Annotated in this window: 59 protein-coding genes and 1 tRNA gene (1 of these 60 only partly in view); 31 read left to right on the top strand and 29 right to left on the bottom strand. The window is 69.6% G+C overall.

Annotated features, from left to right (window positions below):
- Positions 1-1,710 carry the 3' portion of a M3 family metallopeptidase gene (locus tag ACIA03_RS28955; protein WP_396988963.1) on the top strand. Its footprint begins 312 nt before the window's first position, so only the last 1,710 of its 2,022 coding nucleotides appear in the window; the start codon falls outside the window, past its left edge; the stop codon is at positions 1,708-1,710.
- Positions 1,711-1,712: 2 nt separating this feature from the next.
- Here ACIA03_RS28955 and ACIA03_RS28950 read toward each other — a convergent pair whose 3' ends face one another.
- Entirely contained in the window at positions 1,713-1,910 is a 198-nt protein-coding gene (locus tag ACIA03_RS28950) for a hypothetical protein (RefSeq protein WP_396988962.1), read from the bottom strand.
- 64 nt (positions 1,911-1,974) lie between these two features.
- Positions 1,975-2,550, bottom strand: a complete 576-nt coding sequence (locus ACIA03_RS28945) for a hemerythrin domain-containing protein (RefSeq protein WP_396988961.1) — start codon at positions 2,548-2,550, stop codon at positions 1,975-1,977.
- Positions 2,551-2,707: 157 nt separating this feature from the next.
- On the opposite strand from ACIA03_RS28945, the gene ACIA03_RS28940 reads away from it, so the two are divergent.
- From ACIA03_RS28940 to ACIA03_RS28925, 4 genes are all read left to right on the top strand, one after another.
- On the top strand, positions 2,708-3,328 hold the full coding sequence (locus tag ACIA03_RS28940) for a LuxR C-terminal-related transcriptional regulator (protein ID WP_396988960.1): 621 nt from the start codon (positions 2,708-2,710) through the stop codon (positions 3,326-3,328).
- A 186-nt stretch (positions 3,329-3,514) separates the two neighbouring features.
- Complete coding sequence (locus tag ACIA03_RS28935) at positions 3,515-4,054, top strand: sigma-70 family RNA polymerase sigma factor (protein WP_396988959.1); 540 nt, start codon at positions 3,515-3,517, stop codon at positions 4,052-4,054.
- 30 nt (positions 4,055-4,084) lie between these two features.
- A complete protein-coding gene (locus ACIA03_RS28930; RefSeq protein ID WP_160146610.1) occupies positions 4,085-4,228 on the top strand; it encodes a hypothetical protein in 144 nt (47 codons plus the stop codon).
- Position 4,229: 1 nt separating this feature from the next.
- Positions 4,230-4,556, top strand: a complete 327-nt coding sequence (locus ACIA03_RS28925) for a plasmid stabilization protein (protein WP_141794047.1) — start codon at positions 4,230-4,232, stop codon at positions 4,554-4,556.
- A 104-nt stretch (positions 4,557-4,660) separates the two neighbouring features.
- Here the strand turns inward: ACIA03_RS28925 and ACIA03_RS28920 are convergent, their stop codons facing one another.
- From ACIA03_RS28920 to ACIA03_RS28910, 3 genes are read right to left on the bottom strand one after another with little or no spacing between them, the layout of a single operon-like run.
- Entirely contained in the window at positions 4,661-4,921 is a 261-nt protein-coding gene (locus ACIA03_RS28920) for a hypothetical protein (RefSeq protein WP_396988958.1), read from the bottom strand.
- Entirely contained in the window at positions 4,918-5,139 is a 222-nt protein-coding gene (locus tag ACIA03_RS28915) for a hypothetical protein (protein WP_396988957.1), read from the bottom strand. Before ACIA03_RS28915 ends, ACIA03_RS28920 begins: the two co-directional genes overlap by 4 nt.
- Positions 5,140-5,198: 59 nt before the next feature.
- Positions 5,199-5,993, bottom strand: a complete 795-nt coding sequence (locus tag ACIA03_RS28910; RefSeq protein ID WP_396988956.1) for a sigma-70 family RNA polymerase sigma factor — start codon at positions 5,991-5,993, stop codon at positions 5,199-5,201.
- Between the two features lie 164 nt (positions 5,994-6,157).
- Between ACIA03_RS28910 and ACIA03_RS28905 the strand changes: the two genes are divergently transcribed.
- The 4 genes from ACIA03_RS28905 to ACIA03_RS28890 all read left to right on the top strand — a co-directional run bounded on the left by ACIA03_RS28905 (position 6,158) and on the right by ACIA03_RS28890 (position 8,161).
- Positions 6,158-7,120, top strand: a complete 963-nt coding sequence (locus ACIA03_RS28905) for a glycosyltransferase (RefSeq protein ID WP_396988955.1) — start codon at positions 6,158-6,160, stop codon at positions 7,118-7,120.
- 164 nt (positions 7,121-7,284) lie between these two features.
- Positions 7,285-7,428 carry a GPGG-motif small membrane protein gene (locus tag ACIA03_RS28900; RefSeq protein WP_008361769.1) on the top strand — a complete coding sequence of 48 codons (144 nt, stop codon included), beginning with the start codon at positions 7,285-7,287 and terminating at the stop codon, positions 7,426-7,428.
- 75 nt (positions 7,429-7,503) lie between these two features.
- Complete coding sequence (locus ACIA03_RS28895; RefSeq protein ID WP_141794039.1) at positions 7,504-7,752, top strand: hypothetical protein; 249 nt, start codon at positions 7,504-7,506, stop codon at positions 7,750-7,752.
- A gap of 13 nt (positions 7,753-7,765) precedes the next feature.
- Positions 7,766-8,161: a hypothetical protein gene (locus ACIA03_RS28890; protein WP_396988954.1), complete on the top strand. Its 396-nt coding sequence runs from the start codon at positions 7,766-7,768 to the stop codon at positions 8,159-8,161.
- A gap of 9 nt (positions 8,162-8,170) precedes the next feature.
- Here the strand turns inward: ACIA03_RS28890 and ACIA03_RS28885 are convergent, their stop codons facing one another.
- From ACIA03_RS28885 to ACIA03_RS28870, 4 genes are all read right to left on the bottom strand, one after another.
- The gene (locus tag ACIA03_RS28885; RefSeq protein WP_396988953.1) at positions 8,171-9,889 is read right to left on the bottom strand and encodes an MFS transporter; all 1,719 of its coding nucleotides are present in this window, start codon (positions 9,887-9,889) and stop codon (positions 8,171-8,173) included.
- Complete coding sequence (locus ACIA03_RS28880) at positions 9,886-10,593, bottom strand: LppX_LprAFG lipoprotein (protein WP_396988952.1); 708 nt, start codon at positions 10,591-10,593, stop codon at positions 9,886-9,888. Before ACIA03_RS28880 ends, ACIA03_RS28885 begins: the two co-directional genes overlap by 4 nt.
- 38 nt (positions 10,594-10,631) lie before the next feature.
- Positions 10,632-11,834: an MFS transporter gene (locus ACIA03_RS28875; protein WP_396988951.1), complete on the bottom strand. Its 1,203-nt coding sequence runs from the start codon at positions 11,832-11,834 to the stop codon at positions 10,632-10,634.
- 123 nt (positions 11,835-11,957) lie between these two features.
- On the bottom strand, positions 11,958-12,884 hold the full coding sequence (locus ACIA03_RS28870; RefSeq protein ID WP_396988950.1) for a LysR family transcriptional regulator: 927 nt from the start codon (positions 12,882-12,884) through the stop codon (positions 11,958-11,960).
- A gap of 115 nt (positions 12,885-12,999) precedes the next feature.
- Between ACIA03_RS28870 and ACIA03_RS28865 the strand changes: the two genes are divergently transcribed.
- Genes ACIA03_RS28865 through ACIA03_RS28840 form a run of 6 tightly spaced genes read left to right on the top strand, consistent with a single transcriptional unit; the run spans position 13,000 to position 19,029 of the window.
- The gene (locus tag ACIA03_RS28865; protein WP_396988949.1) at positions 13,000-14,127 is read left to right on the top strand and encodes an FAD-dependent monooxygenase; all 1,128 of its coding nucleotides are present in this window, start codon (positions 13,000-13,002) and stop codon (positions 14,125-14,127) included.
- A 28-nt stretch (positions 14,128-14,155) separates the two neighbouring features.
- Positions 14,156-15,121 (top strand): VOC family protein, encoded by a 966-nt coding sequence (locus tag ACIA03_RS28860; RefSeq protein ID WP_396988948.1) that lies wholly within the window; start codon positions 14,156-14,158, stop codon positions 15,119-15,121.
- 10 nt (positions 15,122-15,131) lie between these two features.
- Positions 15,132-16,133, top strand: a complete 1,002-nt coding sequence (locus ACIA03_RS28855) for a fumarylacetoacetate hydrolase family protein (protein ID WP_396988947.1) — start codon at positions 15,132-15,134, stop codon at positions 16,131-16,133.
- Positions 16,130-16,846: an SDR family NAD(P)-dependent oxidoreductase gene (locus ACIA03_RS28850; protein WP_396988946.1), complete on the top strand. Its 717-nt coding sequence runs from the start codon at positions 16,130-16,132 to the stop codon at positions 16,844-16,846. Before ACIA03_RS28855 ends, ACIA03_RS28850 begins: the two co-directional genes overlap by 4 nt.
- A 27-nt stretch (positions 16,847-16,873) precedes the next feature.
- A complete protein-coding gene (locus ACIA03_RS28845; protein WP_396988945.1) occupies positions 16,874-18,046 on the top strand; it encodes an alpha/beta hydrolase family protein in 1,173 nt (390 codons plus the stop codon).
- Positions 18,043-19,029, top strand: a complete 987-nt coding sequence (locus ACIA03_RS28840; protein WP_396988944.1) for a cyclase family protein — start codon at positions 18,043-18,045, stop codon at positions 19,027-19,029. Before ACIA03_RS28845 ends, ACIA03_RS28840 begins: the two co-directional genes overlap by 4 nt.
- Before the next feature lie 131 nt (positions 19,030-19,160).
- On the opposite strand, the gene ACIA03_RS28835 is transcribed toward ACIA03_RS28840, so the two are convergent.
- Together ACIA03_RS28835 and ACIA03_RS28830 are read right to left on the bottom strand one after the other, a co-directional pair.
- Positions 19,161-21,623, bottom strand: a complete 2,463-nt coding sequence (locus tag ACIA03_RS28835; protein ID WP_396988943.1) for a DNA topoisomerase (ATP-hydrolyzing) subunit A — start codon at positions 21,621-21,623, stop codon at positions 19,161-19,163.
- Between the two features lie 60 nt (positions 21,624-21,683).
- Positions 21,684-21,872, bottom strand: a complete 189-nt coding sequence (locus tag ACIA03_RS28830; protein WP_396988942.1) for a winged helix-turn-helix transcriptional regulator — start codon at positions 21,870-21,872, stop codon at positions 21,684-21,686.
- A gap of 83 nt (positions 21,873-21,955) precedes the next feature.
- Between ACIA03_RS28830 and ACIA03_RS28825 the strand changes: the two genes are divergently transcribed.
- The 6 genes from ACIA03_RS28825 (at position 21,956) to ACIA03_RS28800 (ending at position 27,618) form a co-directional block, all read left to right on the top strand.
- On the top strand, positions 21,956-22,141 hold the full coding sequence (locus ACIA03_RS28825; protein ID WP_396988941.1) for a hypothetical protein: 186 nt from the start codon (positions 21,956-21,958) through the stop codon (positions 22,139-22,141).
- A gap of 84 nt (positions 22,142-22,225) precedes the next feature.
- Entirely contained in the window at positions 22,226-22,453 is a 228-nt protein-coding gene (locus tag ACIA03_RS28820; RefSeq protein ID WP_350827662.1) for a type II toxin-antitoxin system VapB family antitoxin, read from the top strand.
- A 49-nt stretch (positions 22,454-22,502) separates the two neighbouring features.
- Positions 22,503-25,205, top strand: a complete 2,703-nt coding sequence (locus tag ACIA03_RS28815; RefSeq protein ID WP_396988940.1) for a GNAT family N-acetyltransferase — start codon at positions 22,503-22,505, stop codon at positions 25,203-25,205.
- A 33-nt stretch (positions 25,206-25,238) separates the two neighbouring features.
- Positions 25,239-25,823 carry a DUF5998 family protein gene (locus tag ACIA03_RS28810; RefSeq protein ID WP_396988939.1) on the top strand — a complete coding sequence of 195 codons (585 nt, stop codon included), beginning with the start codon at positions 25,239-25,241 and terminating at the stop codon, positions 25,821-25,823.
- A 7-nt stretch (positions 25,824-25,830) separates the two neighbouring features.
- Complete coding sequence (locus tag ACIA03_RS28805; RefSeq protein ID WP_396988938.1) at positions 25,831-26,955, top strand: alkaline phosphatase family protein; 1,125 nt, start codon at positions 25,831-25,833, stop codon at positions 26,953-26,955.
- An 18-nt stretch (positions 26,956-26,973) separates the two neighbouring features.
- On the top strand, positions 26,974-27,618 hold the full coding sequence (locus ACIA03_RS28800) for a thymidine kinase (protein ID WP_357358068.1): 645 nt from the start codon (positions 26,974-26,976) through the stop codon (positions 27,616-27,618).
- Here the strand turns inward: ACIA03_RS28800 and ACIA03_RS28795 are convergent.
- Together ACIA03_RS28795 and sepH are read right to left on the bottom strand one after the other, a co-directional pair.
- Complete coding sequence (locus ACIA03_RS28795; RefSeq protein ID WP_396988937.1) at positions 27,615-29,288, bottom strand: alkaline phosphatase D family protein; 1,674 nt, start codon at positions 29,286-29,288, stop codon at positions 27,615-27,617. The genes ACIA03_RS28800 and ACIA03_RS28795 overlap by 4 nt on opposite strands.
- A gap of 155 nt (positions 29,289-29,443) precedes the next feature.
- Positions 29,444-30,502: a septation protein SepH gene (gene sepH / locus ACIA03_RS28790; protein WP_396988936.1), complete on the bottom strand. Its 1,059-nt coding sequence runs from the start codon at positions 30,500-30,502 to the stop codon at positions 29,444-29,446.
- 124 nt (positions 30,503-30,626) lie between these two features.
- Here sepH and ACIA03_RS28785 point away from each other — a divergent pair, with 124 nt between their 5' ends.
- Both ACIA03_RS28785 and ACIA03_RS28780 read left to right on the top strand, forming a co-directional pair.
- Entirely contained in the window at positions 30,627-31,256 is a 630-nt protein-coding gene (locus ACIA03_RS28785; RefSeq protein WP_396988935.1) for a trimeric intracellular cation channel family protein, read from the top strand.
- Between the two features lie 350 nt (positions 31,257-31,606).
- Positions 31,607-32,260, top strand: coding sequence for a DUF3159 domain-containing protein (locus ACIA03_RS28780; RefSeq protein ID WP_396988934.1), 654 nt, complete (start codon positions 31,607-31,609; stop codon positions 32,258-32,260).
- Here ACIA03_RS28780 and ACIA03_RS28775 read toward each other — a convergent pair.
- The gene (locus ACIA03_RS28775; protein ID WP_396988933.1) at positions 32,242-33,111 is read right to left on the bottom strand and encodes a LysR family transcriptional regulator; all 870 of its coding nucleotides are present in this window, start codon (positions 33,109-33,111) and stop codon (positions 32,242-32,244) included. The genes ACIA03_RS28780 and ACIA03_RS28775 overlap by 19 nt on opposite strands.
- Before the next feature lie 100 nt (positions 33,112-33,211).
- On the opposite strand from ACIA03_RS28775, the gene ACIA03_RS28770 reads away from it, so the two are divergent.
- Positions 33,212-33,565, top strand: a complete 354-nt coding sequence (locus tag ACIA03_RS28770) for a nuclear transport factor 2 family protein (protein WP_396988932.1) — start codon at positions 33,212-33,214, stop codon at positions 33,563-33,565.
- Here the strand turns inward: ACIA03_RS28770 and ACIA03_RS28765 are convergent.
- Positions 33,562-34,365, bottom strand: a complete 804-nt coding sequence (locus tag ACIA03_RS28765; protein ID WP_396988931.1) for an alpha/beta fold hydrolase — start codon at positions 34,363-34,365, stop codon at positions 33,562-33,564. The genes ACIA03_RS28770 and ACIA03_RS28765 overlap by 4 nt on opposite strands.
- Before the next feature lie 112 nt (positions 34,366-34,477).
- Here ACIA03_RS28765 and ACIA03_RS28760 point away from each other — a divergent pair.
- A tRNA-Val gene (locus tag ACIA03_RS28760) sits at positions 34,478-34,552 on the top strand.
- A gap of 640 nt (positions 34,553-35,192) precedes the next feature.
- On the opposite strand, the gene ACIA03_RS28755 is transcribed toward ACIA03_RS28760, so the two are convergent.
- Both ACIA03_RS28755 and ACIA03_RS28750 read right to left on the bottom strand, forming a co-directional pair.
- Positions 35,193-36,380 (bottom strand): acyl-CoA dehydrogenase family protein, encoded by a 1,188-nt coding sequence (locus ACIA03_RS28755; RefSeq protein WP_396988930.1) that lies wholly within the window; start codon positions 36,378-36,380, stop codon positions 35,193-35,195.
- A complete protein-coding gene (locus ACIA03_RS28750; protein WP_396988929.1) occupies positions 36,373-37,233 on the bottom strand; it encodes a 3-hydroxybutyryl-CoA dehydrogenase in 861 nt (286 codons plus the stop codon). Before ACIA03_RS28750 ends, ACIA03_RS28755 begins: the two co-directional genes overlap by 8 nt.
- Before the next feature lie 62 nt (positions 37,234-37,295).
- Here ACIA03_RS28750 and ACIA03_RS28745 point away from each other — a divergent pair, with 62 nt between their 5' ends.
- Positions 37,296-37,961: a TetR/AcrR family transcriptional regulator gene (locus tag ACIA03_RS28745; RefSeq protein WP_396988928.1), complete on the top strand. Its 666-nt coding sequence runs from the start codon at positions 37,296-37,298 to the stop codon at positions 37,959-37,961.
- Positions 37,962-38,052: 91 nt separating this feature from the next.
- Here ACIA03_RS28745 and ACIA03_RS28740 read toward each other — a convergent pair whose 3' ends face one another.
- The 4 genes from ACIA03_RS28740 to ACIA03_RS28725 form a co-directional block, all read right to left on the bottom strand.
- Positions 38,053-38,922, bottom strand: coding sequence for a LuxR C-terminal-related transcriptional regulator (locus ACIA03_RS28740; RefSeq protein ID WP_396988927.1), 870 nt, complete (start codon positions 38,920-38,922; stop codon positions 38,053-38,055).
- A 103-nt stretch (positions 38,923-39,025) separates the two neighbouring features.
- Positions 39,026-42,262, bottom strand: coding sequence for a fused isobutyryl-CoA mutase/GTPase IcmF (icmF, locus tag ACIA03_RS28735; protein WP_396988926.1), 3,237 nt, complete (start codon positions 42,260-42,262; stop codon positions 39,026-39,028).
- A gap of 65 nt (positions 42,263-42,327) precedes the next feature.
- Positions 42,328-42,843, bottom strand: a complete 516-nt coding sequence (locus ACIA03_RS28730; protein ID WP_396988925.1) for a MarR family winged helix-turn-helix transcriptional regulator — start codon at positions 42,841-42,843, stop codon at positions 42,328-42,330.
- A 51-nt stretch (positions 42,844-42,894) separates the two neighbouring features.
- A complete protein-coding gene (locus ACIA03_RS28725) occupies positions 42,895-43,092 on the bottom strand; it encodes a hypothetical protein (protein ID WP_396988924.1) in 198 nt (65 codons plus the stop codon).
- 26 nt (positions 43,093-43,118) lie between these two features.
- Here ACIA03_RS28725 and ACIA03_RS28720 point away from each other — a divergent pair, with 26 nt between their 5' ends.
- A complete protein-coding gene (locus ACIA03_RS28720; protein ID WP_396988923.1) occupies positions 43,119-43,667 on the top strand; it encodes a CGNR zinc finger domain-containing protein in 549 nt (182 codons plus the stop codon).
- A 54-nt stretch (positions 43,668-43,721) separates the two neighbouring features.
- The gene (locus tag ACIA03_RS28715) at positions 43,722-44,672 is read left to right on the top strand and encodes an ATP-binding protein (RefSeq protein ID WP_396988922.1); all 951 of its coding nucleotides are present in this window, start codon (positions 43,722-43,724) and stop codon (positions 44,670-44,672) included.
- Positions 44,673-44,703: 31 nt separating this feature from the next.
- Here the strand turns inward: ACIA03_RS28715 and ACIA03_RS28710 are convergent, their stop codons facing one another.
- The 6 genes from ACIA03_RS28710 to ACIA03_RS28685 all read right to left on the bottom strand — a co-directional run bounded on the left by ACIA03_RS28710 (position 44,704) and on the right by ACIA03_RS28685 (position 50,399).
- The gene (locus ACIA03_RS28710; protein ID WP_396988921.1) at positions 44,704-44,994 is read right to left on the bottom strand and encodes a phosphopantetheine-binding protein; all 291 of its coding nucleotides are present in this window, start codon (positions 44,992-44,994) and stop codon (positions 44,704-44,706) included.
- On the bottom strand, positions 44,991-46,184 hold the full coding sequence (locus ACIA03_RS28705) for a dihydrolipoamide acetyltransferase family protein (RefSeq protein ID WP_396988920.1): 1,194 nt from the start codon (positions 46,182-46,184) through the stop codon (positions 44,991-44,993). The genes ACIA03_RS28710 and ACIA03_RS28705 overlap by 4 nt, the downstream gene beginning before the upstream one ends.
- 3 nt (positions 46,185-46,187) lie before the next feature.
- On the bottom strand, positions 46,188-47,177 hold the full coding sequence (locus tag ACIA03_RS28700; protein WP_396988919.1) for an alpha-ketoacid dehydrogenase subunit beta: 990 nt from the start codon (positions 47,175-47,177) through the stop codon (positions 46,188-46,190).
- On the bottom strand, positions 47,174-48,196 hold the full coding sequence (gene pdhA, locus ACIA03_RS28695; RefSeq protein WP_396988918.1) for a pyruvate dehydrogenase (acetyl-transferring) E1 component subunit alpha: 1,023 nt from the start codon (positions 48,194-48,196) through the stop codon (positions 47,174-47,176). The genes ACIA03_RS28700 and pdhA overlap by 4 nt, the downstream gene beginning before the upstream one ends.
- Positions 48,193-49,941: an acetate--CoA ligase gene (gene acsA, locus ACIA03_RS28690; protein WP_396988917.1), complete on the bottom strand. Its 1,749-nt coding sequence runs from the start codon at positions 49,939-49,941 to the stop codon at positions 48,193-48,195. The genes pdhA and acsA overlap by 4 nt, the downstream gene beginning before the upstream one ends.
- 107 nt (positions 49,942-50,048) lie before the next feature.
- Complete coding sequence (locus tag ACIA03_RS28685) at positions 50,049-50,399, bottom strand: UBP-type zinc finger domain-containing protein (RefSeq protein WP_396988916.1); 351 nt, start codon at positions 50,397-50,399, stop codon at positions 50,049-50,051.
- Between the two features lie 258 nt (positions 50,400-50,657).
- On the opposite strand from ACIA03_RS28685, the gene ACIA03_RS28680 reads away from it, so the two are divergent.
- From ACIA03_RS28680 to ACIA03_RS28670, 3 genes are all read left to right on the top strand, one after another.
- Positions 50,658-50,861 (top strand): cold-shock protein, encoded by a 204-nt coding sequence (locus tag ACIA03_RS28680; RefSeq protein WP_165108803.1) that lies wholly within the window; start codon positions 50,658-50,660, stop codon positions 50,859-50,861.
- A gap of 99 nt (positions 50,862-50,960) precedes the next feature.
- Positions 50,961-51,374: a DUF309 domain-containing protein gene (locus ACIA03_RS28675; protein ID WP_396988915.1), complete on the top strand. Its 414-nt coding sequence runs from the start codon at positions 50,961-50,963 to the stop codon at positions 51,372-51,374.
- A gap of 50 nt (positions 51,375-51,424) precedes the next feature.
- On the top strand, positions 51,425-52,798 hold the full coding sequence (locus ACIA03_RS28670; protein WP_396988914.1) for an NAD(P)-binding protein: 1,374 nt from the start codon (positions 51,425-51,427) through the stop codon (positions 52,796-52,798).
- Positions 52,799-52,919: 121 nt separating this feature from the next.
- On the opposite strand, the gene ACIA03_RS28665 is transcribed toward ACIA03_RS28670, so the two are convergent.
- Positions 52,920-53,618, bottom strand: coding sequence for a hypothetical protein (locus tag ACIA03_RS28665; RefSeq protein WP_396988913.1), 699 nt, complete (start codon positions 53,616-53,618; stop codon positions 52,920-52,922).
- Between the two features lie 80 nt (positions 53,619-53,698).
- The coding region (locus ACIA03_RS28660) for a hypothetical protein (protein ID WP_396988912.1) at positions 53,699-53,991 on the bottom strand (293 nt) is incomplete at its 5' end.

Raw genomic sequence — 53,991 nt, 5'->3', positions numbered from 1 at the left:
CTCCTCGACGACACGCTCTTCGCGCGGGTGAACGCGGTCTACGAGAAGCGGGCGGAGCTGGAGGGCGAGGACCGTTATCTGGTCGAGCGCTACCACCGCGACTTCGTGCTTGCGGGAGCCGCGCTCGGGCCGGAGCAGAAGGCGCGGCTGCGGGAGCTCAACCAGGAGATCTCCGCGCTGGAGGCGGCCTTCGGGCAGGCCTCGCAGGCCGACTCCAACGACCTCGCCGTGGTCGTCGACACCGTCGAGGAGCTCGCCGGGCTGACCCCGGGGGAGATCTCCGCCGCCGCGGCGGCCGCTTCAGGGCGCGGGTTGGACGGCAAGTTCCTGATCACGCTGACCCTGTTCACCGCCCACCCCTACCTGTCGGTGCTGGAGAACCGGGAGCTTCGGCAGCGGCTGTTCGAGGCGCAGCTCGCCCGGGGCTCGCGCGGCAACGCCAACGACACCCGAGGCATCGCTCTCGATGCGCTGCGGCTTCGGGCCGAGAAGGCGCAGCTTCTCGGCTTCGACAGCTACGCCGGCCTGGTGACCGCCGACAACACCGCCGGCACGCCGAAGGCCGTCCGCGACATGCTGGAGCGGCTGGCCGCGCCGGCGGCCCGCAACGCCCGGGCCGAGCAGGCAGCCCTCGAGGCCTCGGCGGGCGGACCGGTCGAAGCCTGGGACTGGCCCTACTACGCCGAGAAGGTCCGGGCCTCGGAGTACGACGTCGACCTGGCCGTCCTGCGGCCGTGGTTCGAGGCCGACCGGGTGCTGCGCGACGGCGTCTTCTTCGCCGCCGGGCAGCTCTACGGGCTGACCTTCGAGGAGCGACCCGACCTGCAGGGCTACCACCCCGAGGTACGCGTCTTCGAGGTCTCCCGCGACGGCGACCCGATCGGGCTCTTCCTGCTCGACCTCTACACCCGGGACTCGAAGAAGGGCGGTGCCTGGATGAACTCCTACGTCACCGCCAACACGCTGCTGGGTGAGCCGTCGGCGATCGTGACCAACAACCTCAACGTGCCCAAGCCGGCGCCGGGGGAGCCGACGCTGCTGACCTTCGACGAGGTCAACACGCTCTTCCACGAGTTCGGGCATGCGCTCCACGGGCTGCTCGCGCAGGCGACCTATCCGCGCTTCGCGGCGACGTCGGTCTACCGCGACTTCGTCGAGTACCCGTCCCAGGTCAACGAGATGTGGATGCTCTGGCCCGAGGTGCTCGCCAACTACGCGGTGCACCACGAGACCGGCGAGCCGATCCCGGACGACGTGCTCGGCAAGCTCGAGGCTTCGTCCACGTTCAACGAGGGGTTCGCGACCTCTGAATACCTGGCCGCCGCGCTCATCGACCTGGCCTGGCACGAGCTCGGCCCGGCCGACGTGCCGACCTCACCCGAGGCGGTGGATGAGTTCGAGGCGGCCGCGCTCGCGGCGGTCGGCCTGGACAACCCGGCGGTGCGCCCGCGCTACTACACGGCGTACTTCAAGCACATCTTCGGCGGCTACGCCTCGGCCTACTACTCCTACATCTGGTCCGAGGTCCTCGACGCCGACACGGTCGCGTGGTTCAAGGAGAACGGCGGCCTGACCAGGGAGAACGGCGAGGCGTACGTCCGCTACGTGATCGGCATCGGCGGCACGCGTGACCCGCTGGAGTCCTACGCGGAGTGGCGCGGCCGGCCGGCGCCGATCGCTCCGCTGCTGGAGCGCCGGGGCCTGGCCTAGCGTCAGCGGTCCCGAGGGTCCGCCGGGCCTGCCCAGCTGGACTGCGGGTCGCTGGCGGGGAAGGTCTCTTCCTCGGTCTCGTCTTGCGGGTCGTAGTCGGAGGCTTCCTCCTCGACCCGTTCCGGGGTGGGAAATGGGATCGGGGCCTCGGTGCTCTCATCTGCGCCGGTCACGGGGTCCTTGGTTTCCTTCTCGACCATCGTTCTGCTCCCATCTGAAGACTTCGATGCTGTTCAGCATCCACTGTGCCACTTCCCGACTAGGTCACGCCCGGCTCAGCGCGTCCTTGACGCGGTCGACGATGGAGTGGAACGGCATCGTGGCCAGCTGCTTGGGAACGGATCCGGCAGAGCCGGGGTGGGGGCGGGTCGGCGCGACCAGCTCGATGGCCGTCAGGCGCTTGCCCATCATGTGCCGGTCGGTCTCGCCGAGCGTGGTGAGAAGCAGCGGGAACTCGACGCGCTCCTCCTCCTCGGCGTGCTGCTCGACCGCGATCTGGAAGATCGGGAAGGTCTCGTCGAACTCGGGGCTGTCGACACCGACCTCCTCGAGCCGCGCCAGCATCTCGGCGGCCTCCTTCTCGTCGGCGTTGAGCGCCTTGGTCAGCGTCTCGCCACCGCGGACCGACGCGACCGGATGGACGACGAGCTCCTCGGCGGTCTCGTGGACCGCGAGCAGGACCCGGAGATCGTCGAACGCCTGGCGCTTCGCCGGGCCCTCGGAGTTCCGCACCGTCGCGCAGAGCTGGCGGATGCCGGCGTGCTGCTGCAGCAGGATCCTGACCACGTCGCCTTGGGGCAGCGCGGAGGCCTTTTTCAGATCTTCGGTCACGTGGGACATGGGTGCTCCTGTCTCAGGGTCGGATGTACAAAAGCCCTGGTACCCACGGCGTGTTCTGGCCATACACCTGTCCAAGCGACCACCGATCTGAGAAGGTTCAGGAGTGATGAGGTCGGGGGTTGTGCGGGTAGCGGTGGTCAGCCCGCAAGAGGTTGTCATGCGCGGGCTCACCACCATGCTCGCGGACTATCCGGACCGGCTGGTCGTGACCGCGCTGCCGTCGGTTCGCAGCCGGGCGCCGGGCGTCGACGTGATCCTCTACGACACCCTCGGTCTGCACCTGGCCGACGGCTCCGATCTGACGCACCTGCTGCGCGAGACCGACGCCAAGGTCCTGATCTTCAGCCGCGACATGCGCCCCGATCTGCGCGCCAAGGCCTACTCGCTCGGGGCGAAGGCGTGGGTCTCGATGAGCGTGCACGCCGGAGAGCTCGTACGCAGCATCGAGCTCACCGCAGCCGGCGAGCCGATCGGCGAGCAGCATGACCGATTGGGGACGGTCGCCGGGCTCACCACCCGCGAGGTCGAGGTGATCGCGCTGATCGCCCAGGGACTCTCCAACAACGAGATCGCCGCCAAGCTCGTTCTGAGCGTCAACACGCTCAAGAGCCACATCCGGCAGACCTACCGCAAGATCGGCGTCGCCACCCGCAGCCAGGCGGTCAGCTGGGCGATCACGCATGGGTTCGCGCCACCCGATGAGAATTCTCCGGAATCGAGCGCATCGGTGGCTGCCCGGATGGTTACCGATACCGTATCGACAGAGCACTCAGGGTGACTCCCGCCTGCTTCGGCATGGGGCTGACACCACGATGCACTGTCGGTGCCGCGGTCTCGGCAACGGACCCGGGACCGCGGTTCTAACCCTCAGGGGTGAGTGTGCTGTGGGGGTTGTGCTCACCCCTGGGGGTCATTTCTCTTCCGAAGCGATGGTTCTGACCGGTCCGCGCGACAGACTCGGATCATGGACAAGACGCAGGAGTCATCCGCCGTTCCGGTGCCGCTGCAGCGGGAGGAAGACCTGGTCGTACGTCACCTCCCGGTGGCACGTTCCCTGGCCGCGCGCTACGCGGGACGCGGCGTCGAGATCGACGACCTCCGCCAGGCCGCGAGGATGGGGCTGGTGAAGGCCGCGCGCCGCTACGACCCCGCTCGGGGCGAGTTCCTGAGCTATGCCGTCCCGGTGGCCAACGGCGAGATGCGTCACTGCTTCCGTGAGATGGCCCGCGGGGTGCGTACGCAGCCCCTCGACGATGACACCCACGGACCGCTCGCCGAGCAGCTGGGCGCGCCCGACCCCGGCTTTGAGCAGGCGGAGGCGCGGGTGATGGTCGAGGATGCGATCGACCGGCTCGACGAGGCTGACCGGATGATCATCCGACTGCGCTTCGTCGAGGGCCTCAGCCAGGCCGAGATCGGCGAGCGGATCGGGGCCACCCAGGCCCAGGTCTCCCGTGCGCTCGCCCGGATCATCCGCCGGATGCGCGTGATGGTCACCGCGTGAGCCGGACCGGTTCTGGGTACCGGTCTGCCCATGAGCACCCAAGTTGTCATCTTCAGTGTGATCGGGTTGGTCGTCGTCCTGGTCGGTATCGCGGCTTGGGCGCTCGACGCCCGTCGCAACAAGCACGTGGCCGAGGACGAGGAGCGCCTCGACCAGCGGAGAAGGAGGAGCTGAGATGCCGCAGCGCGCCTGGAGCAAGAAGCGAGAACGACAGTACGAGCACATCAAGGAAGGCCTGCTCGAGCGCGGCGAGAACGAGGACACCGCCGAGGAGATCGCGGCCCGTACGGTCAACAAGGAGCGTGCCCGTGGGGGCGAGTCCCGCGAGCGGAGCCGTACGTCGACCAAGGACATCTCCTCAGGCCGCCGCGGTGGCTTGCGCAGTCACCGCGGCCCTGGTGGGCGTACCAAGGCTCAGCTGTACGAGGAAGCAAAGGACAAGAACGTCAAGGGGCGTTCGAAGATGAACAAGGCCGAGCTCGAGAAGGCTGTCGGGCGGTAGCCCTGACGTGTCGAGCTCTGGCCTGTCGCGGGCCGGTGATGGCTCGGCGGCCATCAGCTCCGAAGAGCCGACAGCCGCCGAGGGGTCGAACGACGACGGGGAGACTACGGGTGCGGCCGAGAGACGTACGCCGCCGACGTACGTTCGATGTCGTCAACGGCCTCCGTGGGAGCTGCGCTGCGAGCCCGGTGGTCGCCGGTGTGACCGAAGGGGAGGGGCATCGTGCCGATCCGCTTACGTGCCATGCCCAGGGTCGCGCCGGCTCCGTCGCGTAGAGTCTCGTAGGTTGCGGCGGGGTAGCGGCCGACGATGAAGCCGGCTGCGCCACCCAGGGCGAAGGTGAAGAGGTTTCGTTTCGTCCTCACTTCTTCCCACCTGCCTTGAACTTTCGCATCAGAGCGTCGGTCCCCTTCTTGCGGACGACGGTCGTGGCGACCGTCATCAGGACCGGTACGAGGACAGCGGCGACAGCCGCGATCCGCTTGCCCCAGGACGACTCCTGCCACTTGGTCTTGGGCGTGCCGTTCCACAGCGAGCGCTGGGCGGTGTCGTCGCGCTCGCCGGTGATCGTTGAGTACGTCATGCCAGATCTCCTATGTCTCGGGCGGCTGTTGGGGTCCCTGTACCCGTCGTGGATACGTGTCATGCGGCGATTCCGACGTCTTCGAGCTGCTCGCGCAGCTCGTCGATGATCCGGGTCAGGATCCGGGAGACCTGGGTCTGGGTGACGCCGATGGCCTCGCCGATCTCGGCCTGGCTGCGGTCCTCGATGAAGCGCAGCCGGACCACGAGCTGGTCGCGAGGGCAGAGCACGTGGACCGCCTGCTCCAGGGCCAGACGGGTCTCGCAGTCGGCGAGTCCGCCGTCGATGCCGGGCAGCATGTCGCCGATGGTGGCCTCCGACGAGGACTGCGACTCGCTCGAGCGCAGCGGGGCGTCCAGCGAGGAAGGGGTGAAGCAGCCGCGGGCGTCGAGAGCCTCGCGAACCTTCTGCTCCGGGACGTGGGCGATCTCAGCCAGCTCGGAGGTGGGCAGGTTGCCACGCTCGGAGCCGATCCGGAGCAGCGTGCTCTGCAGCTCCTGGATGGGTCGCGGCGGTCGTACGGTCCAGCCGTGGTCGCGGAACCAGCGCTTCACCTCACCGCGGATCGTGGGCACGGCATAGGTGAGGAAGTCGTCGGCACGGTCCGGATGGAAGCTCTTCGCCGCCCGGACCAGGGCGACGTACGCCACCTGCTCCAGGTCGGCACGGGGGATGCCGCGGCCCGTGTAGCGGTGGGCGATCGAACGGGCGACCGCTGCGTTGAGCAGGATCACCTCCTCGAGGATCCGGTCCTGCTCCTCTCCTTCCGCGTCGTGTGCCTGCGCCAACAGCTCCGAGGTCAGACGCTGGCGCTCGGCACGGGGTAGGTCTGTCTCGAAAGTTGTCGTCGTCATGTGTTGCTGGTGCCCGTCTCGGCCCTCTCCCAACGGCTCGGGAGGAAACTTCACCCTCGCGGGTGTGCACCGGCGGACCCGCAACCACCCCTTCGGGTGAGATTCCCCAGAACTTTGTGCCGCCGCACCGCATCACCGAAGGCGCTCCCGGGCACCGACAGGGAATGAGAATCCTGATCTGGCACCTGCACGACGCCTGGACGACGGCGTTCGTGCACGGTCGCCACGACTACCTCCTCCCGGTGACGCGCGACCATGGCCCCGACGGTCTCGGCCGCGCCCGCACCTGGGAGTGGCCCCCGGCCGCCCGCGAGGTGGCCGCCGAGGCCCTCGGTGAGGAGGAGGTCGACGTCGTCGTCCTGCAGCGCCCGCACGAGGTCGACCTGGCCGAGCGGTGGCTCGGCGGCCGGCGGCCGGGACGCGACGTCCCCGCGGTCTACCTGGAGCACGACACCCCGGCCGGCGGCGTCCCCGACACCCGTCACCCGATGGCGGGCGGCGACATCCCGATCGTGCACGTGACCGGCTTCAACGACCTCGTCTGGGACTGCGGCGGCACCCCGACCACGGTGATCGAGCACGGCATCGTCGACCCGGGCCGCCGCTACACGGGCGACATCGAGCGAGCCGGAGTGGTCGTCAACGATCCGGTACGCCGCGGCCGCTCGGTCGGCGCCGACCTCATCCCGGCGCTGGCCGAGGGCGTCGGCGCCGACGTCTTCGGCATGCGTGTCGAGCAGCTGCCCGGGTACCAGGGGCTGCGGACGTACGAGAATCTCTCGCAGCGTGACCTGCACGACCACCTTCCGCGGCGTCGCGTCTACGTCGACCTCAACCGCTGGACCTCGCTGGGCCTGTCGCTGATCGAGGCGATGCACCTCGGCATGCCGGTCGTGGCCCTGGCCACGACCGAGACGCCGCTCGCGGTGCCGCACGAGGCCGGCTTCGTCACCACTCGCCGCGACGAGATCGTCCCCGCCGTACGCCATCTGATGAAGGACCCCGACGTCGCCGAGCAGGCCGGTCTGATCGGCCGCCGGCATGCCAAGCGGCGCTACGGCCTGGACCGGTTCCTCGCCGACTGGGACGACGTGCTCGCTTCCGTCGTCGCCGGCAGCGCTGTGTGAGCCGGGCGGAAGCTGCGGGCATGTGGGGCGCGTGGCTGGGTACCGGGTGGGCTGGACGCAATACATGCAGGGTGCCGAGGAGGCGAAGGCCCTGCTCCGAAGCCGCTTGGACGGGACCGTCCGAGCTGCCCCCCGCAACAACTACACACCGAGGTGAGATCCGAATGGCACTACTTCTATGGCTGATCGCGGCAGTCCTGGTGATCGGCGGCATCCTTGCGCTGGTCCGTGGCCAAATCCTGTGGGGAGCTGTCCTCATCGTGGTCGGTCTGTTGGTCGGCCCCGGTGGGGTGAGCATCTTCACCTGACACCGTGCGGCCCGGTGCCCCCGAGGGTCCCGGGCCGCGCGGCGTCCGGTGTGAAGTCGATGGAAAGGACCCACCATGGGTAAGTGCGCCACCTGCGGCAACGAGTACGACGAGAGCTTCGAGGTGATCACGGCCTCGGGTGAGCATCATGTCTTCGACTCGATCGAGTGCGCCGTGTCCGTGATCGCGCCGGTGTGCGTCAACTGCGGCACCCGCATCCTCGGGCACGGGGTGCAGAACGAGGAGCACATGTTCTGCTGTGCCCACTGTGCCCATGCGGTGGGGGTGAGGGGCGTGAGCGACCGGGTCACCAGCGGTTCCTGACGGGAGCCCACGGATGACCCGCGATCTCGCCGCAGACCTGTTCCGGCACGGCTACCACGCGATCCCCGATGCTCGGCGGCGGGCCGGCGAGCCGCCGGCCTGCCCGGTCAAGCTCCTCGGGGACGATGCCCTGGTCGTGAGCGGTCCCGCCTCCGTACGCCGTTTCTACGACTCGTCGCTCATCCGGCGCTCGGGCGCTGTGCCCGCGACGTCGACGCGTTCGAGCTCGTGCCGCAGGGCGGGGGAGATCCGGCCGTGGGCCCATCGGTGTCCCGGTGAGCCCTCCACGATCGCGATGATCGCCGCCACTGTCGAGGTCTTCGCCGGTGCCACCTGGAGCGTGGTGGAGCGCGGGAGCACCTATCCCCGGATCCCTACCCGCGAGCGGCTGCGGATCCGGATCGGGTAGCGGGCCCGGCTACAGCGCGGTGACGGTCTCGCTCGGCGACAGTGCACGGGTCGGGGCGCCCCGCAGCAGGACCACGGCGAGGACGGCGGCGATCGCGGCGCAGACCGCGGCGCCGGCGAAGACGGTGTGCTCCTGGGCGATGGCGGCGCCGATGAGCAGGTCCTGGTACTCCTCGCACATACCGCCGCCGGTGCACACCGACGACAGCGCCGGCAGGTCGGCCTGGGCGGCGTAGTAGCTGCGCAGGCCGAGGGTGGTCAGTGCCGAGATGCCGACCAGCATGCCGACCATGCGGGCGACCACGGTGAAGGACGTGGTCAGGCCGTGCATCGACTGCTCGGTCGTGGCCAGGATCGCCGCGTTGACCGGCGCCAGGGCGAGCCCGAACCCGAGACCGCCGGTGACCAGGACGACCGTCGCCGCGAACGAGCGCAGCGCGTCGGCGTCCCAGCGGGCCATGAACACGAAGGCCACCGCCGCCAGCAGCATCCCGCCGCCGGCGATCACGCCCGCGGGCAGCCGCCGGGTGAGGAAGCCGCCCGCGATGGCACCCACCGGCAGCGCGACCAGGAACTCCAGCAGCACCAGCGCCGCCTTCAGCTGGCTGTCGCCGTAGATGGTGGTGCGCGCGAAGAGCGGCACGTCGATCAGCGCCGCCACCAAGGCCGCTCCGACGAAGAACGAGACCAGCACCGAGCCCCACGCCGGCATCCGCGCGAACGCGCCGCGCGGCACGATCGGGTCCTGCGCCCGGCGCAGGTGGAAGACGAACCCGAGCAGCGCCAGCCCGCCGGCGACCAGGTACCAGGTGCCCTGCTCGGAGAAGACCGCCACCTCGGGGTCGGCGGTCGCAAAGGCGAGGATCACCCCGGCCAGGGCGATCGAGAGCAGCAGCGCCCCGAGCAGATCGACCTCGGCGCTGATCCGGCCGAGCACGCGGCGTACGCCCGGCTGCAGGGCCCACTTCAGCAGGCAGCCGAGAGTGGCGACGATCGTGGCCAGGCCCAGCGGGGTCAGCCAGCGCGTCGACCCGGCCGCGGGCACATAGAGCGCACCCCAGGTCAGGTCCTGGACGAGGGCGGTCGGCTCGATCGCGAGGAGGACGAACGCGACGCCGGCGAGGAGCAACAGCAGCAGCGCGATCAGGTCCGGCCGGCCGGACCGGCCGGACGCGGTGTCCGTGCGGCCCAGCCGCCGGATCGCCACCGCCAGCACGACGCCGACGACGAGGTTGAGCAGGAAGATCGCCCGCCAGTCGGCGAGGGCGAGCACCACCGCGCCGATGAGCGGCCCGAGCACGGAGCCGAGCTCCTGGACCGCCGAGACCAGCCCGAGCGGCACGCCGCGGCGGTCGACGGGATAGAGCGCCGCGACCAGCGCCAGGGTCGCCGGCACCAGCGCACCGCCGCCCAGCCCCTGGAAGAACCGGCCGACCACCATCGCCGCGAGGTCCCACGAGAGGGCGGTCAGGAACGAGCCCAGAGCGAAGACCACCAGCCCGCCGACCAGCACCGGCAGATGTCCGAGGAGGTCGGCCAGGCGCCCGATCAGCGGCAGCACGGCCACATAGCCCAGCAGGAAGCCCGAGATCAGCGGCGCGGCCCGTTGCAGCTCCTCGATCGAGAGCCCGACGCCCGCCATCATGTCCGGCAGCGCCAGCACGACGACGTACGTGTCCGCGGCGGCGAAAGCCACCGCGATCGCAGCGAGCCAGAGGACCGCTCTCACGGCTTGGCGATCTCCTTCTCCACGTCGTACTCGGTCACGTCGATCGTGTAGGAGTACGCCGCCTCACCCTCGCCGCTGAAGTGGCCCTTGATGGTGGCCTCGGTGAGCTCGTCGGAGTCGTTGACGACGTAGGTGACGTCGAAGTCGCCGGCCGCGCCGGCGAGGATCTTCTGGACCGCCGTGTCCGGGAGCGTGCCGGTGTAGGTCGAGAGGATCTCGTCGTTGTCGGCGCCGCCGCGCACCGACTTGCCGATCTTCACGCCCTCGGTCGCCGAGAGCAGCGAGGAGATGCCGGTCTCCGGCGCGATCAGCGCCGCCGGGTCGGGCACGCCGTAGTCGGCGGGGTCGACCTTCTGGAACGCGGTCGTGAACGGCAGCTTCGCGTAGACGACGCCGTCGACCGAGACCACCTCGACCTGCGCCTCGGCGCCCATCACGGGCACGGTCAGCGTGCCTTCGAACGCCGGCTTGCGGGTCAGGGTCCCGGTCGCGGCCTTCAGCGTCGTGATGCCCTCGGGCAGGTCGTCGGAGGCGATCGAGAAGTTGATCCCGCTCGTCTCGTCGAGGTGCTTCTGCGCCGCCGCGAGCACCTGCTGCGGCGTACGTCCCTTGGTCGGGTCCTCGTCGCCGCACGAGGTCATCACGAGAAGCGCGGCCAGAAGGGCGATGAGAGCGAAGGCGAGGCGTGGCAGGCTCGTTGGCATGCGGGTCAGGATGCCACGCCTCGCAACTCTCCAGGTGCTCAGGTCGCCTCGACCGTGTCGCGTCCCAGGTCACGAGTGAGGACGCGGCGGGTGAAGAGGGCGAGGACGACGGCGACGGCACCGACCAGGACGACGGCGGCACCGAGGCTGCCGAGGGCGCCGGTGAAGGCGACGATGATGAGCGGGCAGACGAACTCGCCGAGGAACAGGGCAGCGGTCCACAGGCCGGTGCCACGGCCACGCTGCTCGAAGGTGAGCCCGGACTGCGCCCAGACGAGCAGGGTGGGCAGCATCAGGCCGGTGCCGGCCGAGGCGATGACCGCGCCGAGCACGATGACCGGCACCACCGAGGTGGTGCCGAGCACGACCAGGCCGGTCCCGGCCAGCCCGAAGGCGATGGGCAGCAGCGTCGCGGTGCCGCGGCGGGAGACCCGGCCGAAGGCGTACGCACCTCCGGCCGTCGCGAGCGAGGCCAGCGCGGTGAACGCGCCGATGACGGGGACGGCGGTGATCCCGGCCGCGTCGAGCACGTAGGGCAGCTCCACGATCGGGGTGTAGAAGACGATGCCGCCGACGACACTGACCGCGCACGGCAGCGCGAGGGCGCGGGTGGGCAGCGGCGGGAGGGGTGTGTGCTGACCGGGTCGAGCGGTCTCGCCGGCGGGCTGCCAGACGAGCGCTGCGGCGAGAACGAGGAAGAGCAGGCTGGAGGCGTAGAGCCAGAACGGGGTGCGCCAGTCCTGGGCGCCCAGGGCACCGCCGATGGCGAAGAACGCGGTGGCCGACAGCGCCGCGAACACCGTCTGCATGCCGAGCCAGCGGTCGCGCTCGGTGCCGGAGAAGTAGTCGGAGATCAGCGTCGTGCAGCAGGTCATGATCGCCGCCTCGGCGACGCCGACCCCGGCGCGGCTGAGCACGATGGCGGCGAGTCCGTCCAGCCACAGCGGAGCGGTGCCGAAGACGGCGTAGACCGCCAGGCCGGTCAGCAGCAGTCGCTTGCGACCGAACCGGTCCACGATGCTGCCCGCGAACGGCGCCAGCAGCGCGATCATCAGCGCCGGGACGGTGAGGGAGAGCGGCACCAGCGCGGTCGCGGCGCCGCTGTTGCCGAAGTGGTCCTGCATCCGCGGCAGGACGGGAGCGAGCAGCACGGCACCGAGGACCGGAAGGCAGCTCATGAACATCAGCAGGAAGCCCTGGGGGCGTCCGGCTCGCCGGACGGGCGTGATGGTGTCGGGCATGGGGTCTCCCATGGATCAGGCCGAGACGATGTGACAGCAGTCACAGAATCGTGAGAGACCCAGGAGGTATTGCGGAAGCCAAACCTGCTTCTGCTGGGTATCAGCCCCGTCGATAGCTGGAGATCAGTCCGGCTGATTCAGATCCGCCGCGGCGCGTGCCATCATCCGGCGCAGCCAGCCGTGTGCCGGGTCGGCACGGTGAGCGGGGTGCCACCAGAACGCCTCCTTGAGCGGAAGGACGTCCCAGGGGCAGTCGAGGGTGCGGACGGCGGCGGCCCCGGTCAGCCGGAGGGCGAGCTGGCGCTGCAGCAGGGCGATGCGCGGGGTCCCGGCGACCAGGAACGGGACCGGGAGGAAGCTCTCGGTCACCACGTGGACGTCGGGCTCGACCCCGATCATGCTGAGCTGGCGTACGGCCGGGGTGAAGGCGGTCGGGGCGTGGTGGGTGACGACCCACGGCATCTCGGCGAGCTGCTCCATGGTGATCTCGTCGCCGACCGCGTCGTTGTCGGCGGAGACGACCAGCACCCAGCTGTCGGTGTGGAGCTCGACCGCGGGCATTTCGTGGACGAAGCCGTGGGGGAGGACCATCCCGTCCACGTGCCGCAGTGACTCCGGTGCCTGGTCGACGTCGGCGTGGGTCTGCAGCTGGAACCGCAGGCGTACGCCGGGGGCCTCCCGGGCCACCTCGGTGGCGAGATGATCGCCGAGGACGGTCGTGGAGTAGTCCGAGGCGACCACGGTGAACTCGCGCGTCGAGGTCTCCGGGTCGAAGCCGGGCTCGGCCTCGAAGACCCGGCGTACGCCGGCCAGCGCGGTGGTGGTGGTCGCGCGGAGCTGGGCGGCGAGCGGGGTGAGGTCGTAGCGGTTGCCGGTGCGGGCGAGGAGGTCGTCGCCGAAGTGACGGCGCAGGCGCCGCAACGCCGCCGAGACCGCCGGCTGGCTCAGGCCGAGCCGCTCCGCCGCGCGGGTCACGTTGCGTTCCTCGAGCAGCGCGTCCAGGGAGAGCAGCAGGTTGAGATCGAGGTTGCGGAGCGGATCGGTGGCCATGCTCTGACTATAAACACCGTGTATAGACGGGATAGGAGATCTGCTCTTCCTGAATAGTTCCGCGGCGGCGAGAGTGGTGTACGTCACTCCACCCCCGCACATCCAGGGAGATCTCATGCCCGCCATCAGCTCGGTTCTCGTCATCGGTGCCGGAACCGCCGGGACGGCGACCGCGATCCTGCTCGCCGAGCGCGGCGTCTCGGTCGATCTCGTCGAGGCCAAGCCGGACATCTCCGCGCTCGGCTCAGGGATCACGCTTCAGGGCAACGCGCTTCGGGTGCTGCGCGACCTCGGTGTGTGGGAGCAGGTGAGTGCGGAGGGCTACGGGTACGACACCCTCGGGCTGCGCGCGCCCGACCCGGCGGGCAGCCTGCTGGTCGAGCTCGAGGACCACCGCACCGGCGGGCAGGACCTGCCGGCGACGATGGGGATGTACCGCCCGGCGCTGGCCCGGATCCTGACCGACCGGGCCGTCGCGGCCGGCGCCAAGGTGCGTTTCGGGGTGGTCCCGGCCGGCATCGAGCAGGACGAGACCGGCGTCGACGTCGCCTTCGCCGACGGGTCGCACGGCCGCTACGACCTCGTCGTCGGCGCCGACGGGGTGCGGTCCTGGACCCGCCGGGCGATCGGCATCGACGTCGAGCCCGAGCCGGTCGGGATGGGCATCTGGCGCGCCTTCACCCGGCGACCGGCCGAGGTCACCCGCACCGACCTCTTCTACGGCGGACCGTCCTACATCGCCGGCTACTGCCCGACCTCGGAGGAGAGCCTCTACGCCTACGTCGTCGAGCCGGCCCAGGACCGGAGCGGTCTGTCGGCCGAGGAGGGACTGGCGGTGATGTGCGAGCTCGCCGAGGCGTACCACGGGCCGTGGGACGCGATCCGGGCGTCCCTGACCGACGCCGAGCGGGTGAACCACACCCACTTCGAGAGCCACGTCGTCGACGGCCCGTGGAACCGCGGCCGGGTCGTGATCGTCGGCGACGCCGCCCACAGCTGCCCACCGACCCTCGCCCAGGGCGCCGCCCAGGCGCTCGAGGACGCCGCCGTGCTCGCCGAGCTGCTCCTCGCTGCCGACGACCTGGACGCGGTCTGGCCCGCGTTCACCGAGCGCCGGCTGCCCCGCGCGAAGGCCGTCGTCGAGGCCTCGCTCCAGCTCTGCACCTGGCTGAAGACGCACGAGCGCGGTGACGTACCAGGCCTGATGGCCCGCGTCGCCACCCTCGTCAGCGACCCGGCCTGACGTCATCTACCTCACCAAGGAGAATCCCGTGACCGACCCTGTTATCGAGACCCCGCCCGCCGAGCGGCTGATCACCCACCTGCGCCACGTCGACCTGGCCGTGCCCGACTACGAGCGGCAGCTGGAGTTCTACACGAACACCTGGAAGCTCAAGGCCGAGACGACCGACGGCGGCCTGGCTTTCCTGGCCGCGGAGGGGTCGCCGGAGCACTACGCCGTCCGCCTGCGCCGCGCCGACGACAAGCGCCTCGATCTGATCGCCTTCGGTGCGGCGAGCCCGGCCGACGTGGACGCGATGGCCGAGCGGCTCGGTCGCGCGGGGGTGCAGCTCGTCAGCGAGCCCGGCCCGGTGCTGACCCCGGGTGGCGGCTACGGCCTCCGCTTCTTCGACAACGACGGACGTACGGTCGAGGTCTCCTGCGATGTTGCCGTGCGTCAACATCGGAAGATCGAGGAGGGGGAGTCGGTCCCGGTCAAGCTCTCCCACGTCGTCATCAACTCGCCCAACCCCGAGCAGACCGTGGCGTTCTACCAGCGCCACCTCGGCTTCGCGCTCTCCGACACCCTGATGCACCCGCGGATGGGCTCGATGATGTGGTTCCTGCGTACGAACACGTTCCACCACAGTCTCGCGATCGCCCGGGGGCCGCACGTCGCGCTGCACCACGCCTCCTTCGAGATGCGCGGGCTGGACGAGTACATGCGTGGCACCGGGCGGCTGCTGCGCGCCGGCGTGGAGAAGATCTGGGGGCCGGGGCGGCACCTGGCCGGCAACAACACCTTCAGCTACTTCCTCGACCCGCACGGCAACACCATCGAGTACACCACCGAGCTCGAGGAGCTCGTCGAGGACACCTGGCACCCGCACCTCTACGACTTCAGCGACCCTGAGGTCACCGACCAGTGGGGCACCGCCAACCCGATGAACGAGCTGGTCGCGGGCAGGTCCTTCAACGACCCGGACAAGGGCGTCTTCGTCGCCCCGCCGGTCTGAGGAGGACTCGATGAAGCTCGCCACCTATCTGGACCGCGGCCTGCGGGTGCCGCGCGTCGGGCTGGTCACCGACGACGGTCTGTACCCGTTCGCCGTCCGGCACTCCATGCGTACGCTGATCGCCGCCGGTCGCGACGTGCTCGACCGTGCCGCCGAGCATGCCCGGGCGGCGGATCCTCTCGACCTCGCCGAGGTCGAGCTGTTGGCGCCGCTCGAGCCCGCCTCGGTGCGCGACTTCGTCGCCTTCGAGGAGCACGTCGAGGGCGTACGCCGCTCGGTCGACGGCGCGGTCGGCGTCCCCGAGGCGTGGTACGACGCGCCGGCCTTCTACTTCACCAACCCGCACGCGATCCTGGGTCCGGATGCGGAGGTCCCGTTCCCCGCGGTTTGCGAGTCCCGGGACTTCGAGCTGGAGGTCGCGGTGGTCATCGGCGCCGAGGGCAGGTCGGTCCCGCCCGAGGCGGCCGGGGCGTACGTCTTCGGCTACACGATCCTCAACGACTGGTCGGCCCGCGACCTGCAGGGCCGTGAGATGCAGGTCGGTCTCGGGCCGGCCAAGGGCAAGGACTTCGCGACCACGCTCGGGCCATGGATCGTGACCGCCGACGAGCTCGAACCACACAAGGACGAGGACGGCTTCCTCGACCTGCTCTGCACCGTGTCGGTCAATGGCACCGAGGTCGGCCGCGACCGCCTCTCGAACGTCGGCTGGACCTTCGAGACGATGATCGCGTACGCCTCCCGCGACTCCCGCGTGGTCGCCGGTGACGTCCTCGGCTCGGGCACGGTCGGCAACGGCGGGTGCCTGGCCGAGCTGTGGGGCCGTCATGGCTCGCAGGAGCCGAAGCCGCTGCAGCCCGGTGACGAGGTCACCCTCGAGGTCGAGGGCATCGGCACCCTCACCAACACCGTCGCGGTCGCGCCGCCCGCGCCCCAGCTGCCGCCGGTCCGCCGCCGCGACGGTGCGTCTCGGACGGCCGCACGGACGGCTGCCCGGGAAGTGCCGCGATGACCTCGCTGGACGGACGTACGGTCGTGGTCACCGGTGCCGCCTCGGGGATCGGGGCGGCGGTCGCCGCCGCGGTGGCCGAGGCGGGCGGGACGGTGGTGGGCGTCGACCGCGAGACCGCGCCCGGCGTACGGCCCCTCGACGTCCGCGACGAGGACGGCTGGGCCGACCTGGTGGGTGAGCTCGCCGGACCGGTCCACGGGCTGGTGAGCTGTGCCGGTGTGACCCGCCGCGCCCGGGTCGGCGCCGCGAGCGTTGCCGACATGCGGGACGCCCACGACGTCAACGTGCTCGGGCCGCTGCTCGGGATCCAGGCGCTGGCGCCGCTGATGCCGCCCGGCGGGTCGATCGTCACCATCGGGTCGCTCGCCGCGCTGCAGGGGCACTACCCGGTGGCCTACACCACCAGCAAGTGGGCCGTTCGCGGGCTGACGCACACTGCGGCGCTCGAGCTGGGGGAGCGGGGGATCCGCGTCAACGCCGTGCATCCCGGGTTCATCGAGACCGCCATGACCGCCTCCGCCCCTGCTGCGTTCCGGGCGGCTTCGGTCGCGGCTACTCCGCTCGCCCGCGTCGGCACCCCTGAGGAGGTGGCGTCGGTCGTGGTCTTCCTGCTCGGCGACGGGGCGGCGTACGTCACCGGTGCCGAGATCCCCGTCGACGGCGGGGTCGCCTCGCACGCGGGCGCCAAGGCCGTCTCCGACGCCCTGCGCTGAGAATCATCCATCAGAAGAGGACAAGAGATGTTCGAGTACTTTCCCGGCAACTACGTCTGGAACCTGGGCGTGGTCGCCACGCTCAACTCCGGCGGGCTGATCGACGAGGTCGACCGGGCCTGCCGGCCGCTGCGAGAGCTGGCGGCGCAGGGATCCGACGTGGGCACCGCCGAGTTCATGGCCGCCTGGCGGCGGGTCGCCGACCAGCTCGAGGAGCAGGCCGGCGAGGCCGAGAAGGCCGGCCATCGGCGTACGGCGGGGCAGAAGCTCTTCCGCGCCTCGGTCTACGTCTCCCAGGCCGAGCGGATGCAGAGCGCGAAGGACCCGGGCCGCAACGCCGAGTACCAGCGCAGCGTCGACCTGCTCGTCCGCTCCTTCGAGCTGCTCGACCAGCCGACGGTGAAGGTCGCCGTGCCGTACGTCGAGAACGGCCGTGAGACCAGCCTGCCCGCCTACTTCCACCCGGCTCCCGGAGACGGGACGCCGGCCCCGGCCATGATCGTGTGGAACGGGCTCGACTCGACCAAGGAGATGATGGTCGGCGCCGGCGTCCACACCGAGCTGGCCGCTCGCGGCATCTCGACGCTGATGGTCGACTGCGGTGGCGCCGGGGAGGCGCTGCGTCTCGACGGGCTCACCGCGCGCGTCGACACCGAGGCCTGGGCCGCGGCCTGCGTCGACTGGCTCGAGTCGCGCTCGGACGTCCGCGCCGACCGGATCGGGCTCGTGGGCTGGTCGCTGGGCGGCTACTACGCGCCTCGGGCGGCTGCCTATGAGAAGCGGCTGGCCCTGTGCGTCGCCTGGGGCGCCAACCACGACTGGGGCGCGGTGCAGAAGCGTCGCCTCGACCGCGAGGGCGAGAACCCGGTGCCGCACTACTGGGACCACGTGCTGTGGGTGTGGGGCCAGCCCGACATCGACACGTTCATCGACTTCGCCGAGTCGATCACGCTCGATGGCGTGGTCGAGCAGATCACGGTGCCGTTCCTCATCGCCCACGGTGAGAACGATCGCCAGATCCCGCTCTCCTACGCGCATCGCTCCTACGACCTGGCGGTCAACAGCCCCAGGCGTGAGCTGCGGATCTTCACGCCCGAGGAGGGCTCGTGCGAGCACATCGGGCTGGACCACCTCCCGCATGTCATGGGCTTCATCGCCGACTGGGTCGCCGACACCTTCGCCGAGCTGGACGCGTCGTGACGACCCTGGACCGAGCCGATCCCGAGGGCGAGATCGCGAAGACGGTCGCCCGGGTCTCCAACTGGGGACGCTGGGGCGAGGACGACGTCCGCGGGACGATGAACTTCCTCACCGACGCCAAGCGGCTCTCGGCCGCGGGGCTGGTGAGGACCGGCCGGTCCTACTCGCTCTCGCTGCCCTTCGACATGGACGGGCCGCAGAACGGCTGGCGGCGGCGTACGAACCCGGTGCACACCATGCTCGACACCGGCACCGACGCGGTCGCCGGCGTCCAGGGCTTCCCGCACGGGATCGGCGGCGCCGACGACGTGATCGCTATGCCGCTGCAGTGCTCGACCCAGTGGGACGGGCTCGGCCACATCTTCGACCACGGGCGCGCCTGGAACGGCCGTCCGGCCGAGTCTGTGGTCACCTCGCTGGGCGACGGTGTCACCGGGATCGAGACGGTCGCCGACGTGATCTGCGGCCGTGGCGTGCTGCTCGACGTCGGCCGCGCGGTCGGGACCGACGGCGAGCTCCCCGACGGGTTCGCCATCACCGAGGAGCACCTGGAGCGCACGATCGATGCGCAGGGAGCCAGCGCGGCCGTGGCCCGCGGCGACATCGTCGTCGTACGCACCGGGCAGCTCACCCGGGCCCGCCGGGGCCTCGCTGCCGGCGAGGGCTGGGGCGGCTACGCCGGGGGACCGGCGCCCGGCCTGTCGTTCACCACCGCCGACTGGCTGCACCGCACCGAGATCGCGGCCATCGCCACCGACACCTGGGGCTTCGAGGTGCGTCCCAACGAGTTCGACGACGCCTTCCAGCCGCTCCACCAGGTCGCGATCCCGCACCTCGGCCTCTTCCTGGGCGAGATGTGGGACCTCGACGGCCTCGCCTCCGCCTGCGCGGAGGACGGCCGCTACGACTTCCTGCTGACAGCTGCCCCACTCCGCGTCACCGGAGCCGTCGGTGCCCCGGTGAACCCCATCGCCCTACGCTGACGCCGAAGGGTCGATTCCTGACGTCGAGGGGTCGATTCTTGGTGTCGAGGGGTCGATTCTTGGTGTCGGAGAACTGACTCCTCACGGTCAGAAACTGACTCCTCGCGGTCAGAAATCGACCTCTCGGCGGGTTATCTGTGGGCGAGAGGGCCAGCCACGGCGTCGATGGGTTGTTCCAGGGGGATCCCGGAGCCGTCGCGGCGGGGGTCGATCTCGGGCAGGTCGATGGGGGCCCCGGAAGCCGCGGCCGCCATCGCCGGAGCGGCGCCGACCCAGGCGAAGACGAGGGTGTCCTCGCCCTTGAGATACCGGTGGGCACGTACGCCGCCGGTGGCCCGGCCCTTGGCCGGGAACTCGCTGAACGGCGTGGTCTTCACGCTGCCGGTCTCGGTGCCGGGCAGCGCGGAGGAGGAACCCGCCACGGTGACGACCGCGGCACCCTCGGGAGCGTCGGGGGAGACGACGCCGAAGAAGACGACCTTGGAGCCGTGGGCCATCCGGACGCCGGCCATGCCGCCGGCGCTGCGGCCCTGTGGGCGCACCGTGTCGGCGGGGAAGTGGAGGAGCTGGGCGTCGGAGGTGACGAAGACCAGCGACTCGGTGCCGGTGCGCAGCTGGGCGGCGCCGACCACCTCGTCGCCGTCGGCCAGCTTGATGACCTCCCACTCGTCCTTGTTGAGCAGCACCTCGGGATTGACCCGCTTCACGACACCGAGCCTGGTGCCGAGCGCGATGCCGGGCCCGTCGGTGGCCAGCGTGGTGAGCGCCAGGGCGCGCTCGTCGGACTCCAGCGAGAGCAGTGCGGACAGCGGCAGACCGCCGGACAGGTTCGGGTCACCGTGTGTCGGTGGCATCGCAGGCAGGTCGAGCACCCCGAGGCGTACGAGACGGCCGCGGGAGGTGAGCACGCCGATCTGGCCGCGGGCGGTCGCCGGGACCACCGAGACGATCACATCGTGGTTGGCGCGCGCGGACCCCGTGGAGAACGGTTCCGCGTCCGAGGAGCGGGCCAGCAGCCCGGTCGAGGAGAGCAGCGCGAAGCACGGGTCGTCGGCGACCTCGAGGCTCATCGCCTCCAGCGCCGGGGTCCCGGCCGAGGCCAAGAGCACAGTGCGGCGTGGCGTACCGAACGTCTTGGCGACCTCGCCCAGCTCGTCGGAGACGACCTTGCGGAGCATCTCGTCGTCGCCGAGGATCGAGTCGAGGTACTCGATGGTGGCCTGCAGCTCGTCGCGCTCCTTCTCGAGCTCGATCTTGGAGAACTTCGTCAGCCGGCGCAGCGCCATGTCGAGGATGTACTCGGCCTGCGGCTGGCTCAGGTCGAAGACCGACATCAGCCGCTCGCGAGCCTCGCCGGCGTTGTCGGAGGAGCGGATCAGCTGGATGACCTCGTCGATGTCGAGGATCGCGATCAGCAGGCCCTCGACCAGGTGCAGCCGGTCGGCGGCCTTGTCACGCCGGAACTGCGAACGGCGGCGGACGACGTCGTAGCGGTGGCCCAGGAAGACCTCGAGCAGTTCCTTGAGGCCGAGGGTGCGCGGCTGGCCGTCGACGAGCGCGACGTTGTTGATGCCGAAGGAGTCCTCCAGCGGCGTCATCTTGTAGAGCTGCTCGAGCACGGCCTCGGGCACGAACCCGTTCTTGACCTCGATGACGAGGCGGGTGCCGTGCTGACGGTCGGTGAGGTCCTTGAGGTCGGCGATGCCCTGGATCTTCTTGGACTGCACCAGCGTCTTGACCCGCTCGATGATCTTCTCGGTGCCGATGTTGAACGGCAGCTCGGTGATCACGATGCCCTTGCGGCGCCCGAACGTCTCGATCCGGGTGGTGGCGCGGATCTTGAAAGAGCCGCGGCCGGTCTCGTACGCATCCCGGATCCCGTCCAGGCCGACGATGGTGCCGCCGGTGGGGAGGTCGGGGCCGGGGATGAACTTCATCAGCGTGTCGAGCTCCGCGCCGGGATGCTTGATCAGGTGGCGTGCGGCGGCGATGACCTCGATCAGGTTGTGCGGGGCCATGTTGGTGGCCATCCCGACCGCGATGCCCGTGGCGCCGTTGACCAGCAGGTTGGGGATCGCCGCGGGGAGCACGCTCGGCTCCATCTCCCGCGAGTCGTAGTTGGGCCGGAAGTCGACCGTGTCTTCCTTGATGTCATCGGTCATCGCCAGCGCGGCCGGGCCCATCCGGGCCTCGGTGTAACGCATCGCCGCGGCCGGGTCGTCGCCGCCGGGGGAGCCGAAGTTGCCGTGACCGTCGATCATCGGCAGCCGCATGGCCCACGGCTGCGCCATCCGGACGAGGGCGTCGTAGATCGCGCCGTCACCGTGCGGGTGCAGCTTGCCCATCACCTCACCGACGATGCGGGCACACTTCACGTGGCCGCGGTCGGGACGTACGCCCATGTCGTTCATCGTGAACAGGATCCGGCGCTGCACGGGCTTGAGCCCGTCGCGGGCGTCGGGCAGTGCCCGGGAGTAGATGACGGAGTAGGAGTACTCCAGGAATGAGGACCGCATCTCGTCCCCGATGTCGGTGTCGAGGATGTGCTCCTCGAAGTCGTCGGGTACGTCCTGTGTGGTCTTGCCGCGTGCCATAAGGGGCATTGTCTCGAATCCCTGTGCGAGTGCGCCAATGGGCTCGCCGTAAGGGCGCGGTCAGTGGGTTGTGGACCACTCCTTCGCCCAGGCGTCGAGCGGCGCCATCAGGTCGAGCAGACTGCTGCCGTGGTCGGTCAGGTCGTAGCCGCCGTCGTGGGTGACCAGACCGGCCTCGCCCAGTTCCTTGAGCCGAGCGGTCAGCGCGCTGGAGGAGATGTCGCCAGCTTCGCCGAGAAGGCCGGGCACGCGATCTCGTTCGCCGTACGCGCCCTCCGGCTGCCGCTCGAGCCCGGCACGGAGCCGCTGGACGCCATCGCAGGGGGTCGCCGGTGAGCATCGCGCAGACACCCGAGCCGCCGTACACGGCCGTCATCTTCACCTCGCTGCGTACGCCGACCGGCGAGGGGTACGCCGAGCACCGTCGCGCCCAGCAGACGGGCCGCAGCCTCTGGTACGAGGACTATCAGGTCCGCGTCGCCACCGTGACCCGCGCCCATGGCATGCGCCGCGGCTAGATCGGAGAGCTCTTCGCCGCCCATGGTGCGCGTACGCTGGATGGATCAGGACATCAACCGCTGATGCACATGGAGGTGCTGACGATGGCTGTCACCCAGATCGAGCTCGACACCGAGCTGCTCGCCGAGATCCAGCGGATCTCCGGCGCGACCACGCCCCAGGAGGCGGTGGAGTTCGCGCTCCGCGAACTCGTCATCCGCAACCACGAGGGCGACGCTCCCAAGCACGCCCAGAAGCTGGCGCGGAACTGGGACTATGACGGCTGGCGGGTGCTCAACGAGCGTGACCGCGCCAACGTCGTACGTCACTGACGGCGGCTGCTGCGCGCGAGAGGCTGGCGTCTCCCGCTAGATTTCTCTCGTGACCGCGCAGCAGACCCCGCCGTACCCCTCCCACTGGGAGGCGGACGTGCTGCTGCGCGACGGGCGGACGGCACACATCCGGCCGATCAGGTCGGCGGACAAGGACCTGCTGGTCGACTTCTACGACCACCGGGTCAGCGACGAGTCGAAGTACTACCGCTTCTTCTCGCCGATGCCGCACCTCTCGGCGCGGGATGTCGCGCGCTTCACCGAGGTCGACCACAAGGACCGGGTCGCGTTCATCCTGACGCTGCGAGGCCGGATGATCGCGGTCGGGCGCTACGACGTGGTCAAGCCCGGCGAGGCCGAGGTCGCCTTCCTCGTCGAGGACGACTACCAGGGCCGCGGGATCGCGCAGATCCTGCTCGAGCACCTCGCCCAGGCGGGGCGCGAGCGTGGGGTCACCAAGTTCACCGCCGACGTGCTCCCCGACAACGCCCGGATGATCCAGACCTTCCGCGACGCCGGCTACAAGGTCGCCAGCGTCTACGAGGACGGCGTCATCTCCCTGCAGTTCGGGATCGACGTCACCGACACCGCGGTCGGCCGCCTCGCCCTGCGCGAGCACGAGGCCGAGGCCGCCTCCATCCACCGCTTCTTCAACCCGCGCTCGGTCGCGGTCATCGGCGCGAGCCGGCGACAGGAGACCGTCGGTCAGGCGCTCGTACGCAACCTGGTGATCGGTGACTTCACCGGCCGGGTCTACATGGTCAACCCCAGCTCCAGCGCGGTCAGCGGGATGCCCGCCTACAAGAGCGTCCAGGACATCCCCGACGACGTCGACGTGGCGATCGTCGCGGTGCCGGCCGACGCCGTGCAGGACGTCGTGCTCGACTGTGCCGCCAAGGGCGTGCACGGGCTCGTGGTCATCTCCAGCGGCTTCGCCGAGACCGGCGAGGAGGGCCGCCAGCGGCAGCGCCGGCTGGTGAACCTGTCGCGCTCCTACGGGCTGCGGCTGATCGGGCCCAACGCGCTCGGCGTCATCAACACCGACCCGCAGGTCAAGATCAACGCCAGCCTCGCCCCGACGATGCCGCCGCGCGGTCGCGCCGGCTTCTTCTGCCAGTCCGGTGCGCTCGGCTCGGCGATCCTGGAGAAGGTCAACAACCGTGGCCTGGGCCTGTCGACCTTCGTCAGCGCCGGAAACCGCGCCGACGTCTCCGGCAACGACCTCCTCCAGTACTGGGAGGAGGACACCTCGACCGAGGTCGTGATGATGTATCTCGAGTCGATCGGTAACCCGCGGAAGTTCTCCCGCATCGCCCGCCGGGTCTCGCTGCGCAAGCCCGTGGTCGCGGTCCGCTCCGGCCGCACCACCCAGGGTGTGCCGATGGGCCACGCGGTCCGCAAGATCAGCGCCCCGCCGGCGGCCGTCGACGCGATGTTCCGTCAGGCCGGGATCATCCAGGTCGACACCCTCGACGAGATGTTCGACGTCGCCCAGCTCCTCGCCCACCAGCCGCTCCCGCGCGGCCGGCGGGTGGCCATCGTCGGCAACTCCGACGCCCTGGGCCTGCTGGCCGCCGACGCCGCCGTCTCGGCGGGGCTGCAGGTCAACAAGCAGGTCCCGCTGCCCACCGAGCCGAGCGCCGAGGACTTCGAGGACGCGCTCGACGCGGCCATCGACGACCCCGAGGTCGACGCGGTGATCTCGGTCTACATCCCGCCGCTCAACGTCTCCGGCGAGGAGATCGCCAACGTGCTCGCCGCGGTGGGGGAGCAGTCCGACAAGCCGCTGGTCACCAGCTTCCTGGGCGCCGAGGGTGTCCCCGAGCTGCTCCGCGTCCCCGACGTCGCCGGCTCGACCGCGGGCCGCGGCTCGGTGCCGTCCTACTCCTCGGTCGAGTCGGCCGTACGCGCCCTGGCCAAGGTCGTGGAGTACGCCGTGTGGCTGCGCTCCGCCGACGGCGAGACCCCGTGGTTCAGCGCCGAGGAGTGCGACGCGCGCACGGCGCGCAAGATCGTCACCGACGTGCTCGCGGCGCGTCCCGGCGGCGGCGAGCTGAGCCGCGAGGACCTGACCATGGTGCTGGCGGCGTACGGCATCAAGCTGTGGAACACCCACAGTGTCACCACCCGCGAAGAGGCGATCGCGGCCGCGGAGGACCTCGGCTGGGGCGTCGTGCTCAAGGCGACCGTCGAGAGCGTCCGCGAACGGCCCGACCAGGCCCACGTCGTACGCAACATCGACGATGTCGCCGAGATGACCGAGGCCTGGGAGCTGATCACCAGCCGGATCCCGCCCGAGACCGGCGGGTTCACGGTGCAGCGCACCGCGCCCCCGGGCGTCCCGGTGGCGATCCGGTCGATGGAGGACCCGCTGTTCGGCCCGGTGGTCTCGTTCGGCATCGCCGGCCCGATCACCGAGCTGGTGGCTGACAAGGCCTACCGGATCCCGCCGCTGTCCGAGCGCGATGCCGCCTCGATGGTGCGCGAGATCAAGGCCGCGCCGATGCTCTTCGGCTACCGCGGCGGCGACATGGTCGACGTCGACGAGATCGAGCGGCTCGTCCTCAGGGTCGCCCAGCTGCAGAACGACCTGCCCCAGATCTCCTCCCTCGACCTCTCGCTGGTCCTGGTCGGCCTGGAGGGATCCGCCGTCCTCACCGCCAGCGCTCGGGTCGACCTGGTCGCAGATCCGCGCTCGGACTGGTTCGTACGCCGCCTCAACCCGGCGGTGGGCGACACCCTGCCCGGCTAGGCCACGGTGGAACCCCGTGGAAGGATGGGTGCCATGAGCACCCGCACCGATGATCTCGACCGCGCCGACGACCTGCGCGCCGAGATCGACCGTACCGGCTACTACCCCGAGGTGGTCGCCGACTGCGTCGCGTCCGCAGTGGCGGGGGAGAAGGTGTCGTCCTTCTTCCTGCACCACGAGCCGACCTTCGACCGTGACGAGGTGCGCCGCCACCTCTCCGTGCTGGTGCTGACCCCGTCCCGGCTGATCCTGGCCCACACCGACGAGCACGCCGGCGACGACCTGCTGCCCGAGCCCTACACCTCGACCTCGACCGAGGCCGTGCGCATCGACTCGGTCAACTCCGTGGTGGTGACCCGGATGATCACCAATCCGACCAAGGGGTCGAGCAAGCCGGCCGAGGTGGTCATGACCATCGGCTGGGGTGGGGTCAACCGGGTCGACCTCGAGCCCGCGGGCTGCTCCGACCCCAACTGCGACGCCGACCACGGCTACACCGGCGTGCTGACCCCTGACGACTTCTCGCTGCGCGTCTCGGCTGCCGCCGACGGTCACGACTCGGTCGCCCGCCTGCTCTCCTTCGCGGAATCGCTCTCGGCTCGCACCCACAGCCGGTGAGCACAGGGTGACCGGGTTTCTCGCCCCCGCCTACGGGGAGCGCTCACTGGGTGATGTCCTGCCGGCGGTCGCCGCTGCCATGGACGTCCCGTTGGGCACCGCAGAGGCGCGACCCGGTCTCGTGCTGCCCTCCGCTTCCTCGTACGTCGTCTTCCTGGTCGACGGGATGGGCACCAACCTGCTGCGGCGCTATGCGCACGCGGCGCCGTTCCTGGCCTCGCTGAGCGAGGACCAGGAGGCCGGTACGGCCGGGGTGCCCTCGACGACGGCGACGAGCCTGACCTCGTTCGGGACCGGGCTGACGCCCGGCGGCCATGGTCTGGTCGGCTACACCTCCCGGATCCCCGGCACCGAGCATCTCCTCAACGCGCTGCAGTGGCGCAAGGACGTCGACCCGGTCGAGTGGCAGCCCAACCAGACCGTCTTCCAGCGGCTGGGCGAGGCCGGGGTGCCGGTCACGGTGATCAACAAGCGGGCCTTCGGTGGCTCCGGTCTGACCATCGCCGCCCACCGGGGTGCGGAGTTCGTCGGCGCCGACCGGGTGGGGGAGCGGATCGCCTCGGCGGTCGCGCTGTCGCGGGTGCGGGGCTCGCTGACCTACCTCTACGACGGCGACCTGGACTGGACCGGCCACAAGTACGGTGTCGCCTCCTCGCCGTGGCTGCAGCAGCTCTCCATGATCGACGCCGAGGCCGAGCAGCTGCGTGACGCCCTGGACCCGTCCGTACGTCTGCTGGTGCTCGCCGACCACGGCATGGTCGACTCGCCCGCCACCTCCCGCACCGACATCGACGACTTCCCCGAGCTCCGCCACGGCGTCGCCCTGGTTGGCGGTGAGGCCCGCTTCCGCCACCTCTACTGCTCGCGTGGCGCGGTCGGCGACGTGGTCGCGACCTGGTCGGAGACGCTGGGCGACAAGGCCGAGGTGATGACCCGGGAGACCGCGATCCGGCGTGGCTGGTTCGGGCCGGTCACTCCTGCGGTGCTGCCGCGGCTCGGCGACGTCATCGTCGCCTCCCACGGCGAGCACGCGGTGGTCTCGACGAGCCTGTTCCAGTACGAGACGACGCTGGTCGGGTTGCACGGATCACTGACACCAGACGAGATGCTGATCCCCCTCCTCGTATCCTGACCCACTAGTCTTCTCCGAGTGGCTGAGCTGACCTTCTGGACCGGGACGATGGACGCGGGGAAGTCGACCCTCGCGCTGCAGACCAACCACAACCACGCGGCCCGCGGCAGGGTGGGGCTCATCTTCACCGCCCACGACCGCTCCGGGGAGGCGGTGGTCACCTCTCGGCTCGGCCTGACCCACGACGCCATCGAGGTCACCGACGACTTCGACTTCTGGCGCCACGCCGTCGACTCGCTGACCCACGGCGCCCGGATCGACTACCTCATCTGCGACGAGGCCCAGTTCTACACGCCCCAGCAGATCGAGGCGCTGGCCAAGATCACCGACGAGCTGCAGATCGACGTCTTCTGCTTCGGCATCCTCACCGACTTCCGCACCCGCCTCTTCCCCGGCGCCGCCCGGTTGGTCGAGCTCGCCGACCGCACCGAGGTGCTCCAGGTCGAGGCGCTGTGCTGGTGCGGCAAGCGGGCCACCCACAACGCCCGGGTCGAGGACGGCGTCATGGTCACCGAGGGCGACCAGGTCGTCGTCGGAGACACCGACGAGGCCCCCAGCGCGGTCTCCTACGAGGTCCTCTGCCGCCAGCACCACCGCCGCCGCCTGACCGCGGCCCGGGCCCAGTCGGTCTCCCTGGTGCCCGAGCCGCTGCCCTTCGGCTAGCGCTTGCCGTTGAGCGTCGGCATGGGCACGTCGGCGTACCTCGTCCCGACGGCGGCGCTCTGGGTGTCGAGCTGGACGCCGGGACGGCCGTTCTCGACGACGTACGTCGCGCGGGTGGAGATCGGGGCGCCGCGGCGCTGGACGTACGGCACGACCCGGAAGTCGCTGGAGAACTCCTCGGGAGTGACCTTGACGCGCACGTAGCCGCGCTGGCTGTTGAAGAACTTCAGGTGGTCGTTGGCGCGCAGCAGGCTCTCGCCGCCGGTGGTCATGTCGGCGCCGTCGCCGCCGCTGGCGATGGAGGTGCCGACGAACTCGCTGCCGACGACGGCCGACTCGGGGTCGTCGTAGTCGGCCAGCAGGTTGCTGGCGTAGTTGTGGTGCCGGTCGCCGGTGATGACGACGAGGTTCTCGATGCCGCTGGTGCGGGCGCCCGCGAGGAGCCGGTTGCGGTTGGCGATGTAGCCGTCCCACGGGTCCATGTAGAGCGTCTTGGCCTCGGTCTCGTCGAGGTCGGTCTCGGCCATCGGTGCCTGGTTGGCGAGAACCTGCCAGCGGGCGGTCGACAGCCGCCAGTTGCGCTGCAGCCAGGCCTCCTGCTCGAAGCCCATCATCGAGCGCGACGGGTCGTAGATGTCGGGCGTCAGCTCCGGGCTCGCCGGGTCGCTGCCGTCGCCGTACGCCTGGTCGTCGCGGTACTGCCGGGTGTCGAGCACGTTGAAGTCGACCAGGTCGCCGTAGCGCAGGCTCCGGTAGATCTGCATGTCCGGTCCGTCCGGCAGCGCGCTGGCCCGGAACGGCAGGTGCTCGTAGTAGGCCTGGAAGGCGGCCGTACGCCGCGGCATCCACAGCTCGCCCTGCGACTGGCTACGCTCCTCGGGCGTCTCGTCGGCCCAGTTGTTCTCGATCTCGTGGTCGTCCGGCGCGACCACGAACGCGTGCGCCTGGTGGGCGGCCATCAGGTCCGGGTCGGACTTGTAGAGGCCGTACTGCAGGCGGTAGCGCGCCAGGTCGAGGGTCTCCCCGCCGACAGCGGGGGAGACCGGGGTGTTGCGCCAGTTGTTCTCGGGGGTGACCCCGGACTCGTACAGGTAGTCGCCCAGGTGGAAGACGACGTCGAGGTCCTCGTCGGCCAGGTGCCGGTAGGCGGTGTAGAAGCCGTGGCTGTAGAGCGCGCAGGAGGCGAAGGCGAAGCTCATCTGGCGAAGCGAGGAGCCGTACGCAGGGGCGGTCCGGGTGTGGCCGGTCTGGCTGACCTCGCCGGCTGCCATGAAGCGGTACCAGTAGTCGCGGCCGGGGCGCAGGCCCCAGACCTCCGGGTGGACCGAGTGGCCGAGCGCGGGGGTCGCGGTGACCGTGCCGGCCTTCACGACCTTGCGGAAGGCCGGGTCCTCGGCGACCTGCCAGCGCACCTTGAACGGGATGGCCGGCATGCCGCCGAGCCCGTCGGCGGCGAGCGGCTCGGGGGCGAGCCGGGTCCACAGGACGATCGAGTTGGGGAGCGGGTCGCCGGAGGCGACACCCAGGGTGAACGGGTAGCCGGAGAGCGGCTTGGCTCCCTGGGCGGTGACCGCTTCGGCGGGGATCGAACCGGTCCCCAGCATGACGGCGGCGGAGATGGTGGATCCGGTCACGAACGTACGTCGGCTCAACGGGGTGGGCAGGAGCATCGAGGCCTCCGAGAAGGGGTGGGAGAGCTGCCTCCACCCACTTCATCGGCGGCGCGTGAACGCCGTCCGACCCCTGCCCGACACTGGTCGGTCGGCTCCCCAACGCATCACGGACCGGCCGATGGCCGGTCCGTGAACGTGGTGTGAGAAGTCTGCTAGTCCTGCTTGCCGCCGCCGAACATGATCTCGTCCCAGCTCGGCACCGAGGCACGCTTACGTCGCGAGGACGACTTCTTGGCCGGCTTCTGCTGGGCGTCGTCGACCTGCTCGGGTTCGGCCTCGGCGGCGGGTGCTTCGACGACTGCCGGCTCGGCGACGGGCTCCGGTTCGCTGGGGACCGGCGACTGCTTCTCGGTCGGGGACTCGTCGCCCAGGAACGCCTCGAGCGGGGTGTCGACATCGGCCGGAGCCGGCTTTGCTGCCTTGGCTGCCGGGACCGGCTTGGGAGCCGGGGGAGGGGTGGCCTGCGCGGCCGGGCCCTGTTGGGTCGAGCTCAGTGCGCGGCGGCGACGGGCGGCCAGCATGTCGTCGGTGACCGGCTCCGGCTCGGCGACGGCCGCCTCGAGCTTCTCGCCGGTCAGCCAGCGGGCGTCGTCGTTGTCGAGCTCGACGTAGTTGCCAGGGGCGTCGTAGGTCAGCTCGGCGATGCCGGAGCGCTCGGCGGTCTCGTATTCACCGGTGAGCTTCCAGCGCCCGTCGGGACGCCGGTAGGAGTCCCAGTTGACCGACTCGGGGTCGATGTACATCGTCTGGAAGTGGGCGCTGACGGCCTCTCCCAGGGTGCGGGCGGTGCTGGCGGCCTCCCCGGGCCGACGGCGTACGGAAGCCTGCTGGGCACGCTGCGCCATGTGCTCGCGCTCGGCGAGGACGGGACCGGCGAAGGCCAAGATCTTCTCGACCGTGGTGCCGGCGACAGCGGCGACCTCCTCGGCACTCTCGCCCGCACGGATGCGGGTCTGAATGTCACGGGGCCGCAGGCTGCTGCTCGGGGTCTTGTTCACGGTTTGCTCCGATCGGCGGGTCGACACAGCCTCGAGTGCTGCACGGAGACGGTCGTCGATGTCGGCGGTGTATTCACGATCCTCGTGATCGACGAGAAGCATGCGTAGACCATCGTCACTGACCGAGATGAGCCGCAGAAGGACGGGACCAGCCTCATCCGGAGCCTGCTCTTCGAGCTGGCCCGGAGTCAGGGGTAATCCTTCGGCCGACATCCTCTTCTCAATTCTAGAAACGGTTGTGACGACCCTACGCCACTGACCGTCATCGTATGGGGTGCCCATGCCGCGAGGCCGTGGCATTTGGGGTTTTTGGGACCGACGAGGCGACCATTTGTCGGTGGAACAGACGCTGACCCTCCTTGTGCTCGACCTGGTCGGGTGCTTCGTCTTCGCGCTCTCCGGCGGCCTGATGGCGGTACGCAAGGAGCTCGACATCTTCGGCGTGATCGTCCTCGCCTGCGTCACCGGCCTCGGCGGCGGCTTCCTGCGCGACATGGCCATCGGCGCGACGCCCGTCGCCGCGCTCTCCGACTGGCGCTACCTGGTGGTGCCGATGACGGCCGGTCTGCTGACCTTCTTCTTCCATCCCGCACTGGGTCGCCTCGAGCCGCTGGTCAACGTCTTCGACGCCCTCGGCCTGGGGCTCTTCGTCATCGCCGGCGCGGTCAAGGCGCTCGACTTCGGGCTCTCCCCGCTCGCTGCCGCGATCATGGGCCTGGCCACCGGCGTGGGTGGCGGCGCGATCCGCGACGTCCTCGCCGGCCGGGTCCCGATCATCCTGCGTCGCAGCGTCTTCTACGCGATCCCGGCCTTCGCCGGTGCCGCGGTCGCAGCATTCGGCCTGTACGCCGGGCTGCCGGCGACCCTGGCCATGGCGGTCGCGTTCGTGACCTGCTCCGGATGGCGGCTGCTGGCGATGTGGCGCCACTGGGAGGCACCGCTGCCGCGGGGTTCCGCGTCGGTCTGAGGCTTCTCGCTCAGTGGTTCGAGCAGCAGGGGATCTGGTGGCGGGCCTGGGATTAGGTGTCTCCGCGTGCCCGAGCAGCGGCGCTGAGAGCCGATCGGCGCCGGATGGCCGGGGTACGTCGCCCGGTTGCTGTTTCGGTGAAGGTTGCTGGCACTTGCGCCCTGGCTCCCGGCGCCCCTGACGTCTTGGTGCGGGACACGCCGAAGTGGCGTACCGGATGTCAGGGGCGCCGGGCGGCGGGTGGCTTCCCTGACGTTTTGGTGCGGGACACGCCGAAGGTCCCTTCTGACTGTCAGGGGCGCTCGGGCGCCGGCCAGCACGTCCTTGCGAGTAAGGCTAGCCTTACTCGCGTGATCACATCCGACCGCCGCGACGACGACGCCGAGACCCTCGCCGACCTCCTCGGAGGTGCGCGTGGCGCGATCGACGCCACGATCCCGCCGGTCGCGTTCGTGGCCGGCTGGCTGGTCAGCGGCGAGCTGTGGGTCGCGACCGTGGTGGCGCTCGGGTTGGCCGCGGTCGTGGCCGTCTGGCAGTGGCGCAAGGGCCGCAAGCCGCGCGCGGTGCTGCTGGGGGTGGCCGGGGTCGCGGTCGCGGCGATGATCGCGCTGCGTACGGGGCGGGCGGAGGACTTCTTCGTGGTCCAGCTCGCAGCCAACGCGGCCAGCGCCCTGGTGTGGGTGGTCAGCATCGCGTTCCGCCGGCCGCTGCTCGGGGTGGTCGTCGGGCTGGTCCTGCGGCAGCGCGGCGCCTGGCGCCGCGACCCCGTCCTGCTGCGCGGCTATGCGCTGGCGAGCTGGGTCTGGGTCTGCCAGTACGTCATCCGGGTGGCGATCTTCGGCCCGCTGTGGTGGTCGGGCGACGTGGTCGCCCTGGCGATCGCCCGGGTCGCGCTCAGCTGGCCGCTGGTCGCGCTCTGCCTGCTGGTGAGCTGGCTCGTGCTGCGCCGCTCGCTGCCCGACGACCACCCGGGGCTGCGCCATCCTCAGGTCAGTGCGGCCTGAAGCAGGTCGTAGAGCCGGCGCGTGGCGCGCTGCTGGTCGCCCTCCCGGATCACCAGCGCCAGTCCGGCGCGCACCTCCGCGTCCACGATCGGCGTCGCGACCAGCTCGGTCCCGGCCGCCATCGACTCCGCCAGCACGCAGACCCCGAGCCCGCGGGCGGTGAGCCCGAGCAGCGTCTCCGGGTTGGACCCGGACAGATCGACCTTCGGCTCGACCCCGGCCCGGGCGCACGACTGCTCCAGAGCCGTCCGTACGCCGGTCCCCGGTGGGATGCACAGCACCGTCTCCTGGTGGAGGTCGGCGAGCCGAGGCCGGGCGCCGGCCAGGCGATGGCCGGCCGGTGTGATCACCGCGAGCCGCTCGTCGCTGACCGACTCCGTGGCGAGGCCGTCGATGACCGGTCCCGCGTGGGAGATCAGGCTCAGGTCGAGCTCGCCGGCCAGCGTACGTCGCTGGAGGCGGTCGGAGGTGTCCTCGACGAGCTCGACACTGACGCCGGGATGCTCGCGGTGGAAGGTGGCGACGGCGTCGAGGAAGCCGGGGATCGTGCAGCCGGCGATCATCCCGAGGCGTACCTGGCCGTGGATCAGGTCGCTCAGCTCGTCGGCGCTCTGCCGCACGCCCTCGATCGCCCGGATCGCGTCGCGGGCGCGGGGAAGGAGCGTCTCGCCGGCATGGGTGAGCCGTACGTTGCGGGGACCCCGGACGAGCAGGTCGTGGCCGAGCTCGCGCTCGAGCTTGGCCAGCTGGGCGCTGATGCCCGACTGGCTGACGTGGAGTCGCTGCGCCGCGGCCGTGAACGAGCCGTGGTCGACGACGGCGACGAAGTAGCGGAGCTGTCCGATCTCCATAACCGCTGATGCTAGCAAGCAGCAGAACTATCTGTTTGAGTGTTCGCTGGATCCCGGTCAGGCTGGGTGGTGAAAGCCGAACAGACCTGAGGAGATCCCGATGACCGCATCCGCTGCCGAGCTCGCCGAGGCGTACTTCGTCGCCTGGGAGGACCGCGACTTCACCCGCCTGCGCTCGCTGCTGGCCGACGAGGTGAGCTTCGCCGGCCCGCTCGCCACGATCGAGGGCGCAGACGAGTGCGTGGCCGGACTGGAGGGGATGGCACAGGTGCTCGACAAGATCGAGGTGAAGGAGCGGCTCGCCGACGGGCCGAGCGTGATCACCTGGTTCGACCTGCACACCATGGTCGCCGACCCTGCCCCGACCGCCAACTGGATGCGCGTCGAGGACGGCCTGATCACCGAGATCCGGGTCGCCTTCGACCCGCGCGGGATCCTTGCCGCTCGAGGCTAGGCGACCCGCTGGCTGCCCGGCTGCTTCCGGGCGGTCTCGCGGATGACCTCGGCCACCAGGTCGGGGTCATCGTTCATCGGTACGTGGCCGCAGCCCGCCAGCCGGCGATGGTTCGCGTGCGGGAGGCGCTGCGCGGCCACCTTCGCCTGGTAGGGGAGCAGGGTGAGGTCGCGGGAGGCCCAGGCGATCGTGGTGGGGACCTCGGTCTGGGTCGGCCCGGGGTAGCGGTAGACACCGCTGAAGAACGTCTTGATCCCCTCCCGCGAGGCGACCATGTTGGCGGTGTCGGCGGCCGCGACCACCGGGTCGATCCGCTCCGGGTGGGCGAAGAAGCACCCCATCGTGATCGCCCGCGCGACCTGCGACTTCAGCAGCGTGCCTGCCACCGGCGCCAGCGGCCGCGCGACCGCCTGGATGCCGGCGAACAGGCCGCGGACGTAGAGGTAGTCGACGCCGTTCATCCAGAACCCGGCGGGGGAGAGCGCCGTCACCGTACGCGCGTGCCCGGCGTCGCCCATCTCCAGCGCGAGCAGCCCTCCGAGGCTGTTGCCCGCGACGTGCGGCTGCTCGACCCCGAGCTCGGTGCGAAGCGCGTGGAGCTCCGCGGCCACCGCCTCCCGCACCGTACGCCCCGCCAGATCGAACGCCGGCGACTCACCGTGCCCAGGCAGATCGACCGTGATCACCTCGAACTCGTCGGCCAGCCGCTCCACCACCCCTGCCCACGCCTGCCTGCGGTGCGCGATGCCATGGATGAGGAGCAGCGGCTCCCCGCTGCCGGTCCGTTCGTACGCGAGCATCGTCGCTCCTTCGGGTTGCCGCTGGGTGTCGTGCCGGTGGCTCGGAGCCTACGTCCGGCGTGTCCCCGAATGTGGGTCCGGCGAGCGGATGCGCTAATGTTTCACCCGCAACGCGTGATTGGCGCAGCGGTAGCGCACTTCGTTCACACCGAAGGGGTCACTGGTTCGAACCCAGTATCACGCACCACCTCGGAGCATCGCCCCTGACCTCGGATAACAGGTCGGGGGCGCTCGTCTTTTCTCGGTGAGCGCGCATGGGGATCCGGTGGGCCGTCGTCTCGAGATCGGCGAGACGAGCCCGAATCGATCGCGGACCGAATCTGTATGCGGGAAGAGCCCTCGCGGCGGAGATCCTGCTCGTCGTGTGGTCCTCCCTGGTGCTCAGACACGCAGACTACGTCTGTGTCGTGGTGCAGAGAAAGCGCACAACGACCGCCTGTCGGGGGATCTGTGTGCCAACGGATTGGCTGCTAGGGAACGGCTGTGTGGGCAGGGTCCGAATCGTTCGAGTGAGCACGCGCCGGCCAGCGGGCACTGGGCGAGTCGGCTGGCGCTGTGGCTTCGTTCGCGACGATTGCGGCAGCGTCCGCTCGGGCCGCAGCGGTCCATAGATGAAGAAGTCGTAGAGCTTGATCGTGGTACCAGCACAGCTGGCGCACGCCACCCGTCCCATCGAAGTCCCGCTCTTGTTGATCGCTCATGACAAGGAGTGTGCGGGGCGGCACCAGTTTGCGACTCCCGAAGTAGGTGTTGCGCCGGCGCGGCGAGCAGGACCGCCGAGCCGGCGCAGCTCACCGGCGTAGCTCACCGGCGTAGCCGAAATCCGGTCACAGGGTCGACTGGATGCCGGCGAGGAGCTGGCGGGTCATCACGATCCGCTGGACCTGGTTGGTGCCCTCATAGATCTGGGTGATCTTGGCATCACGCATCATCCGCTCCACCGGGTAGTCACGGGTGAACCCGTAGCCACCCAGCAGCTGCACCGCATCCGTGGTCACCTGCATCGCGACGTCACTCGCGAAGGCCTTGGCCGCGGCACCGAAGAACGTCAGATCCTTGTCACCCCGCTCCGAACGCCCCGCCGCCGCATAGGTGAGCTGACGGGCAGCCTCGATCTTCATGCCCATGTCCGCGACCATGAACTCCACACCCTGGAACTGTGCGATCGGCTGACCGAACTGCTTGCGCTCCTTGATGTAGCCCAATGCGTAGTCCAGCGCCCCCTGAGCCACACCGACCGCCTGGGCCGCGATGGTGATCCGGGTGTGGTCCAGGGTCTGCATCGCATAGGTGAAACCAAGACCCTCCTCGCCGATGAGCCGGTCGGCGGGGATGCGGACGTTGTCGAAGTACACCTCGCGCGTCGGGGAGCCCTTGATCCCCAGCTTCTTCTCCGGCGCACCGAAGGAGACACCCTCATCGGACTTCTCCACCACGAATGCGGAGATGCCCTTGGACCGCTTCTCCGGGTCGGTCACCGCCAGCACGGTGTAGTACTCCGAGACCCCGGCGTTGGTGATCCACCGCTTGACCCCGTTGAGCACCCAGAAGTCACCATCGCGCACGGCCCGGGTCTTCTGGTTGGCCGCATCCGAACCCGCGTCGGGCTCGGAGAGACAGTAGGAGAAGCCACCCTGGCCGGCGGCCAGCGCCCCCAGGTACTTCTTCTTCAGCTCCTCCGAGCCACCGATCTGCACCGGCAACGACCCCAGCTTGTTCACCGCCGGGATCAACGAGGCCGACACATCCGCACGCGCGATCTCCTCGATCACCAACACCGTCGCCAGGGCGTCGGCACCCACACCCCCGTACGCCTCGGGCACATGCGGCGCGAAGAACTCCGTCTCGATCAGCGCGTCGTGCGCCTCCTGCGGATAACGAGCCTCCTCATCGACCGCGGCCGCGGCCGGCGCGATCTTGGCGTCGCAGATCTCGCGGATGGCCTTGCGGATCTCCTGGTGCTCCTCGGAGAGGGCGAACAACGGGTACGTCGCCGCAGTCGTCACGTCACTCATAGGGGTAGAACCCCTGTCCCGACTTCTTGCCCAGCAGCCCGGCGTCGACCATGCGATCCAGCAGCGGCGGCGGGGAGAACAGCGGTTCCTTGAACTCGTCGTACATCGAGATGCCGATCGCCCGGACGGTGTCGAGGCCGATCAGATCGGAGAGGGCCAGGGGGCCCATGGGGTGACCGCAGCCGAGCTTCATGCCGTTGTCGATATCGCCAGCCGAGGCGTACCCGGCCTCGTACATCCGGATCGCGCTGAGAAGATAGGGGACCAGCAGGCTGTTGACCACGAAACCGGCGCGGTCGGTGGCCTCGATCGGCTGCTTGTGGAGCGTGTCCGACACGAACGACCGCACCCGGTCCAGCGTCTCCTGCTTCGTGGTGAGCGACGGGATCAGCTCGACCAGGTTCATGACGGGCGCGGGGTTGAAGAAGTGCACGCCCAGCACATGGCCGGATCGGCCCGAGACCGCTCCCAGCTTCACGATCGGGATGGATGAGGTGTTGGAGGCGAGCACGGCGTCGTCCCGCTCGAGCAGTCCGCCGACCTTGGCGAACACCTCGAGCTTGATGTGCTCGATCTCGGTCGCGGCCTCGATCACGAGATCGCGGTCCTTCAAGTCACCGAGGTCGGTCGTCACGCGAACCCGCTTGACGACCGCTGCTGCTTCCGCCGCGGTGATCTTGCCGCGGGAGGTCGCCTTGTCCAGGCTTGCCTGTACGCGGTGCTGCGCTGCGTCGGCGGCCGCATCGCTGACCTCCACGACGACGACGTCCAAGCCTGCGCGGGCGTTGACCTCGGCGATGCCGGATCCCATCTGGCCGCCGCCGATGATCCCTACCTTCTGGATGGTGCTCATTCTTCTCCTTGGGACTGAGTATCTAGTTAACGGTACTCCGTCCCGCCATGTAGATTCAAGGCATGGTGACGGATCAGCTCTCGGCGCGCGATCGATTGGTCGCTGCCGCCTTCGAGCTCTTCGAGGAGCAGGGATTCGAGAGCACGACCGTCGATGAGATCGCTCAGCGCGCGGGAGTCGGCCGCTCGACGTTCTTTCGCAACTTCGCGTCGAAGGAGGACGCGATCTTTCCCGAGCACGAGAACCTGCTGGCGCGTATCGCCGAACGGCTCTCCAACGCCAGCGAGGACGGCCGAGAGCTCGCAGTGGTCGAGGCTGCGCGCCTGGTGCTCGTGCACTACCTCGATGAGGGCGAGATCGCGCGAGCGCGCTACGGCTTGATCTCGCGGGTGTCGGCCCTCCGGGCGCGTGAGGTCGCGAGCAGGCGCCAATATCAGCAGGCCTTCTCCCGTTTCTTGGCAGGGTGGTGGGAAGCCGAGGCCGATGGTCTCCTCAGGGCCGAGTTGCTTGCGTCAGCGGTCGTGACCGCTCATAACCACGTGCTGCGGCGGTGGCTGCGAAACGAGACCGAGCAGCCCCTCGAAGACTTCGACACGGCGATGGCGCTCGTGCTCGAACAGGCGACGCGAGGTGCCGACGGCGAGACGGTGGTGGTCGTCATGCGGAGTTCGGACGATGTCGAAGCCGTCGCGCGACGACTTCGGCGCGGGCTCGCTCAGGGCACCTGACTCTCAGGTCGAGCTCTACGAGTTGGCCGCGATCGTCCGCGAGACATTCGTCGTGCCGAGTCGCGTCAGCGCGATCGGCGGCGCTGCTGCCTTACAGCAGGAGGCCCAGGCGACGAGCGACGACGACCGCCTCATGCCGGGTGCGGGTCTCCAGCTTCGCCGCCGCGTTGCGCAGGTAGGTCTTCACCGTCTCGGTGGAAAGACACAACCGTTCGGCGATCTGCCCGTTGGTCGCTCCGAGGGCCACTTCGGTCAGCACATCGAGCTCTCGGCTGGACAGCCTCGGACCGGGTTTGCCGCTCTGCCTCGGAGCTCCCAGCTTGGTCAGGCGCATCCCCGTCTCGATCAGTTGCGCACGCAACGAAGGGTCGGTCACTTCGCGTGCGAGGAAACGGAGCTCGCTCTGAATGGATCGAAGCTCTTCGCGTACGTCGACCCCCAGGAACTTCGAGGCGTCATCGGTCATTTGCGAGTCGACGAGCTTGAGTCGCCGGTCCACTTCGTCTCGGACAGCGAGCTCGCGACCGAGGTCGGCGGAGTAGCGGACCAGCGCGTCCGTCGTGCGGTCACCGATCGCGTGCTCGAAGCCACGTAAGCTCGCGTACAGCACGCCTCGAACCTCGCCGTCGACCAGCACGGGTGCAGCGATGATCGACGAGATCCCTTCGGCCAGCACTGGCCTGTCATATTCGTGCGTGATGGTTGTTGCCCGCGCGTAGTGACGTACGCCCGCGGGACGTCTGGACGCGAGGACTCTTCCCCCAAGACCGGCTCCTGGGGTCACCGCAAGCTGGTCGAGAAGACGCGTGCGAACCCCGTCGAACGTCGTCAGCCGGATGCCGTTGCCTTCGCGTCGGCCGCCGAACGCGATCGGGACGCCGCAGGCCTTGCGGATGTTTCGCAGCGAGGCCCGGAAGGCGTCGGTGTCGTCCGGCCTGCTCAGTGGGCTGACTGTGCTCATGTACCTACCTCGATCTGCAGGGGTGTGAGCCCTGTTACCTATCTGTCCAGCATGTAGGTGAGGTGTGCCACACACGCATGATGGCCTCACCACTCGAGCTGGGTCACACGTTGCGGCGGTACTGCCCACCGACCTCGAAGAAGGCCTCGGTGACCTGCTGTAGCGAACAGACCCGAGCCGCGTCCATGAGAACGCCGAAGACGTTGTCTCCCGACATGGCCGCCTCCTTGAGCCGTGCCAGAGCATGCGCGGCCTCGGACGTGTGCGCTGCTTGGAACTCCTGAACGCGGCGCAGCTGTGACTCCTTCTCCTCGTCGGTCGCGCGGGCCAGAGCGACCTCGGCGGGTGAGGCCTCGGAATCGGGCTTGACGAAGGTGTTGACCCCGATGATGGGAAGAGACCCATCGTGCTTGCGGTGCTCGTAGAGCATCGACTCGTCCTGGATCCGGCCGCGCTGGTAGCCGGTCTCCATGGCGCCGAGGACGCCACCGCGTTCGTTGATGGAGTCCAGCTCGGCCAGTACGGCCTGCTCGACCATGTCGGTGAGTTCGTCGATGACGAAGGACCCCTGGAGGGGGTTCTCGTTCATGGCGAGGCCCCACTCCCGGTTGATGATGAGCTGGATGGCGAGCGCGCGTCGAACCGACTCTTCCGTAGGAGTGGTGACTGCCTCGTCGTAGGCGTTGGTGTGCAGGCTGTTGGCGTTGTCGTAGATGGCGATGAGTGCCTGCAGCGTCGTGCGGATGTCGTTGAAGTCCATCTCCTGTGCGTGCAGCGAGCGGCCGCTGGTCTGCACGTGGTACTTCAGCTTCTGCGAGCGCTCGTTCGCGCCGTACTTCTCCTTCATCGCGATGGCCCAGATCCGGCGCGCGACCCGGCCGAGCACGGAGTACTCGGGGTCCATCCCGTTGCTGAAGAAGAAGGACAGGTTGGGGGCGAAGTCGTCGATGTCCATGCCCCGTGCCAGGTACGCCTCCACGTAGGTGAACCCGTTGGCAAGGGTGAAGGCCAGCTGGCTGATCGGGTTCGCACCGGCCTCGGCGATGTGGTAGCCCGAGATCGAGACCGAGTAGAAGTTGCGGACCTGGTGCTGGATGAACCACTCCTGGATGTCGGCCATCATCCGCAGCGAGAACTCGGTCGAGAACAGACAGGTGTTCTGACCCTGGTCCTCCTTGAGGATGTCGGCCTGCACCGTTCCGCGGACGTTCGCGAGGGCATGAGCGGCGAGCTGCTCGCGCTCGCTCCCTGTCGGCTCGCGACCCTCCTTCTCGCGGAAGCTCTCGACCTGCTGGTCGATCGCGGCGTTGAGGAAGAAGGCAAGGATCGTCGGGGCCGGGCCGTTGATGGTCATCGAGACGGAGGTCGACGGCGCGACCAGGTCGAACCCGTCATAGAGGGCCTTCATGTCCTCGAGCGTCGCCACGGAGACGCCGGAGGTGCCGACCTTCCCGTAGATGTCCGGTCGCGGGTCGGGGTCGCGGCCGTAGAGCGTCACCGAGTCGAACGCGGTCGACAGGCGAGTGGCCTCACCTTCGTGGGAGAGCAGCTTGAAGCGGTGGTTGGTGCGGAAGGGGTCGCCCTCGCCGGCGAACATCCGAGCCGGGTCCTCGCCGTCGCGCTTGAACGGGAAGACACCTGCGGTGAAGGGGAAGTGCCCCGGAAGGTTCTCGCTGCGCACGAAGCGCACCAGCTCGCCGTGATCGGTGATGCGGGGGAGTGCGACGCGGGGAATCTTGTTTCCGCTGAGCGATTCTCGGGTCAGCTTGGTGTGGATCTCGCGGTCGCGGACCTTCACGACCTGCTCCTCACCGGAGTAGGACTCCACCACGGCTGGCCAGCGCTCGATCTGCTCGGAGACTTCGTGAGGAACCGCCTTGCGGGCCTTGTCGAGCAGCCCGCCGACGCCATCGGCCTCTTCGCCTGCCTCGACCAGCTCACGGCCGACGAGCTCGAGGCGCTGAACCCGACTGGCGGCGTCGGCGTAGCGGTCGGTGTCTGCGTGGTAGGTGCGCACGGCCTCGCTGATCTCGGCGAGGTATCGGACACGATCGACGGGGACCACCTGACGGATGTCCGAGGAGTGGCGTACGTCGACGTGCGGAAGTGTGCCTTCGACGACAGGCAGGCCCTGGCCGGCGAGCTCGTCCCTGAGGTGCTGGTAGAGAGCGGTGACGCCGTCGTCGTTGAATGTCGCGGCGCTGGTGCCGAAGACCGGCATGTCCGCCGGCTGCTTGCCGAATGCCTCGCGGTTGCGGACCAGCTGCCGACCCACGTCGCGCAACGCGTCTTTGGCGCCGCGGCGCTCGAACTTGTTGATCGCCACCGTATCTGCGAAGTCGAGCATGTCGATCTTCTCCAGCTGCGAGGCGGCACCGAACTCGGGGGTCATCACATAGAGCGAGGAGTCCACGAAGGGCACGATCGCCGCGTCGCCCTGGCCGATCCCGGGGGTCTCGACGATCACCAGGTCGAAGCTTGCGGCCTTCATCACGTCGATGACGTCCGCCAGGTGCTCCGGGATCTCGTGCGCGCCGCGGGTCGCCAGGCTGCGGAAGAAGATGCGGTCGCCGTCGAGAGAGTTGGCGCGGATCCGGTCGCCCAGCAACGCCCCGCCACCCTTGCGGCGGGTCGGGTCGACCGCGATCACCGCGATGCGCAGCTTGTCCTGCTGATCGATGCGGAACCGGCGTGCGAGCTCGTCGGTGAGGCTGGACTTTCCTGAGCCGCCGGTGCCGGTGATGCCGAGCACGGGAATCCCCGAGCCGTGCCTTGCTCCAGCAGCGGCGCGGATGCGGGTGAGCATGTCCTCTGAGAGCTGGCCCGTCTCCGCTCCGGTGATGGCTCGGGCGATGGCCACCCGGTCGCCGGCCACCAGGGAGTCGATGTCGACCTGACGCTTCTGCCAGGGATCGAAGTCACAGTCGACGACGACCGAGTTGATCATGCCGACCAGGCCCATCTTCTGCCCGTCCTCGGGGGAGAAGATGGTCACTCCGGACTCGCGCAGTCGCTTGATCTCCTTCGGGACGATGACGCCCCCACCGCCGCCGACGACCTTGACGTGCTCTGCCCCGGCGGCGCGCAGCGACTCCACCAGATACTCGAAGTACTCGACGTGCCCGCCCTGGTAGGACGACACGGCCACGCCCTGCACGTCCTCCTCGAGAGCGGCGTCGACCACCTCTTGGACGGAGCGGTTGTGGCCGAGATGGATCACCTCGCAGCCCTGACTCATGAAGATCCGGCGCATGATGTTGATCGAAGCGTCGTGCCCGTCGAAAAGGCTGGAAGCAGTGACCAGACGGACGTGGTGCTTGGGCTGGTGGAGATCAGGCATCGGGATCCTCAGAAACTAGTTGGATGTCCAAGTAATTCAATAGTAGGACATCAAACTATTGACGGCTAGTGTGAGCGAGCCTCTGCCACGTGGTCTCCTGCGGCAGCGCGCAGGTCGCTCAGCAGTTCGGTGAGGCGACGTACGTCGTCGGCCGGGATGCCGGGCCGCTCGAAGACGTGCCTGTTCAGGTCGACCGTCGCTTGGTCGACGATGGCGCGCCCGGTGGCGGTCAGCGACGCGAGCACCACCCGGCGGTCCCGCTCGCGGCGGAGCCGCTCGACGTGTCCCTGTCGAACCAGTCGATCCACTGCGCTGGTCACGCTTGTCGGGTGCACCTGCAGCAACGATCCGAGGCGCGTCATCGTCATCGATCCTGACTGGGTGAAGGAGAGCAGTCGGAGGATCTCGTAGCGGGCGAAGGTCAGGTCCAGAGGTCGCAGCACCGACTCGATCCGTTCCATCAGCAGTTGCTGAACTCGGACGATCGAGGTCGCCATGGCCATTCCGTCGGCCGCCGCGGTCCAGCCGTGGCGGACCCATTGACCGTGCGCTTCGCGGATGGGGTCTCGGTCGGTCGACATGGGAAGAGGATAGAAGCAGTTTGTTGGATGTCCAACGATCGATGAATGCCCCTATCGCCCCTGCTCGCGGCTCAGCGGCCCCGGGGGCAGGAGCGGGTGCGACTGGAGGTCGACGCGACGTACGCCGCACTGCGCGCAGCGCACGTAGAGAACTCGACCCTCCGAGGTCTGGTGGCTGGACTCGGTGAGCCAGCCGTGCTCGTGGAGGGCATCCTCGCGCTGGGACTGTTCGATTGCGCTGTCGGTCATGGTCGCCACTTTGCTGTAATGGTCTTATGCATCTCAACCCTTACGGCGAGTACGCCGTGCTCCTGGCCGCCTCGCTCGCCGACGACTGGCCCGAGGACCGGGTCGGGATCGAGGCGCGGACCCGGGAGTTCGGCATGACGATGGACTTCGGTGAGTCGCCGGACGACCACCGGCGCACCCGGCAGGTGATCGACGAGTGGCTTCGCGTGGTCGATGCGCCGGATCCGGCTGAGCGGGCGCGGCTGCTCAACGAGCTGATGGCGGCGGCGACCGCCTACCCGAGGCTGACCGATCACGACCGGGAGGGGTGGCACATCCACTACCGCGACGACACCAACGACTCGCTTCCCGACGTGCTCCGAGCGGTGATCAGCGTGGGTACGGCGCTGCACCTGACCACGCGGGGCATCCATCGCCTGAGTCGGTGCGCCGCAGGACAGGCGGAGGGGGACCCGTGCACCGCGGTGGTCGTGGACGTCACCCGCAACGGACGCCAGCGCTACTGCTCGGTCCGCTGCGCCAACCGGGCGGCGGTACGCCGGCACCGCGCCCGACGCTCCGTCCCCTCCCACTGATCGACCTGTCGAGTTCGGCGACGGCCGGGGGCGAGGCGGGGCACACTGGGCCTCATGATCTCTGTGCCCGACAGAGGCCGTCCTGAGCTGCGGGTGCGCCTCTCTGCCGAGGCCGCCAGCGTGCCCGGCGCGCGCAGGTTCGTCACCGACGGGCTCGTGGAGTGGGGCCGCGAGCATCTCGTCGACGATGCCGCGCTGTGCGTCACCGAGATGGCCGCGAACTCCGCCCTGCACAGCGGCAGCCCCTACATGCAGGTCCGCCTGCGCGACCTCGAGCCCGGCGTACGGCTCAGCGTCGAGGATGACGGTGCGCTGGTCCCGCTTCCCGCTGTCGCCCCGCCCCCGGTCGCGAGCCAGGGCACCACCGGGCGTGGGCTGGCGATAGTGTCGGTGCTGGCGAAGTCATGGGGGATCGAGGAGCGTGCCGACGGCCGGCGCATCTGGGCAGACCTCCTCGGCGACGGCGTCGAACACGACGTACGCCCTCCCATCGTGGAGTTCGGCGAGCAGCCGGTGGCGGAGCCGGTCGCACTGCCCGCGGACTGGGTCACCGTGCGGCTGCCCGCCTGCCCGGTGTACCTCGGGCTCCAGATCGACCAGCGCCTCGACGATCTGGTCCGTGAGCTCCAGCTCATCGACTCCGACGACGGCCCGACGCCGCCGCGTGAGCTCGGTGAGCTCATCGAGCGGCTGGTGACCCGACCGGCCTTCGCGCGCCACATGGGTCGTCGGATCGCCATGGATGCGGCCGCCGTGGGGCTGGAGTACGTCGACATCGAGATGACCCTTCCCCGCGAGATGGCGCCCCTGCTTCCTGAGCTGCTCGCCGCGGACAACCTGGCCGACGAGATCGGCGAGACCCACCACCTGCTCACTCTGCGCTCGACGCCGGAGATGGTCTCGCTACGGACCTGGTTCACCGACAGCATCGTCGGCCAGGCCGAGAACGACGCCGACCCGGTGCCGTACGACGAATGGGTGCGGTCGAGAGGTGGCGCCGAGTGACAGCATCGGGCTGATCGAGGTCGACGGCCCGCTACCTCCGCTCGTGGCCACCGCCGTTTGCGCCGCGCGCCGTCAGGAATGCGACGGCGCGTGTCATCGTCGCGAGGTCGGGGTAGTCGGACTCGTCGATCCGGATGCCGGTCGAGCCGCTGAGCAGCTCGACGAAGGAGAGGAAGTCGAGCGAGTCGAGCTCCAGCTCGGCGCGGATGGGGTCGTCGTCGGCCAGCGCGTCGAGGTCGGCGTCGGGCACGATCCGCCTGATCGCGGCGGCGATCGCGGCCCGGGCGGCATCGGGAGACATGGTCGTGGCGTCGTGGGTCATAGCTCCTCCGGGTGTTGCAGCCGTTGCTCGATGTCGGCGAGGAAGCGGGCGCCGGTGAAGCCATCGGTGGCGCGGTGGTCGCCCGCGAGAGTGAGAGTGGTGACCGGACGTACGCCGATCAGGCCGTCCACCGCCCACGGCCGTTCGACGACGCGGCCGAAGCCGACCAGCGCCACCTGCGGCGGATAGATGACGCCGTACACGGTCTCCACCCCCTGCTCGCCGAGGTTGGTGACGGTGATGGTCGGGTCGCTGAGCTCGCTGCCGCGCAGACGGCCCGTGCGGGCGCGAGCCACGAGGTCTCGCATCCCCGCCATCAGCTCCTCGAGGGGGAGGTCGGCCGCGTCGTGCAGCGCGGGGGCGATCAGGCCACCGCCACGCAGGGAGATCGCGATGCCCAGGTGCACCGGTCCTCCCGGGCTGAAGCCGCCGTCGACCCAGAAACCGTTCATCGCCGGCGTCGCCTGCGCGGCGAGGGCGGTCGCCTTGAGCATCAGTGCCGCCGGCACCAGCCGGTGGCTGACGTCGAGGGCACGGTTGCGCTCGTGCAGCCAGTCCAATGCGCGCGCCAGGTCGACCGTGGTCGAGAGGTAGTAGTGGGGGATCTCTCGTTTCGAGCGGCTCATCAGGTGGGCGATCGCCGTGCGCATCGCCTCCGCCTTGGACGGCTGTTGCGCCGGGGTGGCTTCCTCGGGGGTCGGCTCCGGCGGGTGCGAGACCGCTGCGGCGGCGCGTACGTCCTTGGCGCGGATCGGCGCGTTGTCCGTCGTCGTCACGGTTCCGAGGTCGACGCCCAGCTCCGCGGCCACGCGTCGTGCGAGCGGCGTGACGCGGACCGATTCGGGTCGCTCGGCGGCCACCGGGACCTCCGCCGGGGCGCTCGCCGGTGGGGTGACGGGTGCTTCGACCGGGATCGCCGGCTCGACGGGTTCCTCGGGGGACGGCGCTGCGGAGGTTCCGTTCCCGAGGACCGCGAGGACCTGTCCGACGGGGACCGTGGTTCCTGGCTCGACGAGCAGCTGCTGGACGACGCCTTCGACGAAGGACTCCACCTCGATGTTGGCCTTGGACGTGTCCACTACGGCGACGACGTCGCCCTTGTGGACGGTGTCGCCGGGTTTGACCAGCCACTCCTGGAGCGTGCCCTCGTCCATGTCGGCTCCGAGCGAGGGCATGGTGAAGTCAGCCATGGCTCACCCCAGGACCTTGCGGGCGGCGGAGACGATGCCCTCGGACTGCGGGAGGGCGGCGTCCTCCAGGTGCTTGGCGTAGGGGAGCGGCACCTCGGCGGTGCATACCCGTTGCACCGGAGCATCGAGGTCGTAGAAGGCCTGCTCCATGATCCGGGCACTGATCTCGGCGGAGATGCTGCCGCTGCGCCAGCCCTCGTCCACGACGACGGCTCGATGCGTACGCCGCACCGAGTCCAGGATCGTCGCGTCGTCGAGCGGGCGCAGGGTGCGCAGGTCGACGACCTCGGCGGAGATCCGCTCCTCGGCCAGGATCTCGGCTGCCTCGAGGGTCTTGTGCAGGGTGCCGCCGTAGGTGATCAGCGACAGATCGGTGCCCGGCCGGCGGATGGCGGCGTGGTCGATGTCGACCCGGCCCGCGTCGGCAGCGATCGTCCCCTTCAGCGTGTACAGCGAGCCGTGCTCGAAGATCAGCACCGGGTCCGGGTCGGCGAGCGCGGAGGCGAGCATGCCGCGGGCGTCCTCGAGCGTGGCCGGCGTGAGCACCCGGATGCCGGGGATGTGGGCGTACCAGCCTTCGAGGCTGTGCGAGTGCTGCGCTCCGAGCTGTCGTCCGGCGCCGGTGGTCATCCGGATCACCAGGGGTACGTTGTACTGCCCGCCGGACATGTAGAGAAGCGATGCCGCCGTGTTCATGATCTGGTCCAGCGCGAGCAGGCTGAAGTTGGCGGTCATCACCTCGACGATCGGTCGCATCCCGCCGATCGCCGCTCCGATCCCGGCGCCCACGAACGCCGACTCGGAGAGCGGCGTGTCCCGGATCCGCTCGGGACCGAACTCCTCCAGCAGGCCGAGGCTCACCGCGAAGCAGCCGCCGTAGTCGCCGACGTCCTCGCCCATCAGGAACACCCGGTCGTCCTCGCGGAGCGCCTCGCGCAGCGCTTCCCGGAGCAGGTCGCGATAGGTGGTCTTCAGTGCGGTCGCCGTGGTCATGACGCCTCCCTGTCCGAGCGTACGAATCGGGTCAGCTCATCGACCGGCTCCAGCGGACCCGCCTCCGCGGCAGCGACGGCGTGATCGATCTCGGTGGCGATCTCGGCCTCCATCGCGCTCAGCGTCTGATCGGTGAGCTGGCCCTCGCTGCGCATCAGCATGGCGAGCGAGTCGATGGGGTCGCGTCCCTTCCAGGTCTCGACCTCCGCCTTGTCCCGGTAGCGATCCGGGTCGTACATGGAGTGCGCCCGAAAGCGGTAGGTCGCCAGCTCGAGGAAGTGTGGGCCGCCCCCGGACCGGATCCCGTCGACCGCCCGGCGCGCCGCGCGCTCGACGGCGAGGACGTCCATGCCGTCGACCGGAGCCGCGACGAGGCCGTAGGACGAGGCACGCAGCGCGAGATCGGTTCGGGCGTGCTCCTTGGCGAGCGACGTACCCATCGCGTAGCGGTTGTTCTCACAGCAGAAGAGCACCGGCAGCTGCCACAGGCTGGCCAGGTTGAGCGCTTCGTGGAACTCGCCCTCGGCCGCGGCCCCTTCGCCGAAGAAGCACGCTGTCACCCGGTCGCGCCCCTGCAGCTTGTCGGCGAGGGCCAGGCCGACCGCCAGCGGGATCCCGCCACCGACGATCGCGTTGCCTCCGACGAACGCGCTGGGCTTGTGGAACAGGTGCATCGACCCGCCGCGGCCGCGGCTGCAGCCCGTCTGCCTGCCGAACAGCTCCGCCATGACGGCGTCCATGGGGACGCCGCGGGCGAGTGCGTGGCCGTGTTCCCGGTACGTCGACACGATCGCGTCCTCCGCGGCCAGCGCGGACACGACGCCGGTGGCGATCGCCTCCTCGCCGACGTAGAGATGCAGGAAGCCGCGGATCTTGGTGGCGCTGTACAGCTCCGCGCACCGCTCCTCGAAGCGGCGGATGACCAGCATCGTACGGAGCAGCTCGGCCCGGTGCTTGGCGACTGCGCCGCCGTGAGTCTGCGGAGCATTCGTCTGCGGAGAGCGGCGCCGGGTGGTCATGACGGTCGCTCCAGGGTCGAGAGATCGCCCTCGGGCAGGCCCAGCTCCCGCGCCTTCAGCAGTCGGCGCATCACCTTGCCGCTGCTGGTGTGGGGGAGGTGCTGGTCGAACGCGATCTCCTTCGGTGCGAGACCGCCGAGCCGCCGCCGGCCGAAGGCCAGCAGCTCCAGCTCGAGGTCGTCGGAGGCCGTGAAGTCGGGTTTCAGCGTGACGAACGCCTTGACGACCTCGCCCGCCACGGGGTCCGGCTTGCCGATCACGCCGGCCTCGAGCACGGCCGGGTGCTCCATCAGCGCGGTCTCGACCTCGAACGGCCCGATCAGATGCCCGGCGGACTTGATCACGTCGTCGGCCCGGCCGACAAACCAGAAGTAGCCGTCGGCGTCGACGCGCGCCAGGTCGCCGCTGAGATACCAGCCGCCGGCGAAGCTCGACCGGTAGCGCTCCGGGTCGTTCAGGTAGCCCCGGAACATCGAGGGCCATCCGGGCCGCAGGGCGATCTCGCCGACCTCGTCGGTGCCTGCCTCGCGGGCGGACCCGTCGACGACCGCGGCCCTGCCGTCCTCACCCCGGGCCAGCACCGCGGCCGAGATGCCCGGCATCGGCCGGCCCATGGAGCCGGGGCGTACCTCCGTGCCCCGGTAGTTGCTGATCATGATCGCGCCGGTCTCGGTCTGCCACCAGTTGTCGTGCACGGTGAGGCCGTACGCCTCACGGCCCCAGACCACCACCTCGGGATTGAGAGCCTCACCGACGCTCGCGATGTGCCGCAGGGCGGAGAGGTCGTGCTGCCGGGGGAGGTCGGTGCCGTACTTGACGAGCATGCGCAGCGCGGTGGGTGCGGTGTACCAGACGTCGACCCGCTGCTGTTCGAGGAGGCGGTACCACGCCTCGGCGTCGAACTCGCCGGCGTAGCTGATCAGGGTGGCGCCGTGGGTGAGCGGCGCGATGATGCCGTACGACGTGCCGGTGACCCATCCCGGATCGGCCGTGCACCAGAACACGTCGCCATGGCGCAGGTCGAGCGCGAAGGCGGAGGTGGCGTGGTGCGCCACGACGGCCTCGTGCACGTGCACGGCTCCCTTGGGTTTGCCGGTCGTGCCGCTGGTGAAGTGGAGGAGGGCCATGTCCTCGGGGTCGGTCTGCGGGATCGCGTACTCCGATGACGTCGCGTCCATCGCCGGCTCGAGTGCGACCGTGCCCCCGACGGCGGTGTCGCCGACGACCAGGACGTGCTCGAGCCCCGGCAGCTCGGCGCGGATCGGCGCGACCTTGCGGCGGTAGAGGGACGGGGTGGTGACCAGGACGCGGGCATCGCCGAGCGAGAGCCGGTCCCGGATCGGCTCGGGTCCGAACGAGGAGAACAGCGGCGAGAAGACCGCGGTGTGCTTGAGCGTGCCGATCGCGACGACGTACTGCTCGGGCTGTCGGCCGAGCAGGCTCATCACCCGGTCGCCCTTCTCGACACCGAGCTCGGCCAGGACGTTGGCGAAGCGGCTCGTACGCGCGGCGAGGTCGGCGTAGGTCAGGTCCTCGACCGCGCCGTCCTCGGCCACGCACCTGATCGCGACGGTGTCGCCGCGGCCCTCGGCCACGTGCCGGTCGACGGCGACGTGGGCGATGTTCAACCCTCGGCCGCCGGGCAGGTCCGGGAGGCCCGCGCGCACCGACTCCCAGGTGAAGGCGCGGTACGCCTGCTCGTAGTCGCTGAAGGCCCGGGACTCTCCCTCGATGACTGCCTGCATGCCCATCCTCCTCGCGACCGCTGCCGGTACGAATCTCGCGTGTGGAGGGGGTGGGGCGGCAGGGCCCAAGGTGGGAGCAGGGAAGGGCTTTGGTCACCTCGGGTGGGTCAGTGCAGGTGTGCCTGCCAGTCCTGGGGGACGCGATCCGCGGGCGCGGGCGCGGACTGCGCCTCGGGCCGGCTCGTCGGCTCGGCCAGTGCAGGGCCCTCGAGCACCTCCTGGTTCTCGAAGTCCCAGAACCATGTCTCGCCGGGTTCGAAGCTCTGCATGTAGCGGTGGCCGGTCTCGCGGAAGTGGTGGCTGGCGTGCTGGGCCGGGGAGCTGTCGCAGCAGCCGACGTGGCCGCACTCGGCGCACCGCCGAAGGTGGAACCACCATCCGGACTCGCTGGCGAGGCACTCGGCACATCCTGTGCCGGACGGCCGCAGTGTGACGTCGATGCCTGGGGTGACGGTCATGCCGGTCACGCTACCCGCGTACGAGCCGGCGCGGGGCCTGACCCGACGGGCCCGGGATCTCGTGGAAGCCACGATCCCGGGTCCGATGACGTACTGTAGGTCTTGTTGAAGGGACGGCTCTGTAAGCCGTCCTTGCCGCACACCACGTCGCGGCTTGTATCTTTTACTCCTGGTTTTCGGTTCGCTGGACATCAGCACAGATGGATGTCTTCAGCGGCTCGGGGCACAGCGCCCCAGCACCGAACAAAGGAAAAGATCATGGCTCAGGGCACCGTCAAGTGGTTCAACGCTGACAAGGGCTTCGGCTTCATCGCGCAGGACGGCGGTGGCGAGGACGTGTTCGTCCACTTCTCCGCCATCCAGACCAACGGTTACAAGTCGCTCGACGAGAACCAGAAGGTCGAGTTCGACGTCACGCAGGGCCCCAAGGGTCCGCAGGCCGAGAACGTCCGCGTCTCCTGATTCACCACGAAGGGCCCCGACCGCTGCTGCGGTCGGGGCCCTTCGTGCGTCCGGTGGCGCCTTCGTAGGGTTCCGTAGGGTGGGGCCGAGGAGGCTGACATGGATCGCGATCGGAACGACCAGGGACGGGCACAACAGGCTCGGCCGCGCGACGCGCTCGGTCGTCCGCTGCCCTACGGCGAGGTCGGCGTGGAGCCGATCTCCGAGGAGCCGCTTCCGCCGGACGAGACCCTGGCGTACGCCCGCAGGCTCTTGGACGAGGGCCGCCCGTTCGCGGCCCACGAAGCCCTCGAGGTCCGGTGGAAGTCGTGTCCGGAGGAGGAGCGTGAGCTGTGGCAGGGCCTGGCGCAGCTCTGCGTCGGCCTGACCCATCACGAGCGCGGCAACGCCGTCGGTGCTTCCCGGCTCATCGAGCGGGCGGCGCGGCGGCTGGAGGCGTACGAGCGGGGTGGCGGTCCCACCTATGGCCTCGACCTCGGAGCACTCGTCGGATGTGCCCGAGACCGGGTATAGCTCCATCTGCCTATTGACCGTGAAGGTCGCCGCCGTGCTTTGGTGGATCCATGACTCGCACGGTCGATGTCGACTACCTGGTGGTGGGCGCCGGCGCCATGGGGATGGCGTTCACGGACGCCCTGATCGAGCATGCCGACGTACGGGTGGCCCTGGTCGACCGCCGCCACGGCGTCAGCGGACACTGGCTGGAGGCATACCCGTTCGTACGCCTCCACCAGGCCTCCGCCTTCTACGGCGTCGCCTCGACCCTGCTCGGCGGCGGACAGCTGCAACAGCGCGGACCCGAGAAGGGGCTTCAGGAGCGGGCCACCCAGGCGGAGATCTGCGCCTACTACGCCCGGATCCTCGACCGGATGGTGGAGTCCGGGAAGGTGCAGTTCTTCCCGAACAGCGAGTACGTCGGCGACAACGCCATCGTCTCCCACATCTCGGGGGAGCGGCTCGAGATGCCTGGGGCCCGGACCGTCGACGCCCGCTACCTGGCCCCCAGCATCCCCGCCGAGAAGCCGCCGCCGTTCGGTGTCGCCGAGGACGCACGGGTGCTGCCGGTCAACCAGCTCGCACGGCTCGAGGAGGCGCCGAGCCAGTACGTCGTCGTCGGCTCCGGCAAGACCGCGACCGACGCGTGCATCTGGCTGCTCTCGCGCGGCGTCGACCCCGATGCGATCTGCTGGGTGCGGCCGCGGGACCCGTGGATGTTCAACCGGGCCGTCGTCCAGCCGGATCCCGCGATCTTCCTCGGCATGGCCGCCGACACGATGCAGGCCGCGGAGCAGTCGACCTCGCCCGAGGACCTCTTCCTCCGGCTCGAGGACGCCGGCATCATGCTTCGCATCGACCGCACCGTCATGCCGACCATGGCCAAGGCGCCGACGCTGGCGACGTGGGAGCTCGAGCAGCTGCGTACGCTCGAGAACGTCGTACGCCGCGGCCACCTCCGGCACGTCGACCGCGGTTCCCTCACCCTCGATGACGGCACCGTCGCCGTCGCCGACGACGCCCTGGTCGTGCACTGCGCCGCCGACGGCCTGAAGTATCCGCCGCTGGTCCCGGTCTGGGGTCCCGAGGCGATCACCCTGCAGCCGATCCGGGCCGGCTTCCCCTGCTTCGGCGCCGCGGTCACCGGCTACGTCGAGGCGACCCGCGACTCCGACACCGAGAAGAACCGGCTCTGCCCGCCGAGCCCGTTCCCCGACACGATGTCGACCTGGGCGCGGATGAACGTCGTGGGCACCCAGTCGGCCATGTCGTTCTCCTCCGAGCCCGACATCAAGGAGTGGTCTGACCGGGTCGCGCTCAACCCGGCTCGGGTCCCGCCCGGGTATCCCGCATCCGCGGCCCTCGACGACGCGCGGGAGCGGTTGGCGAAGCACACCAAGCCCGCACTCGCCCGGCTCGCTGAGCTGGCCGGATCGATCTGAGCCGACGTCGCAGGCCCTGCTATTCGCCGCCGACGTCCTCATGTGCTGGAAGCGTCAGCTAAGGGTCCGCTCGCGGCGGAGTGACGCAGTCTCTCGAGCATTAGCCCCTCGTGGGAGCCAATCAGCTGGTCACCTCGAATACAGCCGAGCCCCAGATGGCCTTCGCCTCAGTGTTGCAGTTGCCACGGCGGTTCTCGTCGATGGCGTTCTCGAACAGCAAACGACCCGAGCCGCGGATCTGCACGGAAACGTGCTTGTGTTGGCCGACGGCCAACGTCTCGTTGAGAATCTTCTGACCGTCCATGGACACGGTGAAGGTGACCTTCGCTGCGGCCTCGGCAGATGATGGATCGACGCCGAGGTCCATCGACAGTGCTGTCGCGTTGGCAGGGGCGACCCACTCGACCTGGTCCACCTCGCTGCAGCCGCTCATCGGGTTCATCAGCGAGTGTGGAAATGGCGTCCCGTCGAAGGCGATGTCGATGGGGTCGTACGACTCCTCGACTGTGTCGAGCTCATCGAGATACACGCTAGACGGCGACTCGAGGCCGGGCTGGACCGCATCGTCGCCGTCGGTGGGGTCGGAAGGGGCCACGGTCTCGGTGACTGTGGCAGTCGCGGTCACCGTCACCGGTGCGACCGGCACACCCACGAATCCCTTCTCCTGACCTCCCAGGACACCCACGGCACCGGCCGCGACCCCACCGAAGGCCGAGATGACTGCCACGATCACGGCGTACCTCCCCTGGATGTGAACCGTCTTGGTGGCCTGCTTGTGGGACTGGTCGGTGGGCGCCTCGGGCGGCGTGCGCTGCGTCATGCGGCGAGCATTCCGATCTCACCGAGCCACCACCCTCACCGCTGCAGCAGCGATCATCAACAGTGGGTACGCCTACCGGCTCAGGCGTTCCAGTCCTGGCTGTACAGGCTGTCCTTCTGCGTGAACATCACGAACTTGTACAGCTTCGCCAGCGCTCCATGACGCTTCATGAGTTGCGTGAAGAGGGTCTTCGGATACTGCGTCGGTACGGTTCGCGATCGAGTGCTGACAGCTGCCATTGCCGTCCCTGCCGCATCGATGTGACGCCTAGCCTCACTCGCGGCTACTAGACACTCGACTGCAGGATCGGTGTCTGGCCAGACTCGGTCCAGGTGATCGGCGGGCAGCTCTCTATGCGGCTGCCCACCGGCTA

The sequence above is a fragment of the Nocardioides sp. NPDC051685 genome (assembly GCF_044453405.1).
In the GTDB taxonomy this organism is placed as follows: Bacteria; Actinomycetota; Actinomycetes; order Propionibacteriales; family Nocardioidaceae; genus Nocardioides.
The sequence above is the reverse complement of the archived record's forward strand: the minus strand, read 5'-3'. Positions and strand labels throughout refer to the sequence as shown.

Coding starts and splice junctions, on each gene's coding strand:
- ACIA03_RS28950 (WP_396988962.1), bottom strand. CDS start 1,910: ATGGTCGAGAAGGAAACCAAGGACCCCGTGACCGGCGCAGATGAGAGC.
- ACIA03_RS28945 (WP_396988961.1), bottom strand. CDS start 2,550: ATGTCCCACGTGACCGAAGATCTGAAAAAGGCCTCCGCGCTGCCCCAA.
- ACIA03_RS28940 (WP_396988960.1), top strand. CDS start 2,708: ATGCGCGGGCTCACCACCATGCTCGCGGACTATCCGGACCGGCTGGTC.
- ACIA03_RS28935 (WP_396988959.1), top strand. CDS start 3,515: ATGGACAAGACGCAGGAGTCATCCGCCGTTCCGGTGCCGCTGCAGCGG.
- ACIA03_RS28930 (WP_160146610.1), top strand. CDS start 4,085: ATGAGCACCCAAGTTGTCATCTTCAGTGTGATCGGGTTGGTCGTCGTC.
- ACIA03_RS28925 (WP_141794047.1), top strand. CDS start 4,230: ATGCCGCAGCGCGCCTGGAGCAAGAAGCGAGAACGACAGTACGAGCAC.
- ACIA03_RS28915 (WP_396988957.1), bottom strand. CDS start 5,139: ATGACGTACTCAACGATCACCGGCGAGCGCGACGACACCGCCCAGCGC.
- ACIA03_RS28910 (WP_396988956.1), bottom strand. CDS start 5,993: ATGACGACGACAACTTTCGAGACAGACCTACCCCGTGCCGAGCGCCAG.
- ACIA03_RS28905 (WP_396988955.1), top strand. CDS start 6,158: ATGAGAATCCTGATCTGGCACCTGCACGACGCCTGGACGACGGCGTTC.
- ACIA03_RS28900 (WP_008361769.1), top strand. CDS start 7,285: ATGGCACTACTTCTATGGCTGATCGCGGCAGTCCTGGTGATCGGCGGC.
- ACIA03_RS28895 (WP_141794039.1), top strand. CDS start 7,504: ATGGGTAAGTGCGCCACCTGCGGCAACGAGTACGACGAGAGCTTCGAG.
- ACIA03_RS28890 (WP_396988954.1), top strand. CDS start 7,766: ATGACCCGCGATCTCGCCGCAGACCTGTTCCGGCACGGCTACCACGCG.
- ACIA03_RS28880 (WP_396988952.1), bottom strand. CDS start 10,593: ATGCCAACGAGCCTGCCACGCCTCGCCTTCGCTCTCATCGCCCTTCTG.
- ACIA03_RS28875 (WP_396988951.1), bottom strand. CDS start 11,834: ATGCCCGACACCATCACGCCCGTCCGGCGAGCCGGACGCCCCCAGGGC.
- ACIA03_RS28870 (WP_396988950.1), bottom strand. CDS start 12,884: ATGGCCACCGATCCGCTCCGCAACCTCGATCTCAACCTGCTGCTCTCC.
- ACIA03_RS28865 (WP_396988949.1), top strand. CDS start 13,000: ATGCCCGCCATCAGCTCGGTTCTCGTCATCGGTGCCGGAACCGCCGGG.
- ACIA03_RS28855 (WP_396988947.1), top strand. CDS start 15,132: ATGAAGCTCGCCACCTATCTGGACCGCGGCCTGCGGGTGCCGCGCGTC.
- ACIA03_RS28850 (WP_396988946.1), top strand. CDS start 16,130: ATGACCTCGCTGGACGGACGTACGGTCGTGGTCACCGGTGCCGCCTCG.
- ACIA03_RS28845 (WP_396988945.1), top strand. CDS start 16,874: ATGTTCGAGTACTTTCCCGGCAACTACGTCTGGAACCTGGGCGTGGTC.
- ACIA03_RS28835 (WP_396988943.1), bottom strand. CDS start 21,623: ATGGCACGCGGCAAGACCACACAGGACGTACCCGACGACTTCGAGGAG.
- ACIA03_RS28820 (WP_350827662.1), top strand. CDS start 22,226: ATGGCTGTCACCCAGATCGAGCTCGACACCGAGCTGCTCGCCGAGATC.
- ACIA03_RS28810 (WP_396988939.1), top strand. CDS start 25,239: ATGAGCACCCGCACCGATGATCTCGACCGCGCCGACGACCTGCGCGCC.
- ACIA03_RS28795 (WP_396988937.1), bottom strand. CDS start 29,288: ATGCTCCTGCCCACCCCGTTGAGCCGACGTACGTTCGTGACCGGATCC.
- sepH (WP_396988936.1), bottom strand. CDS start 30,502: ATGTCGGCCGAAGGATTACCCCTGACTCCGGGCCAGCTCGAAGAGCAG.
- ACIA03_RS28775 (WP_396988933.1), bottom strand. CDS start 33,111: ATGGAGATCGGACAGCTCCGCTACTTCGTCGCCGTCGTCGACCACGGC.
- ACIA03_RS28770 (WP_396988932.1), top strand. CDS start 33,212: ATGACCGCATCCGCTGCCGAGCTCGCCGAGGCGTACTTCGTCGCCTGG.
- ACIA03_RS28765 (WP_396988931.1), bottom strand. CDS start 34,365: ATGCTCGCGTACGAACGGACCGGCAGCGGGGAGCCGCTGCTCCTCATC.
- ACIA03_RS28755 (WP_396988930.1), bottom strand. CDS start 36,380: ATGAGTGACGTGACGACTGCGGCGACGTACCCGTTGTTCGCCCTCTCC.
- ACIA03_RS28750 (WP_396988929.1), bottom strand. CDS start 37,233: ATGAGCACCATCCAGAAGGTAGGGATCATCGGCGGCGGCCAGATGGGA.
- ACIA03_RS28745 (WP_396988928.1), top strand. CDS start 37,296: ATGGTGACGGATCAGCTCTCGGCGCGCGATCGATTGGTCGCTGCCGCC.
- ACIA03_RS28740 (WP_396988927.1), bottom strand. CDS start 38,922: ATGAGCACAGTCAGCCCACTGAGCAGGCCGGACGACACCGACGCCTTC.
- icmF (WP_396988926.1), bottom strand. CDS start 42,262: ATGCCTGATCTCCACCAGCCCAAGCACCACGTCCGTCTGGTCACTGCT.
- ACIA03_RS28730 (WP_396988925.1), bottom strand. CDS start 42,843: ATGTCGACCGACCGAGACCCCATCCGCGAAGCGCACGGTCAATGGGTC.
- ACIA03_RS28725 (WP_396988924.1), bottom strand. CDS start 43,092: ATGACCGACAGCGCAATCGAACAGTCCCAGCGCGAGGATGCCCTCCAC.
- ACIA03_RS28720 (WP_396988923.1), top strand. CDS start 43,119: ATGCATCTCAACCCTTACGGCGAGTACGCCGTGCTCCTGGCCGCCTCG.
- ACIA03_RS28715 (WP_396988922.1), top strand. CDS start 43,722: ATGATCTCTGTGCCCGACAGAGGCCGTCCTGAGCTGCGGGTGCGCCTC.
- ACIA03_RS28710 (WP_396988921.1), bottom strand. CDS start 44,994: ATGACCCACGACGCCACGACCATGTCTCCCGATGCCGCCCGGGCCGCG.
- ACIA03_RS28705 (WP_396988920.1), bottom strand. CDS start 46,184: ATGGCTGACTTCACCATGCCCTCGCTCGGAGCCGACATGGACGAGGGC.
- ACIA03_RS28700 (WP_396988919.1), bottom strand. CDS start 47,177: ATGACCACGGCGACCGCACTGAAGACCACCTATCGCGACCTGCTCCGG.
- pdhA (WP_396988918.1), bottom strand. CDS start 48,196: ATGACCACCCGGCGCCGCTCTCCGCAGACGAATGCTCCGCAGACTCAC.
- acsA (WP_396988917.1), bottom strand. CDS start 49,941: ATGCAGGCAGTCATCGAGGGAGAGTCCCGGGCCTTCAGCGACTACGAG.
- ACIA03_RS28685 (WP_396988916.1), bottom strand. CDS start 50,399: ATGACCGTCACCCCAGGCATCGACGTCACACTGCGGCCGTCCGGCACA.
- ACIA03_RS28680 (WP_165108803.1), top strand. CDS start 50,658: ATGGCTCAGGGCACCGTCAAGTGGTTCAACGCTGACAAGGGCTTCGGC.
- ACIA03_RS28675 (WP_396988915.1), top strand. CDS start 50,961: ATGGATCGCGATCGGAACGACCAGGGACGGGCACAACAGGCTCGGCCG.
- ACIA03_RS28670 (WP_396988914.1), top strand. CDS start 51,425: ATGACTCGCACGGTCGATGTCGACTACCTGGTGGTGGGCGCCGGCGCC.
- ACIA03_RS28665 (WP_396988913.1), bottom strand. CDS start 53,618: ATGACGCAGCGCACGCCGCCCGAGGCGCCCACCGACCAGTCCCACAAG.